Source organism: Streptomyces sp. NPDC017448, assembly GCF_044330565.1.
Lineage (GTDB): Bacteria > Actinomycetota > Actinomycetes > Streptomycetales > Streptomycetaceae > Streptomyces.
On sequence record NZ_JBIRLM010000002.1, the window covers coordinates 1 to 47,420 of the forward strand.

58 protein-coding genes are annotated in these 47,420 nt (G+C 65.7%); 10 read left to right on the top strand and 48 right to left on the bottom strand.

Annotated elements, in window-relative coordinates; translation table 11 throughout:
* Positions 1-129: 129 nt before the first annotated feature.
* The 8 genes from ACH4K1_RS04525 to ACH4K1_RS04560 form a co-directional block, all read right to left on the bottom strand.
* Entirely contained in the window at positions 130-1,596 is a 1,467-nt protein-coding gene (locus ACH4K1_RS04525) for a nucleobase:cation symporter-2 family protein (RefSeq protein ID WP_398086614.1), read from the bottom strand.
* 318 nt (positions 1,597-1,914) lie between these two features.
* On the bottom strand, positions 1,915-3,303 hold the full coding sequence (locus ACH4K1_RS04530; protein WP_398086616.1) for an 8-oxoguanine deaminase: 1,389 nt from the start codon (positions 3,301-3,303) through the stop codon (positions 1,915-1,917).
* A gap of 45 nt (positions 3,304-3,348) precedes the next feature.
* Positions 3,349-4,752 (bottom strand): nucleobase:cation symporter-2 family protein, encoded by a 1,404-nt coding sequence (locus ACH4K1_RS04535; protein ID WP_398086618.1) that lies wholly within the window; start codon positions 4,750-4,752, stop codon positions 3,349-3,351.
* Positions 4,753-4,819: 67 nt separating this feature from the next.
* Positions 4,820-5,743, bottom strand: coding sequence for a factor-independent urate hydroxylase (gene pucL, locus ACH4K1_RS04540; protein ID WP_398086620.1), 924 nt, complete (start codon positions 5,741-5,743; stop codon positions 4,820-4,822).
* A 7-nt stretch (positions 5,744-5,750) separates the two neighbouring features.
* Positions 5,751-6,140: a hydroxyisourate hydrolase gene (gene uraH / locus ACH4K1_RS04545; protein ID WP_398086621.1), complete on the bottom strand. Its 390-nt coding sequence runs from the start codon at positions 6,138-6,140 to the stop codon at positions 5,751-5,753.
* Between the two features lie 20 nt (positions 6,141-6,160).
* On the bottom strand, positions 6,161-6,697 hold the full coding sequence (gene uraD, locus ACH4K1_RS04550) for a 2-oxo-4-hydroxy-4-carboxy-5-ureidoimidazoline decarboxylase (RefSeq protein WP_398086623.1): 537 nt from the start codon (positions 6,695-6,697) through the stop codon (positions 6,161-6,163).
* Between the two features lie 155 nt (positions 6,698-6,852).
* Entirely contained in the window at positions 6,853-7,173 is a 321-nt protein-coding gene (locus ACH4K1_RS04555) for a helix-turn-helix domain-containing protein (RefSeq protein ID WP_073768701.1), read from the bottom strand.
* Positions 7,174-7,286: 113 nt separating this feature from the next.
* Positions 7,287-7,538 carry a hypothetical protein gene (locus ACH4K1_RS04560; protein ID WP_398086625.1) on the bottom strand — a complete coding sequence of 84 codons (252 nt, stop codon included), beginning with the start codon at positions 7,536-7,538 and terminating at the stop codon, positions 7,287-7,289.
* Between the two features lie 250 nt (positions 7,539-7,788).
* On the opposite strand from ACH4K1_RS04560, the gene ACH4K1_RS04565 reads away from it, so the two are divergent.
* The 3 genes from ACH4K1_RS04565 (at position 7,789) to ACH4K1_RS04575 (ending at position 11,276) form a co-directional block, all read left to right on the top strand.
* Positions 7,789-8,628, top strand: a complete 840-nt coding sequence (locus ACH4K1_RS04565; protein WP_398086626.1) for a TIM barrel protein — start codon at positions 7,789-7,791, stop codon at positions 8,626-8,628.
* Between the two features lie 92 nt (positions 8,629-8,720).
* The gene (locus tag ACH4K1_RS04570; RefSeq protein WP_398086628.1) at positions 8,721-9,614 is read left to right on the top strand and encodes a 2-hydroxy-3-oxopropionate reductase; all 894 of its coding nucleotides are present in this window, start codon (positions 8,721-8,723) and stop codon (positions 9,612-9,614) included.
* 204 nt (positions 9,615-9,818) lie between these two features.
* On the top strand, positions 9,819-11,276 hold the full coding sequence (locus ACH4K1_RS04575; protein ID WP_398086629.1) for a catalase: 1,458 nt from the start codon (positions 9,819-9,821) through the stop codon (positions 11,274-11,276).
* A 546-nt stretch (positions 11,277-11,822) separates the two neighbouring features.
* Here ACH4K1_RS04575 and gcl read toward each other — a convergent pair.
* Positions 11,823-13,607 carry a glyoxylate carboligase gene (gcl, locus tag ACH4K1_RS04580; protein WP_398086630.1) on the bottom strand — a complete coding sequence of 595 codons (1,785 nt, stop codon included), beginning with the start codon at positions 13,605-13,607 and terminating at the stop codon, positions 11,823-11,825.
* Between the two features lie 281 nt (positions 13,608-13,888).
* On the opposite strand from gcl, the gene ACH4K1_RS04585 reads away from it, so the two are divergent.
* The 3 genes from ACH4K1_RS04585 (at position 13,889) to ACH4K1_RS04595 (ending at position 15,542) form a co-directional block, all read left to right on the top strand.
* The gene (locus ACH4K1_RS04585; RefSeq protein WP_398086631.1) at positions 13,889-14,599 is read left to right on the top strand and encodes a hypothetical protein; all 711 of its coding nucleotides are present in this window, start codon (positions 13,889-13,891) and stop codon (positions 14,597-14,599) included.
* Between the two features lie 106 nt (positions 14,600-14,705).
* Positions 14,706-15,335 carry a GNAT family N-acetyltransferase gene (locus tag ACH4K1_RS04590; protein ID WP_398086633.1) on the top strand — a complete coding sequence of 210 codons (630 nt, stop codon included), beginning with the start codon at positions 14,706-14,708 and terminating at the stop codon, positions 15,333-15,335.
* A gap of 9 nt (positions 15,336-15,344) precedes the next feature.
* Positions 15,345-15,542, top strand: coding sequence for a hypothetical protein (locus ACH4K1_RS04595; protein WP_398086635.1), 198 nt, complete (start codon positions 15,345-15,347; stop codon positions 15,540-15,542).
* Between the two features lie 87 nt (positions 15,543-15,629).
* Here the strand turns inward: ACH4K1_RS04595 and ACH4K1_RS04600 are convergent, their stop codons facing one another.
* On the bottom strand, positions 15,630-17,252 hold the full coding sequence (locus tag ACH4K1_RS04600) for an AMP-binding protein (protein WP_398086637.1): 1,623 nt from the start codon (positions 17,250-17,252) through the stop codon (positions 15,630-15,632).
* Positions 17,249-19,582 (bottom strand): recombinase family protein, encoded by a 2,334-nt coding sequence (locus tag ACH4K1_RS04605; protein WP_398086638.1) that lies wholly within the window; start codon positions 19,580-19,582, stop codon positions 17,249-17,251. Before ACH4K1_RS04605 ends, ACH4K1_RS04600 begins: the two co-directional genes overlap by 4 nt.
* Positions 19,583-19,948: 366 nt before the next feature.
* On the opposite strand from ACH4K1_RS04605, the gene ACH4K1_RS04610 reads away from it, so the two are divergent.
* From ACH4K1_RS04610 to ACH4K1_RS04625, 4 genes are read left to right on the top strand one after another with little or no spacing between them, the layout of a single operon-like run.
* A complete protein-coding gene (locus ACH4K1_RS04610; RefSeq protein ID WP_398086640.1) occupies positions 19,949-20,251 on the top strand; it encodes a hypothetical protein in 303 nt (100 codons plus the stop codon).
* 26 nt (positions 20,252-20,277) lie between these two features.
* Positions 20,278-20,727, top strand: a complete 450-nt coding sequence (locus ACH4K1_RS04615; protein ID WP_398086641.1) for a hypothetical protein — start codon at positions 20,278-20,280, stop codon at positions 20,725-20,727.
* 25 nt (positions 20,728-20,752) lie between these two features.
* Positions 20,753-21,397 carry a hypothetical protein gene (locus ACH4K1_RS04620; protein ID WP_398086643.1) on the top strand — a complete coding sequence of 215 codons (645 nt, stop codon included), beginning with the start codon at positions 20,753-20,755 and terminating at the stop codon, positions 21,395-21,397.
* Between the two features lie 41 nt (positions 21,398-21,438).
* Complete coding sequence (locus ACH4K1_RS04625) at positions 21,439-21,591, top strand: hypothetical protein (RefSeq protein ID WP_398086645.1); 153 nt, start codon at positions 21,439-21,441, stop codon at positions 21,589-21,591.
* Between the two features lie 53 nt (positions 21,592-21,644).
* Here the strand turns inward: ACH4K1_RS04625 and ACH4K1_RS04630 are convergent, their stop codons facing one another.
* The 37 genes from ACH4K1_RS04630 to ACH4K1_RS04810 all read right to left on the bottom strand — a co-directional run.
* Positions 21,645-22,178 (bottom strand): hypothetical protein, encoded by a 534-nt coding sequence (locus ACH4K1_RS04630; RefSeq protein WP_398086647.1) that lies wholly within the window; start codon positions 22,176-22,178, stop codon positions 21,645-21,647.
* The gene (locus tag ACH4K1_RS04635) at positions 22,178-22,528 is read right to left on the bottom strand and encodes a hypothetical protein (protein WP_398086648.1); all 351 of its coding nucleotides are present in this window, start codon (positions 22,526-22,528) and stop codon (positions 22,178-22,180) included. The genes ACH4K1_RS04630 and ACH4K1_RS04635 overlap by 1 nt, the downstream gene beginning before the upstream one ends.
* Positions 22,529-22,588: 60 nt before the next feature.
* Positions 22,589-22,951: a hypothetical protein gene (locus ACH4K1_RS04640; protein WP_398086650.1), complete on the bottom strand. Its 363-nt coding sequence runs from the start codon at positions 22,949-22,951 to the stop codon at positions 22,589-22,591.
* A 586-nt stretch (positions 22,952-23,537) separates the two neighbouring features.
* Positions 23,538-25,061, bottom strand: a complete 1,524-nt coding sequence (locus tag ACH4K1_RS04645) for a hypothetical protein (protein ID WP_398086651.1) — start codon at positions 25,059-25,061, stop codon at positions 23,538-23,540.
* Positions 25,061-25,306 (bottom strand): hypothetical protein, encoded by a 246-nt coding sequence (locus ACH4K1_RS04650; RefSeq protein WP_398086653.1) that lies wholly within the window; start codon positions 25,304-25,306, stop codon positions 25,061-25,063. The genes ACH4K1_RS04645 and ACH4K1_RS04650 overlap by 1 nt, the downstream gene beginning before the upstream one ends.
* A 245-nt stretch (positions 25,307-25,551) precedes the next feature.
* Positions 25,552-26,544, bottom strand: coding sequence for a hypothetical protein (locus tag ACH4K1_RS04655; protein ID WP_398086655.1), 993 nt, complete (start codon positions 26,542-26,544; stop codon positions 25,552-25,554).
* Positions 26,545-26,769: 225 nt separating this feature from the next.
* Positions 26,770-27,081: a hypothetical protein gene (locus tag ACH4K1_RS04660; RefSeq protein WP_398086656.1), complete on the bottom strand. Its 312-nt coding sequence runs from the start codon at positions 27,079-27,081 to the stop codon at positions 26,770-26,772.
* A 9-nt stretch (positions 27,082-27,090) separates the two neighbouring features.
* On the bottom strand, positions 27,091-27,585 hold the full coding sequence (locus tag ACH4K1_RS04665; RefSeq protein WP_398086658.1) for a hypothetical protein: 495 nt from the start codon (positions 27,583-27,585) through the stop codon (positions 27,091-27,093).
* 40 nt (positions 27,586-27,625) lie between these two features.
* On the bottom strand, positions 27,626-28,327 hold the full coding sequence (locus ACH4K1_RS04670) for a LysM peptidoglycan-binding domain-containing protein (protein ID WP_398086660.1): 702 nt from the start codon (positions 28,325-28,327) through the stop codon (positions 27,626-27,628).
* A gap of 82 nt (positions 28,328-28,409) precedes the next feature.
* Positions 28,410-28,610: a hypothetical protein gene (locus ACH4K1_RS04675; RefSeq protein ID WP_398086662.1), complete on the bottom strand. Its 201-nt coding sequence runs from the start codon at positions 28,608-28,610 to the stop codon at positions 28,410-28,412.
* A 151-nt stretch (positions 28,611-28,761) separates the two neighbouring features.
* Positions 28,762-29,700: an N-acetylmuramoyl-L-alanine amidase gene (locus ACH4K1_RS04680; RefSeq protein WP_398086663.1), complete on the bottom strand. Its 939-nt coding sequence runs from the start codon at positions 29,698-29,700 to the stop codon at positions 28,762-28,764.
* A 436-nt stretch (positions 29,701-30,136) separates the two neighbouring features.
* On the bottom strand, positions 30,137-30,616 hold the full coding sequence (locus ACH4K1_RS04685) for a hypothetical protein (protein ID WP_398086665.1): 480 nt from the start codon (positions 30,614-30,616) through the stop codon (positions 30,137-30,139).
* 3 nt (positions 30,617-30,619) lie between these two features.
* Positions 30,620-30,802: a hypothetical protein gene (locus ACH4K1_RS04690; RefSeq protein ID WP_398086667.1), complete on the bottom strand. Its 183-nt coding sequence runs from the start codon at positions 30,800-30,802 to the stop codon at positions 30,620-30,622.
* Positions 30,803-30,806: 4 nt separating this feature from the next.
* Positions 30,807-31,121, bottom strand: a complete 315-nt coding sequence (locus ACH4K1_RS04695) for a hypothetical protein (RefSeq protein WP_398086669.1) — start codon at positions 31,119-31,121, stop codon at positions 30,807-30,809.
* Positions 31,122-31,207: 86 nt separating this feature from the next.
* Positions 31,208-31,492 (bottom strand): stage V sporulation protein S, encoded by a 285-nt coding sequence (locus ACH4K1_RS04700; RefSeq protein WP_398086670.1) that lies wholly within the window; start codon positions 31,490-31,492, stop codon positions 31,208-31,210.
* A gap of 125 nt (positions 31,493-31,617) precedes the next feature.
* Positions 31,618-32,193, bottom strand: coding sequence for a hypothetical protein (locus tag ACH4K1_RS04705; RefSeq protein WP_398086672.1), 576 nt, complete (start codon positions 32,191-32,193; stop codon positions 31,618-31,620).
* Between the two features lie 201 nt (positions 32,194-32,394).
* Positions 32,395-32,598, bottom strand: a complete 204-nt coding sequence (locus ACH4K1_RS04710) for a hypothetical protein (RefSeq protein ID WP_398086674.1) — start codon at positions 32,596-32,598, stop codon at positions 32,395-32,397.
* Positions 32,591-32,842, bottom strand: a complete 252-nt coding sequence (locus ACH4K1_RS04715; protein WP_398086676.1) for a hypothetical protein — start codon at positions 32,840-32,842, stop codon at positions 32,591-32,593. The genes ACH4K1_RS04710 and ACH4K1_RS04715 overlap by 8 nt, the downstream gene beginning before the upstream one ends.
* Positions 32,839-33,561 carry an exonuclease domain-containing protein gene (locus tag ACH4K1_RS04720; RefSeq protein ID WP_398086677.1) on the bottom strand — a complete coding sequence of 241 codons (723 nt, stop codon included), beginning with the start codon at positions 33,559-33,561 and terminating at the stop codon, positions 32,839-32,841. The genes ACH4K1_RS04715 and ACH4K1_RS04720 overlap by 4 nt, the downstream gene beginning before the upstream one ends.
* Positions 33,561-34,466, bottom strand: a complete 906-nt coding sequence (locus tag ACH4K1_RS04725; RefSeq protein ID WP_398086679.1) for an AAA family ATPase — start codon at positions 34,464-34,466, stop codon at positions 33,561-33,563. The genes ACH4K1_RS04720 and ACH4K1_RS04725 overlap by 1 nt, the downstream gene beginning before the upstream one ends.
* The gene (locus ACH4K1_RS04730) at positions 34,463-35,560 is read right to left on the bottom strand and encodes an RNA ligase (RefSeq protein ID WP_398086680.1); all 1,098 of its coding nucleotides are present in this window, start codon (positions 35,558-35,560) and stop codon (positions 34,463-34,465) included. The genes ACH4K1_RS04725 and ACH4K1_RS04730 overlap by 4 nt, the downstream gene beginning before the upstream one ends.
* Positions 35,557-36,165: a hypothetical protein gene (locus ACH4K1_RS04735; protein WP_398086681.1), complete on the bottom strand. Its 609-nt coding sequence runs from the start codon at positions 36,163-36,165 to the stop codon at positions 35,557-35,559. Before ACH4K1_RS04735 ends, ACH4K1_RS04730 begins: the two co-directional genes overlap by 4 nt.
* A complete protein-coding gene (locus tag ACH4K1_RS04740) occupies positions 36,162-36,569 on the bottom strand; it encodes a hypothetical protein (RefSeq protein WP_398086683.1) in 408 nt (135 codons plus the stop codon). The genes ACH4K1_RS04735 and ACH4K1_RS04740 overlap by 4 nt, the downstream gene beginning before the upstream one ends.
* 2 nt (positions 36,570-36,571) lie before the next feature.
* A complete protein-coding gene (locus ACH4K1_RS04745; protein WP_398086685.1) occupies positions 36,572-37,012 on the bottom strand; it encodes a hypothetical protein in 441 nt (146 codons plus the stop codon).
* A complete protein-coding gene (locus ACH4K1_RS04750) occupies positions 37,009-37,164 on the bottom strand; it encodes a hypothetical protein (RefSeq protein ID WP_398086687.1) in 156 nt (51 codons plus the stop codon). The genes ACH4K1_RS04745 and ACH4K1_RS04750 overlap by 4 nt, the downstream gene beginning before the upstream one ends.
* Positions 37,161-37,322 carry a hypothetical protein gene (locus ACH4K1_RS04755; protein WP_398086689.1) on the bottom strand — a complete coding sequence of 54 codons (162 nt, stop codon included), beginning with the start codon at positions 37,320-37,322 and terminating at the stop codon, positions 37,161-37,163. Before ACH4K1_RS04755 ends, ACH4K1_RS04750 begins: the two co-directional genes overlap by 4 nt.
* Positions 37,322-38,056 carry an FAD-dependent thymidylate synthase gene (thyX, locus tag ACH4K1_RS04760; protein ID WP_398086691.1) on the bottom strand — a complete coding sequence of 245 codons (735 nt, stop codon included), beginning with the start codon at positions 38,054-38,056 and terminating at the stop codon, positions 37,322-37,324. The genes ACH4K1_RS04755 and thyX overlap by 1 nt, the downstream gene beginning before the upstream one ends.
* Positions 38,057-38,174: 118 nt before the next feature.
* A complete protein-coding gene (locus tag ACH4K1_RS04765; protein ID WP_398086692.1) occupies positions 38,175-38,513 on the bottom strand; it encodes a hypothetical protein in 339 nt (112 codons plus the stop codon).
* Between the two features lie 28 nt (positions 38,514-38,541).
* Positions 38,542-39,621, bottom strand: a complete 1,080-nt coding sequence (locus ACH4K1_RS04770) for a hypothetical protein (RefSeq protein ID WP_398086693.1) — start codon at positions 39,619-39,621, stop codon at positions 38,542-38,544.
* A complete protein-coding gene (locus ACH4K1_RS04775; RefSeq protein ID WP_398086695.1) occupies positions 39,549-39,926 on the bottom strand; it encodes a WhiB family transcriptional regulator in 378 nt (125 codons plus the stop codon). Before ACH4K1_RS04775 ends, ACH4K1_RS04770 begins: the two co-directional genes overlap by 73 nt.
* A gap of 1 nt (position 39,927) precedes the next feature.
* Positions 39,928-40,233, bottom strand: coding sequence for a hypothetical protein (locus ACH4K1_RS04780; protein ID WP_398086697.1), 306 nt, complete (start codon positions 40,231-40,233; stop codon positions 39,928-39,930).
* A 130-nt stretch (positions 40,234-40,363) separates the two neighbouring features.
* Positions 40,364-41,461, bottom strand: a complete 1,098-nt coding sequence (locus ACH4K1_RS04785; protein WP_398086699.1) for a hypothetical protein — start codon at positions 41,459-41,461, stop codon at positions 40,364-40,366.
* A 163-nt stretch (positions 41,462-41,624) separates the two neighbouring features.
* Positions 41,625-43,577, bottom strand: coding sequence for a hypothetical protein (locus ACH4K1_RS04790; protein WP_398086701.1), 1,953 nt, complete (start codon positions 43,575-43,577; stop codon positions 41,625-41,627).
* 29 nt (positions 43,578-43,606) lie between these two features.
* Complete coding sequence (locus tag ACH4K1_RS04795) at positions 43,607-43,858, bottom strand: hypothetical protein (RefSeq protein ID WP_398086702.1); 252 nt, start codon at positions 43,856-43,858, stop codon at positions 43,607-43,609.
* 166 nt (positions 43,859-44,024) lie between these two features.
* Positions 44,025-44,423, bottom strand: coding sequence for a hypothetical protein (locus ACH4K1_RS04800; protein WP_398086704.1), 399 nt, complete (start codon positions 44,421-44,423; stop codon positions 44,025-44,027).
* A 162-nt stretch (positions 44,424-44,585) separates the two neighbouring features.
* The gene (locus ACH4K1_RS04805) at positions 44,586-46,664 is read right to left on the bottom strand and encodes a DNA polymerase (protein ID WP_398086706.1); all 2,079 of its coding nucleotides are present in this window, start codon (positions 46,662-46,664) and stop codon (positions 44,586-44,588) included.
* 78 nt (positions 46,665-46,742) lie between these two features.
* Positions 46,743-47,420 (bottom strand): hypothetical protein (locus ACH4K1_RS04810; protein ID WP_398086707.1); only part of this gene is annotated, 678 nt, incomplete at its 5' end.

Genomic DNA, 47,420 nt, shown 5'->3' on the forward strand with positions numbered 1-47,420 from the left:
CCCCGCCGAACCCGCGGCGGGGCCCCGCCCGCCGCCGGGGCCCCGGGGGGGGGGGTCGGCCGCCGCCGGCCCGGGGGCCCCCCCGCGGGGGGCCCCCCCGGGCCGGACGGGCCCGCGGCCGGACGCGGGTCAGTGCACGCCCACGCCGGCGGCGGCCGGGACCACGTGCTCGCCGTGCACCGGGGGTTCGTCCGCCGGGTCGGGCTTGCGGCCGAAGTGGTTGAAGGCGAGGTTCAGCACGATCGCCACCACGCAGCCGGTGGAGATGCCCGAGTCGAGGACGACCAGCAGGTCCTCGGGGAAGGCGTGGTAGAACTGCGGCGCGGCGATCGGGATCAGGCCGATACCCACGGCCGCCGCCACGATCAGGGCGTTCTCGCCCTTCTCCAGGGCGGCGGTGGCCAGGGTCTGGATGCCGCTGGCCGCGACCGTGCCGAAGAGGACGATGCCCGCGCCGCCGAGGACCGGCAGCGGTACGAGGGCGATGACCGAGGCGGCGACCGGGACGAGGCCGAGGAGGATCAGGATCACGCCGCCCGCCGCGACGACGAAGCGGCTGCGGATCTTGGTCATGGCGACGAGGCCGACGTTCTGGGCGAAGGCGCTGCACATGAAGCCGTTGAAGATCGGGCTGATGGCGCTGCCGAGGGTGTCGGCGCGCAGGCCGCCCTCGATGATCTTCTCGTCGGCCGGGCGGTCCACGATCTTTCCGAGGGCCAGCATGTCCGCGGTGGACTCGGTCATGCAGACCAGCATCACGATGCACATGGAGATGACGGCGGCGACCTCGAACTGCGGGGCGCCGAAGGCGAAGGGCGTCGGGAAGCCGACCACGTCGGCCTCCTTGATGGCGCCGAAGTCGGTGATGCCGGCGGGGATGGCGAGGAGCGTGCCGATGATCAGGCCGAGCAGGATCGCGATCTGCTGGAGGAAGCCGCGCAGGAGTTTGCGCAGGGCCAGCACGATCACCAGGGTCACGGCGGCCATGGTGATGTTGGTCATCGAGCCGTAGTCGTCGGCCCTCGCGTTGCCGCCCTGCGACCAGTTGAAGGCGACCGGGAGGAGCGAGACGCCGATCAGGGTGATCACGGTGCCGGTCACCACGGGCGGGAAGAAGCGCACCAGTTTGCAGAAGTACGGGGCGAGGACGAAGCCGAGGAGGCTCGCGACGATGATCGCGCCGAAGATGACGGCTATCCCGTCGTGTCCCCGGTCCTTGCCTATCGCGATCATCGGGGCGACACCGGCGAAGGAGACGCCGTTGACGAAGGGCAGCCGGGCGCCGACCTTCCAGAAGCCGATGGTCTGGAGGAGGGTGGCGATCCCCGCGGTGAACAGGCTCGCCCCCATGAGGAAGGCGGTCTCCTTGGCGGTGAGGCCGACGGCCGGCCCCACGATGAGCGGCGGGGCCACCACGCCCGCGTACATGGCGGCCACGTGCTGGAGGCCGCTGGTGAACATCTTCAGCGGGGGGAGGGTTTCGTCGACCGGATGTTTCCGGCCGTCACCTGCTGCTTCTGCTTCTGTGACGGCGTCGTCCGTCACGTCGGGGGCGGCTGCGTCTGCGTCTTTGCGAAACCTGGGCTTAGCGGCCACGGCGGTTCCTCCGGTCGGTTACACGTCATCGGCGACGTGGGGTTCAGGGAGGTGGTGCGTAAGTGGTGCGGTGGGGCTTGCGGCTCTCTCAGGTGGTGCAGGTCGTGCAGAGGGGGGTACGGGGGCGCGCACGTGGGGGTGGGTGCGGGCAGCGTTCATCACCGGTCCGGCGGAAGCGCGCGCTGGGGCGCGCTTCCGCCGGACCGGCTGCCGCGGACCCCGCTCGGGTCCACGGCGGCCGGTCTCGGGCCGTCCCCCTCGACCGGCCGGTCGGATGTCCGCGCGGAGCCGGGCTCCGGCGGGGGGGTCCGCGCGGGGTCAGGCTCCGGCGGCGATCTGTGCCAGTCGCCTGGCCTCGTCGCGGGTCGCGCGGGCGATGGCGTCCTCGTCCACGGTGGTGAGGCGGTTGTCCTCGACGACCGGCTTGCCGTCGACGAGGGAGAGGGTCACCGGAGCGGCCGCGCCGAAGACGAGCGCGGTCACCGGGTCGGCGATCGAGGAGTGGGCCAGGGTGTCCAGCTTCCACAGCACGAGGTCGGCGAGCTTGCCGGCCTCCAGGGAGCCGATCTGGTCGGCGCGGCCCAGCACCCGGGCTCCGCCGAAGGTCCCGAGGCGCAGTGCCTGGCGCGCGTCGAGGGCCTTCTCCCGGTGGGCGCCGAGGCGGTTGATGAGCAGGGCGTTGCGCAGCTCGGTGTGGAGTTCGCCGGACTCGTTGGAGGCGGTGCCGTCCACGCCGAGGCCGACCGGCACCCCGGCGGCGAGCATGTCGGGGACGCGGGCGATCCCGGCGGCGAGGCGGGCGTTGGAGGACGGGCAGTGGGCGACGCCGGTGCCCGTGCGGGCGAACGCGGCGATGTCGGAGTCGTTCATGTGGACGCAGTGCGCCATCCACACGTCGTCGCCGAGCCAGCCGGTCGACTCGAAGTAGTCGGTCGGGCCCATCCCGAACAGCTCCTTGCAGAACTGCTCCTCCTCGACGGTCTCCGAACCGTGGGTGTGCAGCCGTACGCCCTTGCGTCGGGCCAACTCGGCGCCCTGGCGCATCAGTTCGGTGGAGACGGAGAAGGGCGAGCAGGGCGCGACGGCGACCTGGGTCATGGCGTCGAAGGAGGCGTCGTGGTGGGTGTCGACGGTGGCCTCGGTGGCGGCGAGCGCGTCCTCCAGGGTCTCCACGGCGAAGTCCGGGGGCAGGCCGCCGTCCCTCTCGCCGCGGTCCATGGAGCCCCGGGCGAGGGTGAACCGTACGCCCATCTCGCGGGCGGCGCCGATGATCGCGCCGGAGAGGTCGCCGGAGCCCCGCGGGAAGACGTAGTGGTGGTCCATGGCGGTGGTGACGCCGCCGCGGGCCATCATCGCGAGCGAGCCCTGGGCGGCGGCGCGGGCCATCGGCTCGTCGATGCGCGCCCAGGTCGGGTAGAGGGCGACCAGCCAGTCGAAGAGGTTGTGGTCGGTGGCCAGGCCCCGGGTTATCCACTGGTAGAAGTGGTGGTGGGTGTTGACCAGGCCGGGGGTGGCGAGGTGACCGGTGGCGTCGACGCGCCGGACGACCCCGGTGAGGCCCTCGGGCGCCCTGCCGGCGCCGATGGACTCGATGCGGTTGCCGGCCACCACGATGTGCCCGGAGGCGTACTCGGTGTCGTGGGCGTCGACGGTGGCGATCGAACAGTTCTCGATGACGGTGCGCTGAGGGTCTGCCGAAGCTGCCATGGCGCTTCCTTCTTCTCTCTGTGGCGATGCGGGCACGGCAGGACCCTAGGAGGATTTGAGTGCCACAGCGGTACGGCTGTGGGTGCCGAGATGGTGGAAGAACAGGTTGAGCACGACCGCGACCAGGGCCCCCGCGCTGATCCCGGAGCCGAGGACGGTCTGCGCCCAGGCCGGGAATCCGGCGTAGAAGGCGGGTGCGGCGAGCGGGATGATGCCCGCGCCGAGCGCGACGGCGACCAGGATGATGTTGGAGCTGTCGTCGAGGCCGGCTTCGGCGAGCGTACGGATGCCGCTGACCGCGATGGAGCCGAAGAGGACGATGCCTGCGCCGCCGAGGACGGGCATCGGGACGAGCGAGACGACCGCGCCGAGCACCGGGAAGGCGCCGAGGACCAGGAGCGCTCCGCCCGCCGCCGCGACGACGTACCGGCTGCGGACCCGGGTCAGCGAGACGACGCCGACGTTCTGGGCGAAGGCGCTGGTGGGGAAGCCGCCGAAGACCGGACCGAGGAGGGTGGCGATGCCGTCCGTGCGCAGTCCGCGGGTGATGGTGCGCCCGTCGGTGCGGCGGTCGCAGATCTCGCCGAGGGCCAGCATCCCGGCCGACGACTCCGTCATCAGGACCAGCATGACGATGCAGAGCGAGAGGATCGCGGCGGGCTGGAACTCCGGTGCGCCGAAGGCGAAGGGGGTCGGCAGGGCGGCCAGCGGCGCGGACCTCAGCACGGAGAAGTCGGCCATGCCGAACGGGATCGCGGCCAGCGTTCCGACGAACATCCCCATGAGCAGGGCCACTTGCTTGAGGAAGCCGCGGCCGAAGCGCTGGATGAGCAGGATCACGACGAGGGTGAAGGCGGCCAGCGCCAGGTACTTCATGGCACCGAAGTCGTCGGCGGTGGCGTCCCCGCCCTGCGCCCAGGCGACCGGAACGGGCATGAGGGTGACGCCGATGAGGGTGATGACCACGCCGGTGACGAGGGGCGGGAAGAAGCGCAGCAGCCGGCCGAAGAACGGTCCGACCGCCAGGCAGAAGACGCCTGCGACGATCACCGCTCCGTAGATCGCGGGGAGTTGGCGCCCCGGCGCACTGGTCTCGGCGATGGCGAGCATCGGCGCGATCCCGGCGGAGGAGGCCGCGTTGACGAAGGGGAGCCGGTTGCCCGCGAAGCGGCCGAGGCCGACGGTCTGCAGGACGGTGGCGAGTCCGGCGATCAGGAGGCTCGCCGCGATGAGCCGGGTCATGCCGGCGGTGTCCAGACCCACGGCCTGGCCGATGATCAGCGGAGGGGTGACGACGCCCGCGTACATGGCGGCGATGTGCTGGAGTGCGGCGGGGACGAGCCGCGCCGGCGGGAGTTTCTCGTCGACCGGGTGGACTGCCGTGCCGGTGAGGGTTTTCGAGGGGTCTGTGCCTGGGCCTTCGGCCGGCCCCGTTGCAGGCTGTGCCATGGGTGTTCCCTCCGGGTGACCGGCCGCCGCCCGTCTGCGGGCGGGCGGCGGCCGGTTCAGCACCGCGTCAGAGGTTGGTCATGTCGACCGGGATCTTCGGCTCGACGCCGTCCCGGAGCACGGTGGCCTCGATCAGACCGTAGGGACGGTCCGCCGCGAAGTAGACCTCATTGTCGTTCTTGAGGCCGAACGGTTCGAGGTCCACCAGGAAATGGTGGTTGTTCGGCAGCGAGAAGCGGATCTCGTCGATCTCGCTGCGGCTGTTGATGATCCGCGAACCCATCTGGTACAGGGTCTGCTGGAGCGAGAGGGAGTAGGTCTCGGCGAAGGCCTGGAGCATGTGCTTGCGCGCCTGCTCGTAGGACTTCTCCCAGTTCGGCATGGACTGCTCGTCGCTGGTCCAGTTGTAGCGCCAGCGGGCGGAGACGTCGGTCGCCAGGATGCGGTCGTACGCCTCCTTCAGCGTCGTGTACTTGTCCTTGACGTAGCCCCAGAACTCGGAGTTGGTCGAGTTCATCACGGTGAGGTCCTTGAGGCCGGAGACGACCTCCCAGCTCTCGCCGTCGTAGGTGACCTGGGTGACGCGGGTCTCCTGGCCCTTGCGGACGAAGGAGTGCTTGACCTCGTCGGCGCCGATGAACTTCGAGTTGCCGTCGGAGGTCGCGATGCGCTCCCAGGCGTACTCCTCGATCCGGATGCGGGCGCGGTGGATCGGCTCCTGCGAGGTGACGAAGTGCCGGGCGAGGTGGATGCCGAACTGCTCGGCGGACTCGATCCCGTACTCCTTGGCGAACGCGAACACCGTGTTCTTGGTGGTGTCGGTCGGCAGGACGTTGGCGTTGGAGCCGGAGTAGTGGACGTCGTCCATGGAGCCGGAGAGGGCGACCGAGACGTTCAGGTCCTTGATGTGGTGGGTGTCGCCGTCCCGCACGATCTTGACGACGCGGTTCTCTGCTTTGCCGTACTGGTTCTGGCCGAGAATCGTGGGCATGTCGGTGCTAGCTCCCTCGGTAAACGGAGTAGCCGAACGGGTTGAGCAGCAGCGGTACGTGGTAGTGCTCGCCCGGGACGACCGCGAACGCGATGGTCACCTCCGGGAAGAACGCGCCGCTGTCCCTTACGCGGGGGGCGTCCTGCTGCGCCTCGGCTTGCTTCTTGGAAAAGTACGTCTCGGTGTCGAAGTCGAGGCGTACGTGGGTGGTTCCCTCCGGCAGGGCCGGGAGGTCCTTGCAACGTCCGTCCGCATCGGTGGCGGAGGCTCCGAGCGGGACGTACGGTGCGTCGCTTCCGCCGCGGGCGGCGAGCGAGACGGCGACGGACGCGGCGGGGCGGCCGATGCTGGTGTCCAGGATGTGGGTGGACACCGATGCGGTCGTGTCGGTACTCAAGACCGTCACTCTCCTCGATCTCAAGAGTCCTGTGCGGGAGCGTCCTCTGCGAGGGCCTCCGTCACGAGACGGGTCAGCCGGATGCGGTTGATCTTGCCCAGTTCGGTGCGCACGATCTCCCGCTCCCGCTCGGGCGTGTTCCCGATCCGGGACTTCACCGCGTCGCGCATCTGCTCGCCGGTGGCTCCGGTGGCGCAGATCAGGAAGACGTGTCCGAACCGTTCCTGGTAGGCCAGGTTCAGTTCGAGCATCTCGGTCTTGAGCTCCTCGGAGGCGCCGGCCATGCCTCGCTGCTCGCGGGAGGAGGTCGGGTCGCCGGGCTTCGGGCGGCCGATCGGCGGGTGGCCCGCCATCGCGTCGGCCAGCTCCGCCGCGGTGAGCCGCGCGGTGGCGGCGTCGCTCGCGGTGAGCAGGGCTTCTTCGGTGGCGTACGGGCGCCCGGCGAGGATGGTGCTTCCCCAGGTCGCACTGGCACACACCTCGTGCAGTACGGGGGTGGCCTCGCCGTCCGCCAGGGCGTTGAACCGGGTGAGGCCCGGTGTGGAGCTCGACGTCACGGGAGCCTCCGTGGCTGTTTTTCGCTGTGCGTTGTTCGGGCTGCGGATAGCTAACGCCCTCCACAACACGACGTCAACAGTTTGTTGAAATCTCGCGAACGAAGAAAGCCGCCGTCCCGGCATGCGGACGGCGGCTTTCCCGGTCGTTCGGCCAACTACTCACCCTTGGCCGCATGTTCCCGGTTCAGGTAGTTGTACACGGTGAATCTGGAGACGCCCAGAGCGCCCGCCACGGTCTCCACTCCGTGCCGCACCGAGAAGGCGCCACGCGCCTCCAGCATCCGGACGACGGACTGCTTGGCCTTCCGGTCCAGGTCGGCGAGGGGCATTCCGTGCCGCCGCTCCATCGCGGCGAGGATGTGGTCCAGCGAGTCGGAGAGCTGGGGAAGCCGCACGGCCACGACGTCCCGCCCCTCCCACGCCAGGACGACGTCGTCCTGCTCGGCCCGGTCCGGTCCCAGCAGCTCCGCGCCCATGGCGTCGACGAGCGGCTTCACGGCCGCCACGAGGGGGTGGTCGAGTCCGGCCGGCAGGCGGTCCGCCGCCGGAGAGGGGGCGCCGGCGACAGGGGGGTGGTCGACGGACTCGGTCACGGCGCGTCCCCCTCGACCACGTTCACCTGGAGCGAGACCCGGGTGGCGCCCGAGGCCAGGGCCCGGCGCAGCAGGGTGTCCACGGCGGTGAGCACCTGGTCCGCGCCCCCTTCCGCGGTGTTGCCGAAGGGGCCGACGTCGACGGCGTCCAGCTCGGCGGCCTGGATCACCTCACGGGCCACCACCGCGTGGGTGGGCGCCTCGTCGAGATCGAACGGCTCGGTGGTGAACTCCACCCTCAAGCGCACTGTGCCTCCATCGTGTCCGCGCCCCGGGTGCGGGCCCCCGCGGCTCGGCCACGACTGTAGCCGCTGGGCGGATTCCCGCCCCGGTCCGCGCGGCGCCCGCCCGCGGCGGCGGCGGGAGGGGCGGGCCCCGGGAGCGGGCGGCGGGCGGGGCGATTTCGCCGACACCTCTTGACAGCCTCGCCGCCCGCCGGGCAATCTTCCGTTAAGCAGAAAGAAACTTCCGCAATACGGAAGGAGCGCCGACATCCTCATGGGATACCCGGACCAGCGCTTCGATGTGAACCTTTCGATCCTCTTCACGGAACTCCCGCTCCTGGAGCGCCCCGCGGCAGCCGCCGCGGCCGGCTTCACGGCGGTCGAGCTGTGGTGGCCCTGGATCGAGACCCCCACCCCGCCGCAGGCCGAACTCGACGCCCTCAAGAAGGCGCTCGACGACGCCGGCACCCAGCTGGTGGGGCTGAACTTCTACGCCGGACTCCTCCCCGGCCCCGACCGCGGCGCGCTCTCCGTGCCCGGCGAGGAGTCGGACCGCTTCCGCGCCAACATCGGGGTGGCGGCCGACTTCGCCGCCTCGGTGGGGTGCACGGCGCTCAACGCGCTGTACGGCAACCGCGTCGAGGGCGTCGACCCGCAGGTGCAGGACGCGCTCGCGCTGGAGAACCTGGTCCTGGCCGCCCGCGCCGCGGACCGGATCGGGGCGGTCCTGCTCGTCGAGGCCCTCAACAAGCCGGAGTCGCCGCTCTATCCGCTGGTCGGCGCACCGGCCGCGATCGAGGTCGTCGACAAGGTCAACGCCGCGACGGGCCTCGGGAACGCCAAGTTCCTGCTGGACCTCTACCACCTGTCGATGAACGGCGAGGAGCTGAGCCAGGTGATCAAGGCGTACGCCGCGAAGACCGGCCACGTCCAGATCGCCGACAACCCGGGGCGCGGCGCGCCGGGCACCGGTTCGCTCCCGCTGGAGCGGCTGCTCGACGAGCTGAAGGACGCCGGGTACACGGGCCGGGTCGGCCTGGAGTACAAGCCGGGCGACCGGCCGAGCGCGGAGGCCTTCGACTGGCTCCCGGAATCGGCCCGGGCGGACCGCTGACCGGCTGACGGCCGCGGGCCGCGCACGGGCAGGGGCGGCCCCGGGGCCCGCCCGGCCCCTCACGTACACACGTTTTCCAGGAAGGCACCCTCATGAGCAACAACCTCCCGAAGGTCGCGTGGATCGGTCTCGGCATCATGGGCTCCCCCATGTCCGAGAACCTGATCAAGGCCGGTTACTCCGTCACCGGATACACCCTGGAGCAGGAGAAGATCGACCGGCTGGTCGCGGCCGGCGGCGCCGGCGCCTCCTCGATCGCGGACGCGGTGAAGGACGCGGACGTCGTCATCACGATGGTGCCCGCCTCCCCGCAGGTCGAGGCCATCGCCTACGGGCCGGACGGCATCCTGGAGAACGCGAAGCGCGGCGCCCTGCTGGTGGACATGTCCTCCATCACCCCGCAGACCTCGGTCGACCTGGCCGAGAACGCGGCGGCCAAGGGCATCCGGGTCCTGGACGCGCCGGTCTCCGGCGGCGAGGCGGGCGCCGTCGAGGCGGTCCTGTCCATCATGGTCGGCGGCGAGCAGGCGGACTTCGACGCCGCGAAGCCGCTGCTGGAGGCGCTCGGCAAGACGATCGTGCTCTGCGGGCCGCACGGCTCCGGCCAGACGGTGAAGGCCGCCAACCAGCTCATCGTCGCGGTCAACATCCAGGCGTGCGCCGAGGCCGTGGTCTTCCTGGAGAAGTCCGGGGTGGACCTCGCCGCCGCGCTCGACGTCCTCAACGGCGGTCTGGCCGGCTCGACCGTGCTGACCCGGAAGAAGGACAATTTCCTGAAGCGGGACTTCGCCCCCGGCTTCCGGATCGACCTGCACCACAAGGACATGGGCATCGTCACGGACGCCGCCCGCAACGTCGGCGCGGCCCTGCCCGTCGGCGGTGTGGTCGCCCAGCTGGTCGCCTCGCTGCGCGCCCAGGGCGACGGCGGGCTGGACCACTCGGCGCTGCTGCGCTCGGTCGAGCGGCTGTCCGGCTCCCAGGTCTGACCCCCCGCCCCGCACAGGGGCCGCCTCCTCGAAGAGGCCCGTGAACTCCGGGTCGCGGCGGCGCTGACACCTGTCCTGTCGCGCCCAGGCGCTGCCGCGACCCGGAACCCCATACTTCGTTTTCAACAAACTGTTGACGTTGCTCAGTGGCGAATCTACGCTCCACAAGCCGTCAGCAGCTCGTACGAAAGGTCATCCCGCCACATGGCTAAGCGTGTGCTCACGACCGAGTCAGGCGCCCCGGTCGCCGACAACCAGAACTCCGCCTCCGCCGGCGCCGGCGGGCCGCTCCTCCTCCAGGACCAGCACCTCCTGGAGAAGCTCGCCCGCTTCAACCGTGAGCGCATCCCGGAGCGCGTGGTGCACGCCCGTGGCTCCGGCGCGTACGGCTACTTCGAGGTCACCGACGACGTCACCGGCTTCACCCGCGCCGACTTCCTCTCCGCCGTGGGCAAGCGCACCGAGACGTTCATCCGCTTCTCCACGGTCGCGGACTCGCTCGGCGGCGCGGACGCGGTCCGCGACCCGCGCGGCTTCGCCCTCAAGTTCTACACGGACGAGGGCAATTACGACCTGGTCGGCAACAACACCCCGGTGTTCTTCATCAAGGACCCGATCAAGTTCCCCGACTTCATCCACTCGCAGAAGCGCGACCCCTTCACGGGCCGTCAGGAGCCGGACAACGTCTGGGACTTCTGGGCGCACTCCCCCGAGGCGACGCACCAGGTCACGTGGCTGATGGGCGACCGCGGCATCCCCGCCTCGTACCGCCACATGAACGGGTACGGCTCGCACACCTACCAGTGGACGAACGCCGAGGGCGAGGCCTTCTTCGTCAAGTACCACTTCAAGACGAACCAGGGCGTGCGCTCCCTCTCCGCCGAGCAGGCCGCCGAACTCGTCGGCAAGGACGCCAACTCGCACCAGACGGACCTGCTCCAGGCCATCGAGCGCGGCGTCAACCCGTCCTGGACGCTGTACGTCCAGGTGATGCCGGCCGCCGAGGCCGCGGACTACCGGTTCAACCCGTTCGACCTCACCAAGGTGTGGCCCCACGCCGACTACCCGCTCCAGCGGGTCGGCCGCCTGGTCCTGAACCGCAACCCGGACAACGTCTTCGCCGAGGTCGAGCAGGCCGCGTTCTCCCCGAACAACTTCGTGCCCGGCATCGGGCCGTCCCCGGACAAGATGCTCCAGGGCCGGCTGTTCGCCTACGCGGACGCCCACCGCTACCGCCTGGGCGTCAACCACACCCAGCTGCCGGTGAACGCGCCGCGCACCCCCGTGGTCGACAACTACGGCCGCGACGGACTCCACGCGACCCGCTACGGTTCGCGCCACGACAAGAACTACGAGCCCAACTCGTACGCCGGTCCGGTGCAGACCGACGCGGCGCTCTCCTCCCCGCTCGCGGTCCACGGCTGGACGGGGACGCACGAGGCGCCCGCGCACAGCAAGGACGACGACTTCTTCCAGGCCGGCGAGTTGTACCGGCTCATGTCCGAGGACGAGAAGGGCCGTCTGGTCGCGAACATCGCCGGGGGCCTGTCACAGGTCACCCGCGACGACGTGATCGAGAAGAACCTCGCCCACTTCCACGCCGCCGACGCCGACTACGGCAAGCGCGTGGAGGAGGCGGTCCGCGCCCTGCGCGAGGACTGAGACCCCCAGACCCCTGCCCCTGCCGCGCACCCGGATGAGGGGTGCCGCGCGGCACGGGCAGGACGACGAGGCCGCGGCGGTCGAGCGATGCCAGTGCGGTGGTGAAGGACCGGGGACCGTCTCCTGACCTGAAGGAGACGCCCTCCCCCGGGCCGATCGCCGCCGCCGCGGTCCCTGTCACCCGGTGAACGAGGGCGCGGAGTACGGATACGGTCCCGTACTCCGCGCCCTTCCGCGTGCCCGCGCCCGTACGGTCCGGCCCGCCCGGCCCCGTGCGGCGGGGGGGGGCCGTGCCGTTCCGCCCCGTCCGGCGCTCCGGGACGGAACCCTCGTGGAAGGCGGGGCCGCACCCCGCGTCGAGGGGCCCCCGGCTTCCCGTCCCGTACGTCCGGGCCCGCCCGCCCCGGGGTTCCGCCCTCGAACGCCCGGCAGGCCGGCGTCCGCGCGCCCCGGGCACCGCGCGGGCCGGGAGGGCACGGCAAGGCGCAAGGGCCCCCGGCCCGGAGGGTCGCTCCGGGCCGGGGGCCCTCAGGGGTGGCGCGTCCGTCAGGAGACGGTCAGCGGGCGGATTGCGGTCGGGGCGTGGGACGGGTCCGTGGCCAGGTCCTCGAACTCGTTCACCGACGCGATGTCGCTCCCGCTCATCGCGATGTTCGTGACCCGCTCCAGGATGGCCTCGACCACTACCGGCACCCGGAACTCCGCCGCCAGCTTCTTGGCCTCCTCGAAGGCCGGCAGCAGCCGGTCCGGCTCGGTGACCCGGATCGCCTTGCAGCCGAGTCCCTCGACGACCTTGACGTGGTCCACGCCGTAGACGCCCAGCTCCGGGGAGTTGAGGTTCTCGAACTCCAGGTTGACCTGGAAGTCGATGTCGAAGTTGCGCTGCGCCTGGCGGATGAGCCCGAGGTAGGAGTTGTTCACCAGCACGTGGACGTACGGGATGCGGTGCTGGGCTCCGACGGCAAGCTCCTCCAGCATGAACTGGAAGTCGTAGTCGCCGGAGAGGGCCACGACCGTGCCCTCCGGGTCCGCCGTGGCGACGCCCAGCGCGGCCGGGATGGTCCAGCCCAGCGGGCCCGCCTGGCCGCAGTTGATCCAGTGGCGCGGCCTGTAGACGTGCAGCATCTGCGCGCCGGCGATCTGGGAGAGCCCGATCGTGGTGACGTAACGGGTCTCCGGGCCGAACGCCCGGTTCATCTCCTCGTACACGCGCTGCGGCTTGAGCGGCACGTCGTCGAAGTGGGTGCGCCGCTGGAGCGTCGCCCTCCGTTCCTGTGTGGAGGCGGCCCAGGCCGTACGGTCCTTCAGCTCGCCCGCGGCCTTCAGCTCGCGCGCGACCTCGACGAAGAGTTCCAGCGCGGCCCTGGCATCGGAGGCGATCCCGAGGTCCGGGGCGAAGATCTTGCCGAGCTGGGTGGGTTCGATGTCCACGTGGACGAAGGTGCGGCCCTTCGTGTAGACGTCCAGCTTGCCGGTGTGGCGGTTGGCCCAGCGGTTGCCGATGCCGAGGACGAAGTCGGATTCCAGGAAGTTCGCGTTGCCGTAGCGGTGCGAGGTCTGCAGGCCCACCATGCCGGCGTTCAGCTCGTGGTCGTCGGGGAGGATGCCCCAGCCCATCAGGGTCGGGACGACGGGGACGCCGGTCAGCTCGGCGAACTCCACGAGGAGTTCGGAGGCGTCGGCGTTGATGATGCCGCCGCCCGCGACGAGGACCGGCCGCTCGGAGGCGTTCAGCATCGCCACGGCCCGCTCGATCTGCTTGCGGGAGGCGGCGGGCTTGTGCACCGGCAGGGGCTCGTACAGCTCCGGGTCGAACTCGATCTCGGTGAGCTGGACGTCGATCGGCAGGTCGATGAGGACCGGGCCGGGGCGGCCGGTGCGCATCAGGTGGAACGCCTGCTGGAAGACGCCGGGGACCTGCGCGGCCTCCAGGACGGTGGTCGCCGCCTTGGTGACCGGCTTCGCGATCGAGGCGATGTCGACGGCCTGGAAGTCCTCCTTGTGCAGGACGGCGGTCGGCGCCTGGCCGGTGATGCACAGGATCGGGACGGAGTCGGCGATGGCGGAGTACAGCCCGGTGATCATGTCGGTGCCCGCCGGGCCCGACGTGCCGATGCAGACGCCGATGTTGCCCGCCGCGGCCCGGGTGTAGCCCTCCGCCATGTGGGAGGCGCCCTCGACGTGCCGGGCCAGCGTGTGGGTGACCCCGCCGGCGGCCTTGAGGGCCGCGTAGAAGGGGTTGATCGCCGCGCCCGGAACGCCGAACGCGTTGCTGACGCCTTCGCGCTTCAGGATCTCAACTGCCGCTCGGGCAGCGGTCATACGAGGCATGGAAGCTCCTGGTCGGGATTGGTGGAGTCGGGCTCTGTCGCGCCACCTGAGAGCACCAATTCCGCATTACGGAAACTTACTTCTGTTATACGGAAGCAATCTAAAACCTGGGGGGTTCCCCGTCAAGGGCGCGCCGGGCCCGCGGGCGGCCGGAAAGGACCGTGCGCCCGGAGCGGAGTACGCCGTTCCCCTCCCCGGTGCTCCGCTCCTGGTGGACGATGGCGTGACGAGGGAGGCGCGGAGTACGGTCGGTCGCCGGTCCGTGCCGGAGGGAGGCGAACGTGGAGTCCGTGCCGGTCCGGTGCCCTGCCTGCGGCCGGGACCACGCCTACAGCGCCCCGGCCTACCCCTGCCCGTGCGGCGAGCCCACCGCCCCGCCGCTGCTGCGCGGCGCCCCGGCGGTCCGGGTCGTCCACCGCAGCTGGAACGACGCCTGGGTCACCGTGCGTTGTGCGTCCTGCGCCCGGGAGGACCAGTGGCCGCAGCCCGAGCTGTGCTGCCCGTGCGGGACCGTCCTGCGCCTGCCGGTGCGCCCCGCGGCCACCGCACCGGTGCGGGCCGATCCGGTCTCCCCCGCCCACATCCCGCTGCCGCGCACCGCCGCCCGCCCGCGCCCGGCGTTCCGCCCGACGGCGATCCGCACCGGCCACGACGCGGTGGACGCGGCCGGGCGGTACCTGACCTGGCTGGGCTACTGCGGCGTCGGCCGGCCCGCCGCGGACCCGGCCCCGGGGATCGACCTGCGGGGCGACGGGGTCGTCGCGTGCGTGGACTCCACCACCCGCCCGGCCGCCCTGCGCGCGGTCGAGACCCTCTGGCTCAACGCGCTGGGCGCGTCGGCGGCCGGGGTGTTCTTCTCCCTCTCGGGGTACGCGGCCGACGCGCGGGCCCGCGCGGACGGCGTCGGGCTCCCCCTCTTCGTCCTGGACCCCGCCGGCGCCCCCCGGCCGGTGAACGGTCCGGCCGACGAACTGGCCGGCGCCGGCGCCTGACCGGCGTCCGGGGTACGGTTCCGGCCCCGCGTCCGGTCCCGCCGCCGGGAGCCGGAATCCGGCGCCTCGCGTACCGGTCCGGGCTCCGGCGCGGCACACTGAGTCCATGCGTATCCGCTCCGCCAGACGCTCGGATCTCCCGGTACTCCAGGACATCGAGCGCGCCGCAGGGGAACCGTTCCGCGCCCTCGGCATGGCCTTCGTGGCCGACGACGATCCGCCCCCGCTCGACCTGCTGGAGAGCTACCGGCAGGCAGGCCGTTGCTGGGTGGCCACCGACCCCCTCTCCGCCACCGGCGACCGGCCGCTCGGCTATGTGCTCGCCGACCCCGTCGACGACGCCCTCCACATCGAGCAGGTCTCGGTCGACCCCGCCGCCGCCCGCCGGGGCATCGGACGGGGGCTGATCGCCCATCTCGCCGCCGTGGCCGCGCGGCGCGGGATGACGGCGCTGACCCTGACCACCTTCACCGACGTGCCGTGGAACGCCCCGTACTACGCCCGGATCGGCTTCCGGGTGCTGCGTGAGGAAGAACTCACCGACGGGCTCCGGACGATCCGCGGCGAGGAGGCCCAGCACGGCCTCGACCGCTGGCCACGGGTCTGCATGCGCCGGGAACTGGCCGCCGTCCCCCCGCCGAAGACCGCACGAACGGTCGCACAGCCACAGCTTCTTCCGGACACGTCGGGGGCGTCCGGCGCTTCGGAGACGGTAGCTGTCGGTGGCGGCGCGTAAGCTGTGCGCATGGCTTTACTCCCCGACAGCTCCTCCCCAGCACCCCGTCCCGCGCCCGCCGCCGAGCTGGCCAACGAGGCGATCCGCGCGCTCGTCGACGCCACCGGCCCCGACTGGTCCGAGGCGTCGGCGGCGACCTACGAGGTGCTGCTGATCGAGTGGGCGGCGGCGACCCGGGGCGACCCCGACATCATCGAAGCCGCCTGACCCCGCCCGGCGTACCCACCGCGTCCACCTGCGGTGACCCCGTCCTGTACGGGGTCACCGCCTTTCCCCGCGCCGTGCCGGCTCCGCTCACTCCGCGTAGCTCTCCCGCAGCTCGACCTTGCGGACCTTTCCGCTGACCGTCATCGGGAAGGCCGCGAGGACCCGCAGCCTGCGCGGGATCTTGTAGTGCGCCAGCCGCTCCCGGCAGAACGCCGTCACCTCCTCCAGCGTCGGCGGGTCGGCCGGGTCGCGGGGGATGACACAGGCCAGGATCTCCTCGCCGTACCGCTCGTCCGGCACCCCGACCACCTGGACGTCGGCGATCTTCGGATGGCCGTACAGGAACTCCTCGATCTCCCTCGGGTACACGTTCTCGCCGCCCCGGATGATCATGTCCTTGATCCGGCCGACGACCTGGACGTACCCGTCCTCGCGCATCACCGCGAGGTCCCCCGTGTGCATCCACCGCCCCGCGTCGACGACTTCGGCGGTGCGCTCGGGCTGGTCCCAGTAGCCGAGCATCACGCTGTAGCCCCGGGTGCGCAGTTCACCGGCGGCGCCGCGCGGCAGCGTGACGCCGGTGGCCGGGTCGACGACCTTGACCTCGATGTGCGGCAGCACGCGGCCCACCGTGCCGGTGCGGCGCTCCTGGTCGTCGTCGCGGCGGGTCTGGGTGGAGACCGGGGACGTCTCCGTCATCCCGTAGCAGATCGACACCTCGGCCATGTGCATCTCGGCGACGACCCGCTTCATCACCTCGGCCGGACAGGGGGAGCCGGCCATGATCCCGGTGCGCAGCGAGGAGAGGTCGTACGTCGCGAACTCCGGCAGGTTCAGCTCCGCGATGAACATGGTGGGCACCCCGTACAGCGAGGTGCAGCGCTCCCGCTGGACGGCGGCCAGCACGGCGGCGGGCTCGAAGGACGGGCCGGGGATCACCATGCACGCGCCGTGCGAGGTGGCCGCGAGGTTGCCCATCACCATGCCGAAGCAGTGGTAGAAGGGGACGGGGATGCAGATCCGGTCCTCCTCCGTGTAGGCGATGGTCTCCCCCACGAAGTAGCCGTTGTTCAGGATGTTGTGGTGGGTGAGGGTCGCTCCCTTGGGGAAGCCCGTGGTGCCCGACGTGTACTGGATGTTGATCGGGTCGTCGCAGGACAGCTCCGCCTCCCGGGCGGCCAGTTGTCCGGCCGTGACGGCGGGCGCGGCGGCGGTCAGTTCGTCCCAGGAGGGGTCGCCGATGTAGTGGACGGCGCGCAGGGCGGGGCAGTCGGCGCGGACCTGGTCGACGAGGGCGCGGTAGTCGCTGGTGCGGTGGGAGAGGGAGGCCACCAGCAGGGAGACGCCCGCCTGGTTGAGGACGAACTCCACCTCGTGGGCGCGGTAGGCGGGGTTGACGGTGACCAGGAGGGCCCCGATGCGGGCGGTGGCGTACTGGACGAGCACCCATTCGGGGCAGTTGACCGCCCAGATGCCGACCCGGTCGCCCTTCGCCACCCCGGACGCCATCAGGGCGCGGGCCAGCACGGCCACGTCGGCGCCGAACTCCGCGTATGTCCAGCGGCGGCCCGAGACCACGTCGACCAGGGCCTCGCGGTCGCCGTGCGCGGCGACCGCGCGGTCGAGGTTGCGGCCGATGGTGTCGCCGAGCAGCGGGGTGGAGCCGACGCCGTGCGCGTAGGACGGCTCCGCGGGGGACGGCAGGCTCACTTCAGGTCCCCCTCGGCGAACTCGACGCCGTCGCCGAGCGCGGTGCGCTCGCGGAGTTCGATGCGGCGGATCTTGCCCGAGACGGTCTTGGGCAGCTCCGCGAACTCCAGCTTGCGGATGCGTTTGTACGGGGCGAGGACCGCCCGGGAGTGCTGGAAGAGGAGCTGAGCGGTCTCCGGGCCCGGCTCCCAGCCCTCCGCCAGCACGACGTACGCCTTCGGGACGGCGAGGCGGAGCGGGTCGGGGGCGGGGACGACGGCGGCCTCGGCGACCGCCTCGTGCTCCAACAGGGCGCTCTCCAGCTCGAACGGCGAGATCTTGTAGTCGGACGCCTTGAACAGGGTGTCCGGCTCACTCGACTTATCGTCCCCAATGAACAGCCGGGGATCGACCCGCCCCTCGATGCGGATGGTCGGCAGCGGGGGAACGTCGGACACCGGAGGGGTGCCGGGGAAGCCCCCCAGGGCCTCCATGAGCTCCTCCCAGAGCCCACTCTTGAGCCAGCGTGCCCAGATGCTCGAAGCGCCCGGCACAGGGGCGCTGGACCACGCGCAACCGGTACGCGCCTTGTGGAGCATCGAGTCGAGCAACGCCCGAGGGTTTGCCGCCTTGCGTCCTCGACGGGCGGACATCACCGGCTCCACGACTACCCATGCCGCATCCGTAAGGGTAGGCACGAGGAGGTTCCGGTCCCGGAACCATGCACTTACCTGGTCATCGCTGCGGGTCTTCCTGGGCACGTCGCCTGTGATGGTGACCTTCAGCTCAACCCAGTCGATGACGTCTTCCTTCTGGGCGGGCGTCATACGGTAGAGCGAGGTTCGTGCCACCGTGGCCAGCTTGTTCAAGTCTTCCGCGCGCACTCGGGCCTGGTCGATTTCGTTACGCCAGGACATTGCCTGATCGCGCATCTCGACCAGCTTTTCGCGTTCCTCGTTGTGCCCCTTGATACGGCTCTCAATGTACTCCCGGGCCTCAACACGATTGAGCTTGCGCTGTACGGCCTGCCGGGTAGCAGCGTCAGTCGTCAGGTCAATGAAGCTATCGATGTCTTCGATCTGGCTATCCAGATCAGCGATGCGCTTCTCATAGTCGACCTCGTTGGCTCCCGCGAGTTCTGCCCACTCCGCTGACAACGCCATCAGCCGGTCCGGCTCTTCGAGCAGTTTGCAGATTTCGTGCCAGACCACGGCTTCAAGGGCTTCGGCGTCAATCTGCGAGCAGGAGCAACGCTGGCTTTCGGGGTTCTTGGGGTCCTTGTACGTGCCAGCGCAGCGGTACACGCGCCTCTCAGCTCGGCCTGTGCCGCTAGCTCCGGTGAAGTGGTTTCCGCAGACGCCGAAAATGTGCTTACTGAGCGGGTGAACCTCGTACTCGTCAGCGGAACGCCCGGCGCGGCTGGTTCGTTCGAGTGCCAGGTTGAGCTTCTGAAGCTGGACGTCGTCGAAAACGGGTTCGTACGGCACGATGACGGCCTGCCCGAAAAGAGGCGACCCGTTTTCATCGAGCCTGATTTTCGGCTTGCTGGGGTCGCGGTAGAAGCGGTGCGCCTTCTGCACGGCTTCACTCGTAAGAACGTGCCGAAGAGATCCCCGGGGCCAGTAGTTGCGGGAGGGCCCGTCAAGGTGTTCGGCGTTGAAGAGGTCTTCCACCTCGCTGGGGTTCATCCCCTCTTGCACGATGTGCCTCCACGCACGGTGGCAGAGCTCGTACGGGGCGGTCTCCTTCCCCCGATCGAGGATGATGCGGCTCTCCCCCTTGACCCCCTTGTGCTCAATCTTGTAGGGGTACGGAGCTAGCCCTCCGGCGTGTCCGCCGATCTCCGCCTTCTCCTGCACCCCTCCTTGGGTGCGGTCACGAATGGTGTTCCGCTCGTCTTCAGCCTTGTCTTGCTCCTTGCGCATGCGGGAGCGCCCGGCTTCGGTCGTGTTGTCGTAGTCGCCTCGGACGACGGAGACGAAAATTCCGAGGTCTTCGAGGGCCCAGACCCAGGGCCAGAAGGCGCGGTCACGACGGCCGATGGCTCGTTCCTCAGCCACCACGACCACGTCGAAGGGGCGCGGCTCCTCCTGTGCAGCTGCCATGAGCCGCTTGAGGTCGGGCCGCTGCGTGTGGTCCAGGCTGCCGCTGAAGCCTTCGTCGGCGTAGGTGCCGACGTGATCCCAGTCCTTCTTCGCGATGTGGGCCCTGGTCTTCTTGCCCGTGTAGCTGATGCCGTAGCCCTTGGCCTGCTCAGCAGTGGATACGCGCAGGTAGTCGACGGCGCGGAGACGTGCGGGTGCGGTGACCCGGTGAACAGCCTCGATGGAGCGTGTGAGAGTCTTCGTCATGTCAGTCTGAACTCCAGATTCAGAGTGGCGCGACCCTGGTGGCGTTGCCTCGCTGCCGGGGTCGACTCATGTCGAGGTGATCCTATCCCTCAACAGGCCGCCCTGGGCACATACTTACGCGGCCTCAGGTTCGCTCTGGCCCTCCTGGGCCATGAAGAGGTGCTCCAGTACGCGGCGCCGGAGGCCCTCGTCCGCGCTCTCCGAGCGGTGCCAGACAACTTCCACGGCCGGAACCGAGACTTCACGTTCTCCGAACAGAGGCACAACCTCTGCCATATCCTGGGGTGCCACTCGTTCTCCTCAGCCCGAGTTGGTGTATGGGCTGAGCCTAGTTATGTCTCGCGGAAAAGTGTTAGGAGCAGTCTCTTGGCCACGTTCGATGCCCGACCACTTCTGGGTTCCAAATGGAAGCCCACCATGGCGCACGACGGCAGTGAGATTTTGAGGGAGCTCACATCGCGAGCCAAGCGGTCGTCCGGTGCGAAGGCGGAACTGTCCGCAGCGGAGCTTGTACTTCTCGCGAAGGTCCTGTTGACCTTGACGGGCGAATATGTTGTGACGGCGAATGATCCAAGCGACGAGGCCGTGAACAACCTGCTTGCGGATCTGATGCGTGCATTCGACGTCACTCTCCTTCCTCTGGCTCCCTACACCTACCCGTCCAACTGACGGCCAATAGAAATGAGGAGTTGAGCATGGTTCGACGCGACCCCACTGACCGCAGTGGCTGGGTGAACTGGCCGACGGACAATAGCGGTGATTTCCGCGACGGCGGCGAAGGTGGTATGTCGGCATACGCCAGCTGGGCCCCGCCAGACGGGAATAACCTTGCAGCCGTATGCAGCGTGGGGCTCTCCGTGAAAATGCTGATCAACGAGACCTTCGTCAGCGCGACTGGTCCTGATGCGGAGTCCTACACCCACACGGGGTGGTGGGATGGCAAGAAGGATTGGGAGGACACCGGATACTTTACCGATGCGGTACTTCTGCTGGGTTCAACAGGTGGCTCCTGGTGGAATGAAGAAGCAGGTAGATACTTCCAAGTATCCGAGGATCACCTCACGGACCTAGGGCGCGCTGTTCTGGCAGCTCTTACTGACCTATACGGCTTCCCTCCAAACATTTTCACGTTCCTCGACACCTGAGGAACCCGCTCAAAGGAGAAATGACATGGCGCCCACGCTGAAAGAAGTAGAGAACTATGTCCGTAATCTCGGAGCAGAGTATCCGGGGAGGGTATGGGCCTTCGATTTGCTGGCACGGGACACGTTCAAAGGAATGAAGACCACATTCTCGTACGCGGAGAAGAAGCTGCATGAATTGCATGTAGCCGGAAAACTCCGGCGGGTAATCGTAGGGCCGACCGGCTTGGTAACGTTTCCGGATTCCGCAGAGCGTATCGGAACTTTCTCGCGTTTCCCGAGCTTCCACGGGGTTTACGGCATCGGCGTAGGTACCGTCTCTTTTGAGCGCAGGAACACGTCGGGTAGTTTGTGGCCGGGAGACAGCCGCCTGACTTACTTCCTCGGGGCGGAGGCGTACGACGCACTAGTGGCTAAGCTGCTGGCCGAGCAAAAAGAGATCGTGGCGGAAGAGGAGGCCGCAAAGAAGGCGGACGTGTCTGAGGTGCAGCAGGCGCTCAGTGCCCTCATGCCGGACGCACCGGAACTCCTGGCGCAGCTGTCGGTAACCCTGGGAGAACGTTCGGCACTGCGTCCCCGGGTCTCGGACGGCGAAGTCGGCATTCTGCTCAACCTGGATGACTCAGCAACGGTTGTGAAGTTCCTGGAGGTCATTCGGCGCGGATTGAAGTAGCGTCTCCGGTAAACACCATCTCTGCCCGAGGGAAGTAGCGCGTGAGTAGCCACTGGAAGGTCGAAGTGCACATCAAGCTGCCCGGCGAAGAGGACGGCGAAGAAGTGGCGCTGGAGGGTCTTCGCCGGTCCATCCTTGCGGCAGCCGAGTACCACAAGCTAGATATCGAAGTCGCAGGCCCGCAGCAGACCTGAACGCACAGAAGCCCCCGGCCGTTTCGGTCGGGGGCTTCTGTGCGTTCAGGTAGTCAAGCGGCGGCTTCGTTGTCGATACGCTCCAGAGGCGCGGTGGCAAGGTGTCGGTTCCGGCCCCGTTCGCTGGTGAACGCCAGGCCCGTTTTCAGGCATTCCTTATGTCCTTCGCAGGGTGCGATGAGGATGCCGTCGGGGTCGCCCCATTTGATGTCCCAGATGGGTACGCCGTCGTGCTGGGCGTTGGCATGTGAGGATCGGGAGGCGTAGACGATGGGGATGTTCTTGCCACCCTTGACGTGGTCGCGGGGGCAGAGCACATACTCCTTGCCCGGAGATTCCGTCTTGCTGGGCTCGATGGCCTTCTTTCCGCTCTCCACCTGCTTCGGCCGCCGCTGATCCATGTCCACGCCTTCTGCCTGGTAGAGGGCGATGAGGGGCTGGAGTTGGTGGTTGTGTGGCGGGCAGAAGTCGAATCGCTTCGGTGGGCCGTCGATGGCGAGGATGTGTTCTGCGGTGGCCTGTGCGACCGGGAGTCCCTCGTGCCTGCACTGGTCGCATGAAGCTACGTGGATGATGTCGCGAGCCATTAGTGGGTCCTCTGCTTGTTGTGGAGCATCTTCATCTCGGCCATCAGCGCGGCCCCACGGAAGACGCACCGGCCTTCCCCGTCGATGCGTCCGGTCCCGGCTTCAGCGGTGTAGCCGGGCGGGTAGGCGTAACTGGTCCTGAGGATGACGAAGTCGTTGGTGAGTTCCTGCGTCTTCAGGGTGCCGCAGCTGCGGCACTTCCTGACGCGCTCGTACCCGCCGCCTTCAAGTTCGTAGGCGTCGTGGGGGGCAAAGTTGTGGCCGCCATCGCGGCAGACCACGTACTTCGTCGGCAGTGTTGCTGCGAACGCGCGGACGTCGGCCAGATCTGCGATGTGCATGTCGTTCATGAAGGCACATTAGATGCGAGATCCAGCCATTGTCACCACCGGGTCGGGTGGTACCTGGTCTCAGTCTGCGCAGGCGTGCAGGACACTGTCTGTTCGAGAGGCCACGGTCCCGCCGTTTTCGACCTCTTCCCGCAGTGACAGGGACCAGGCGGTAAGTCTGTCCTCGATGCCTTCGGGTAGGCGTCCTTCAGCCATAGATGCCTTGTAGGCGGTCATGAGCTGCCCGCCGTAGGTGGCGGACTTGGTGATCTCGGCTTCGGAGTGCGGGTTGTCCCGGTAGAGGTAGTAGTAGGTGCTGGACGCCGAGCGCAGCCAGGAGCTGTCGTTGCACCAGTCGTTGCCGCCGCTGCCGCTGGCGCTGTAGACGAAGGCTCCTCCGGTGAGAGCGAGGAGAACGGCTGTGGCCCCCAGGGCTTTTCGCACGGTGGCTCCTCAGACGGTTTCTCTGACGCGGGGGCATCCGGCTGCGATGTAGCGTTCGCAGTTGCGGATCTCGGCTTTGGCGCCCTGGAGTTGCTCTCGGAGCCTGTGTCGCTCGTCCGACGAGAGATAGCGAGTCGTGTCCTCCAGGCGGGCCTGCACGGCAGCGTGGTGTTCGCGTGCTGCGTGGAGCTGGTTCCGTGCTGCTGCTTCGCGTGTGGCAGGGATGTAGCTGGCACGAGGGCTGGGGACGGGCGGCATGGAGACCTCCTGGCAACCGATAGAGCAGTAGGCCAGCGTGGTCTCAACTGCCCCGGGGCGGGAGAGGTCGCGCTGGCCTACTTCGGAAGACCCGTCCGCGAAGGCCACGGGCGGGGCTCCCTCTGGGGATGATGTCAGAAGTCTATGCCAGCGAGCAATGTTTCTCGCTGGGTATGCGCAGGGAGGAGCAGGGTGCCGTCTCCCCAGCAAGTGGAGCAGGCAGCTCCGCTCTGGCGGGGGTCGTCTCCTCTGCCTCGGCAGGCGCGGCAGACGACTTCCTGTGCGACACCGTCGTTTACGACGGTGTGGGCCTTGAAGTTGTTACTCATTAGGCTGCATCCTCTTCGATGATTTCGGCATCCATCACGGGAAGGCCCATCTGTTCTTGGGCAGTGCGCTGGGGGGTTGCTGGGGGTAGTTCGGGGGTGTTGCTGGGGGCGACTGGTTCGCGGCCGAAGATGCGGCTGAGTACTCCGGCGCCTGCTTGGCTGGCGGAGGCGGACTGGTTGGCCTTGATAGTGAGGCTGAATCCTTCGGTTTCCATGTCGTGCTGGGATTTGAGGAGTTTTTGGTAGAGGCCGATCTCTCGGCTGACGTTGCTGTCGGGGTATCCGCCTGCGACTTCCTCTGTGACCAGGCCGAATGCGGTTCGGCGGAACTGGCGGTTGATGAGGTAGTTCATCTGCGCTTTGCGTTCTTCGGGGGTGTTGGCGTCGGCCGGAATTTCGAAGGCGCAGTCTGAGCCGGGGTCGAATTCGGGGCAGGTGCCTGCCATGTGGCAACCGGTGCAGGTGAGGAGCGACTCGCTGGTGGAGCTAACGATCTGGAGTTTCCTGGTTCGGCGGTTGCCGCCAGGGTCGGTGAAGGACTCCTCTTTTTCGGTGACGGACATGCCGGGCAGGGGGCGCTTCGCACGCGGTTTTTGGGTGTTAGTTGACAGGTCGAAGTTCCGCACTCGGTTGCGCTTGTTAGCAACACTGCCCTGCATGTTTTCCGCACTGGGCTCATCGGTGGGTTCTGATGAATTAGCTACTATTTTGACGTCGGCAGTGGTCCCGTTGAGTTTGGCCATCTGCTGTAGCCATGACCAGGCGCTGAGTTTGAGGAGTTCGGTGTTGTCGTCGTCTTCGATGAGGTCGGTGTCGAGGCCGATGTCGCGGATGAGGGTGCGGTGTCGGCGCTTGCCGGATTCTCGGTTCTTCTTCGGGTAGCGCTTGAGTTCGGTGCCGGTCCAGACGATGAGGTCGTGGAACTTCGCCGGGCTGAGCCAGCTGGTGCTCGTGACTCCGGTCCAGGGGATGGCTGCCATCTGTTCGGGCTTGGACATGCCGAGGCCGTAGAGCTCCACGGAGTGCTCGCGTACGAGCCGGGTGAGGGTAGGGGTGAGGTCCCTGTCTCCCAGGGCTGCTCCTGTGACGGCGATGCGTGGGAAGTGCGTGGCGTGGTCGAGGAGGACGTCAAGTGGCTCCTCGTCGTGCCAGACGACAATTTCTTTCTCGTGCGCTGTGCGCCGTCCGTGAATCCATTCGCTTCCGAGCTGCTGTGCGTCGAACTCGGTGTATCGGTGGATGCGGTCGAGGTTTCGTTGCACGAACTCGTCGTACTCGGTTGCGATTTCCTGGAGCTCGGGGTTTCCGTACTGCTTGTCGGGGGCCGCGTTGATGGTATGGCAGCCGGAGTCGAGCAGGATTTTGGTGTCGGGGTGGAATCGGTCTGCGAGGGTAATCTTGGCGAGGTGCTTGATACGTCGGCGCAGTCCCATGTAGGAGATGGAGACGGTGCGTACACCGAGGTCTTCAAGGAGCTTGCTGAAGGCGTTGATTTCGCAGCCGCCGTAGAAGAGATCAGGCATTAGTCGTGGTGCTCCTTGAGCCGGGTGTCTGTGGCCTTGGCCTTCTTCTGGCGGTCGAGTTCGTCCACGATGTCGTCCCAGGGTCGAGGTTCTCGTGGTGCGTCGGGATGCCAGATGTCCATGAGGTACTGCGGGGAGGCGTAGAGCATGACGGTGTAGCCTGCGCGGATTTCTTCCGCCGCGCAGGTGGGGTCTGCTTCGATGACGAGGTCGGCACCATCCGTGTTCCGGATAGCTGCCAGCATTCTGAGGCGTCCTTCTGCTACTGTCCTGGGCGCGAAATCGACTGGGGGGGTATAGGCCCTTGCGTAGCCGGTTATTGAGTGCACACCGAGCCAGTGTTCGGTGTCTGCTGCGCCTGTCTCGTCGAGGATGATGACGCGGAACTGCTTGACAAGAGCTTCGTAGAGCTGTCTGCCGACCGGGTCGATTCCATCCGTGTGCGTTGGGGGGCGCAGGGTGCCGTTGAGGCAGATGACGACGCTCCGCATCAGCGGTCCCTGTATTGCATGACGGCACGGAAGGTGAGTTCGTCGGCGCTGGCAAGAACGCCTTGATGTGCGGTTTCCTGTGCGGCGTCCAGCGCTTCTTTGTTGGCTCTCTCGATGGCTCCGAGTACTCCTACGACGCCGTTGCGCTTGTTGGCCTGCCAGCGCCAGTTGTTGAAGTCCCAGTAGCCCTTTCCGAGGGGCTTTTCGAAGGCGCGGCGGCGGTTGCCGTGGATTTCGGTCATGAGGGCGACGGCGTAGGAGACTTCTGTGGCGAGCTGCTTGAGCGCCGTCTGCCGGTGAGGGCCGTCGAGGTAGGGCAGGTCGTCGAGGATCTTGGTGACGCGGGCACGCACGATGACTGCGGCTTCGAGGTCTCGGGTGATGGTGGCGTACCACTGAGGGTCGCCGGGGTCGTAGTCGTAGGCGGTGTCGGGGTCTGGTGGCACGGTCCAGGCGTCTGCGGAGAGGCTGTACGCCGCGTAGGGGTTGATATCGCGGATGTCGCTGGAGTTCTTGTTGATGAAGTAGGTGACCTCGTATGTGCGGGCGCCGAAGGTGGTGTGCGCGGTGTGGGGCCACAGGTGATGGCGGAGCTCGTCGTCCAGACGATCGATGATCATGTCGCCGGGGATTCCGCTGAAGCGGGGGTTGGCGAGGTAGAAGAGGTCCCAGTCGATTCCGATGAGGATGTCTAGGTCGCCGTCGCCGTGTCCTCGGTCTCCTGCCCATTGATAGGAGGCACCTGATCCTGCGAGCCATACGGTGGCCCAGGTTCCCGCCTCGCGTAGTCCTCGGCTCTCCCAGAACCAAAAGAGCTGGAAGAGAAGGTGTTTCCGGATCAGGGGATGCATGGTGCAGGTTGCGTCGAAGAGTTCCGGGTCAAGGTTCTTACGGGGTTTCGAGAAGTAGCCTGAGGCACCGTCGCGGAAGGTCGGTATATGCGTTGCTGCGAGGGCCGTTGGGAGGTGGTCGAGATAGTGGGTGTTCCTCATGGCCAGAGTTTATCCGGGTATGCCAGAAACCCCCTCATGTGCATGAAGGGGTTTCTGGCAGTTAGTGCTCTGTCGGTTTTCCACAGAGGCAGGGCGTTCCCTGCTTATGGCAGGCGCAGAGGCAGCAGACGTTCTCGCAGAATTCTTCGCATGATTCGCACCACCGCCACACGTAGCCTGGGCATCCAACCTCGCACAGACGGGCGTGCTTTTGCGGCTGCACGGTCAGAGGTTGAGCGTCTGTGCGATTCGCTGGCCTTCTGCCTGATCACGCATGGCGGCCATAGCCTGCTGCATGTTCATGTGTACGACCTGTGCCGTCTTGGTGGCCATAATGTCGGAGGCGATCTTGAGGCACGCCATCTCCATCTCGTCCACGGTGGCGGTTCGGGAGGGAATGACAGGCGCGTTGATGTCGGTGCTGGCCTGCACGACGCCATTTCCACGGAAGATGACGAGGAAGGCCGCGTCTACCTCGATAGGCTCCCGGTTCTCGGGGTCGGGCGTTTCCTTGAGGGCGCTGAGGTCGATGGGCACTTGTTTTCCTTACTTGTAGAGGCCGAGCTTGGTGAAATGGGCTTCCTGCGCGGCTGCCTTGGCGGGGCAGAAGTCGCAAAGGAAGACGTCACGTTCGGAGCGGTATTTGGGTAGGCCCGCTTCCTTGCGCTCCTTTGCGGTGTTGGGGGTCAGGCGCCGGGGGGCAGTCTTGTAGTCGGAGCACTCGGAGACTCGCAGGTGCTGCTTCCAGCACTCCATCGCGTCGTGTCGGAATGCGGCGTCGGCCAGGTATGCCTCGGGGTCAAGTCCGGTGGTTTCCTTGCCGAGCTGGCGCAGGATTTCCTTGCGGGTCGAGGGTGATTCCCAGTGCTTCTTTTCGACCTTCATCAGCTGCCCGATGTGCGTGGAGCCGCTTTCCTCGGTGTGCTTGCGCGTGATGAGGGCTTGTAGGACGTGGTCCTGATTCGGATCTCCGGTGTAGTCGGGCAGCTCTTCGAGGGTCCGACATTGATCACAGCGGAGTACGCGGATTTCTTCAGCCATGTGAGTAGCCTATTCACGGCGCTTCGTTACCTGTTAGCGCTCAGTACCAGTTGTTCTTGAGGAAATGGCTCCAGGCTCCGCAGGCGCTGCCGTAGCGGTTGTTCACGTACGAGATGCCCCATCGGACCTGGGTGACGCCGTTGGTTCGCCAGTCCGCGCCGTGGGAGGCCATCTTGGAGCCGGGCAGGGCCTGCGGGATGCCGTATGCGCCGGAAGACGGGTTTGTGGCACGGGGGTTCCAGCCGCTCTCTCGGGTGAAGAGGCTGTGGAGGCAGGTGTACTGCGTGGAGTTCAGCACGGAGCGGGCGTATGCCTGGGGCGAGCCGGTCGGGGCGGCAGGCGCGGGGCGGGCGACGCGGGGCGGTGTAGCACGATGGGGGCGCGCGGGGGTACGTGCAGCCTGATGCGGGGCTGTCTGGGTGGGGCCGGTGAGCCTGATCTTCTGTCCGGGGTAGATCAGGTCAGGGGTCGACCAGAACCGGGGGTTGCGGCCCAGCAGGGTGCGGAGCGTCTGCTTGTGTGTGGTGGCGATGGCGCTGAGGCTGTCGCCGCTTCGCACGGTGTAGGTGCGCGGGTATGCCTTGGGGCGCTTCTTCGCGGTGGCTTCCGAGGCCGGGAGTGTCACCGGGGCCTGGGCTGTCGCGGGTGCTGCCGGGGAGCTGGCTGCTGGCTGTGCCAGGGCGGTCATGGTGAGCGCTGCGGCGGAAAGCGTGGTGAGGAGCGTGGTGGTGAAGCGAGACATGTGAGTTCCAATAGCCGGGGACAGGGGCCGCCGACCTATCCGGTTCAGTGACCGGCTTTTCGGAACTCCCTCACCTTACGGGCTACCGGCGCGGAATGGTACCCAGCTCCAGTTCAATCCTGTTGATGGCGTCTCGGAGTGATTCGCCGCTGTTGCGCTTGAGTTCGTGGTCGATAGAGGACAGTCGTGCCATTACCCCAGGTCGTTCCAGTACTCCGGGCCGGGCCGGGGTGCCGTTCCAGTCCTCCATGAAGTCTTCGACAGTGGCGAAGATTTTTCGCACACTGCGGAGGATTCTCCAGATGAGAGCTGCGGCTCCACTGAGGGTGACTAGGGCGACTGCCCATATGACCAGGGGGTCGATCACAGTCCCTGTTTGTGCCATCTCATATCCCATGCGATCAGGGCTGAACCTGGTTGGTCTGCCGTGGTGGTTAGGCGCGGACGGTGAAGCCGTACTTCGCGCCGAGCTTGGTGAGCGAGGTCTTTCCGGGGATGCCATCGGCTCCCTGCCCCGGCTTACGGCCCGTAAAGCCACAGCGCTCCTGCCAGGCGCTCATGGCGGACTTGGTGTTCTGCCCGTAGTGGCCATCCGCGTACGCCTTTTTGAGAAGCCCTTCCTTCACCAGGGCGTCCTCCACGATGCGGGTGGCAGCGTAGCTGACGGGAGTTCCCGACTTCGGCGGATCAGTCTGCGCCGCCTTGATCAGCCGGGCAAGGGAAACCACCGGCTTCGGCTTAGGCTTGGGGGCAGGCGCGGGCTTAGCAGGCTTGGAGGGCTTGGCAGCATCCAGGATCTCCTGCACCCGCGCACGGAACTTGTCCATGTCGAAGGTCGGGTCGATCTTCCCCGGCTGCCATTCCTTGTGCGCGATGACCGATCGGGCGCTCCAGCCATGTGCTCGGCAGAGTGCAGCAGCCCACCGAGCGGCGGATTCTAGCTGCGCCTCGGGCCACGGGTCCTTGCCGTCGCCTCGGTTGATGAGCTCAATGCCGTAGAAGTATCGGTTGCCGTCGGTGTCGGCTTCGTTGTCCGGCGGCAGCTGATGCTCTGCGATCACGGCCTTGAGTACGTCGCCGTCGCCCATTCCAGCATGATTTGCGCGGCCGTTGCCCACCATGTAGAGGGCACCGTCCTTGGCGCCGACGGTGTGGCAGAGAGGACCAGGGAGGGTGGAGTGGCCGTTGTAGCAGAGTTCAACGGATGATTCGGTTCCCGAGGTCACGGTGTGGTGAATCATGACGCCGTGAACTGGGCCCCAAGGTCCCTTGTGGTTTCTGTTGTTGTTACGCCAGCCGGGTCGTTCGACTATGTTGCAGCCCTCCGCTTTGAAGGCGATGAGCTGCTGATTGGCGTTCAGCGGGGTAGCCATATGCCGCTCCTTAGTGGTGGTTCAGGGTGTGGGACTCATCGGGGCGGTTTGGCCACGGGGATTCCTTGATCTCATACACACCGGGGCTGAGGTTTTCCCGGGCGATGTTCGTGGTTTCCTCTACGAATCCGCCCCGGTTGGGAGCGCGCCGCTTGTGCCCTCCCTCCGTCATGCCTACACCGAGGTCTTCGTTCATGCTTCGCTGCGGGGGGAGCGCCATTAAGTCGTCTTCTTTCCCTTGCCGTTGGGCACGTGGCGTGCGCCTCGGTTGGTGTATTGGTGCTGCGCCATGCTGGGAGACACCAGTGTCGAAAGCCGCTTTCCTGCCCCGAGACCGCCCACTCCGGGGCGGGCGGTGAAGGCGACGTTGTCTCCTACGCCGGATCGACGGCGGTCATCGATGCGCTTTGCGGAATTTACTGCTCGCTTAGTCATGTCACCTCCAGGTCGGAGCAAATTTGGCGAGGTCGGCGGTGGACTGTGGCCCGCTGTTCTGCGGGCTGGCGTTTGATCCCGGAATGGTGGGCACGTCGGCAGCGCGGCCTCGGGGAACGAAGCGTTCCTGCGTACGCCCTTGGCGTTCGATTCCGGACATGGGGGTCAGCCAGCTCGGCCACTCGTAGTCGCCTCGGTCGACCTTGTCGCCCTTGTGGACACCTCGGTCGTACGGCCGGTCGTAGCGGACGTTCGAGCCGTAGGACTGGAGGAGCTTGTCCTGGTGGCGTCCGGTGCCGGTACCGAGGTAGCCGTCGGGGTAGTCCGCGTCGGGAGTAAAGCGGCCCTGCATCATCCGGCGCATGTCGATGGCGCTGCGGGCCCCTACGACGGGAAAGCCGCCGCCGCCTCCGGAACGTACTTCGGAGCCGGGGTGGCCCTGCTGGAGCGGGGGGTTGTAGGAGGCGGTGGGGTATGCCATGGCTTAGGCCCTCGTGCTGATGCTGGGGGTTGACCCCTTGATGGAGATGACGGTCTGTGTGCCGCCGGACGACCCGTCGGAGGCGGCCTTCGGCCGGTTGGTGCTTTGCCCGTTGGCGGAGCTGCCGCTGGCGTTGGTGGAGTTGGTGTTGGTGAACTGCTGGCTGTTGAGGCTGCTCAGCGACATCGGGTCACACCTCGTGGTTGTAGGTGCGTCGGGTGTCGAAGGCGGCTCGGCCGTTGTGGCTGGCGGTGAGCGGCTTGACGTTGCGTCCGGTGGCGCTGGCTTCGGGGGCGTTGGAGAAGTCCCGGAAGACCTGCACCGCGCCCACGTGGCCGTAGCGCTCCTGCACCTGCGGGCGGATGGCGGCGGTGTCGGGCTCGGGCACGATCTTGCCGGTGTTGCGCGGCACGAGCTTCCCGGGGTCGGCCTGTCGGTAGTTCACGGCAATGGCAGATTCGCCCATGGTCGGGAACTGCCCGGAACTGAGGTTCTTAGTGGCCACGGTATTCCTCCTCGACTGCGGCCTTGTCTTTTGACGCGAGTACGGGTGAGGATGCCGATTTATGGACCGTTTTCCAGTTTAAGACGTCAGTCTCGCACTACTCGCATGAGAAGCCCGCTGACTTCCTTCTGATCCGGCATGACCGTGGTGAAGAAGCCGAAATTGGTCTTCATCCGGATGGCCTGCTTGGCTGCGTGGCCTTCTGCTACCGCGACGCCCTTGCCTGCCTGGCCGATAGCCCCGTGGCCCACTGCACGAATGAGTACGGTCCTGCCCCCGTAGATTGCGTGGGCGATGGCTGATCCAAGCTCCCTCGTGGGGGTGCTGCTGCCCACGCGGAAGGTGGTCTCGTTTCCGTTCTCGGTGCCCATTTGGTGCTCCCTTTTTTCTTACGAATCTCCTCTGAGGATATGGGCGTGGGTTCAGTTCGTGGTAACGGCAAGACGAAAGGCCCCACCGGAGCGGGGCCTTTCTCAGAGCGCGTGCGCCTGTGCTGTCACGCTGCTTGTACCACGGGGAATTGTTCTGTATGCCGCTTCAGCTTGCTCAGCACGAGGTCTTCGAAGGGGCTATGGGTGACGCTGGTATGGAGCGCTTCGGCTATGTGTGCCAGTCCGAGCGAGTCTGCGTTGTTGTCGTTCTTCGTTTCCACGCCCCACTTTTCCTTGACGCCCGCAATCATGTCCTCCTTGGAGGCACGGTGGCTTCCGGTGACGAACACCTTCAGCTGCGTGGGCGCGACGACGGTGGGGTAGGACACAGGCTTCGGTGTGGCTACTGAAAGTGTCAGCTTCACCATGGAAGCCAGCTCGCCCGCCTCCTCCCGGCGGAACTTGCTGTTGCGAGCGTATCCCTCCATGCAGATGTGTTTGATCTCCAGGTCTTTCTCATAGATGCCCTGGAACACATCAAGGATGTTCTCGGAAACTGCCCGCAATCGGTCGACGCCTTGTCCGTACTTTTTGGCGGGGAAGGCTTTGAGATGGAACTCAAGCTGTTTCTGTGCGGGCACCCACACAGCGATGGAGAAGCCTCCATACGACTGGTCGATTCCGATGAACGTATCCGTCATAACGCCGCCTAGGCTCAGTATCGTTCTCGCCCTGCGTCGGGATACGCGTAGGGAGACCTCTGCGACCGATGCTTGGCGACCTGGCCGCATGCCGGGAGATCTCCCTACGCTTGTCGCCGGACCCCGTCCACTGCAAGGAGAACGATCCGATGACGTTTACCGACCCTACCCTATGCAGGAGATGGGATCTTCATGATTCCACTAATTGTCCGAGGGGTCGGTATCGGGCAAGGGGGTCTCCTGTACAGACAGTGCCTTGACCTGCCACCCGATCAAGTTGTCACGGTCGCAGAATGCTGAATCGATCCATCCTTCCAGAACGGACGGGCACTCGTCTTTGTCGTAGTAGTCGCCTTCAAAGGTGGCGACGATTCCTACGACTACAACCTTGCGGGTGTCAGCCATGATCGCCTGCTTTCGGGTCGATCAAATTCGCACCGTCTCTGATTCCCTGAACGTAACCGTCTCGGATTCCCTGAACGTAGGCGGCGGCAGCCGTGCTACCCAGATGAGCGTCTTCCTGGTCCGCGAAGTCCCGCTGCCGTTGGGCAAGCTCGTATACGAAGTCCCGCATGACCGTACGCACCTCCTCCGGGCTGACGGGCATGTCCTGACACGCCAGGGCGAAGAGCTTCTCCTCTGCGCTCATACCAACGCCTCCTGGAAGGGCACGAGAGGCCACTCCTTGTCGAGGGTGATGCTGGCGTCGCCGTTCTTCTGCCGGAAGTAGCGCTCCAGGGAGACGGCCTGCTGGCGGGCCCAGAGCTCCTGAGCCCGCTGAAGCTGGTCCAGAGGAAGCCGGAGGCCCTCGTACTGGCGAAGGATGGCCCGGGTGATCTGGGCAGCAGCTACAGCATCTGCTACCGCGTTGTGGGCGTTCAGGAGCTCGACACCGTAGAGCTCGCTCATCACTCCCAAGGTTCGCTTGCCCTTGCGGTACTTGTCGACGGCCTTGTCCAGGACGAAGGGGTCCAGGATGGGAGTGACGAGCCCGTAGGTCAGTTCGGAGAGGGTTGTGACACCGTGGCGACGGCAGTCCCGGTCGAGCACGGTGAGGTCGAAGCGTGCGTTGAATGCGACGACCGGCAAGTTGGTGCTGAGAGCTGTGGCGAGGGTATGGACAATTCCCGTGAGGGCGAACTCGGGGCTGAGCCCTGCTTCGCGGGCCATTTCCGTGGTGACGCCGTGAACAGCGCTCGCCTCTTGTGGAATGTCGACACCGGGGTTGATGAGCAGCTCTATGACGTCGCCAACCGTGTTGTCGGCGTGGACAAGAGCGGTGCTCGCCGTGACGATGCGTGCCTCTTCCAGGTCGGTGCCCGTCGTCTCCAGATCGAATGCGAGGAAGTTCCCTTCCCACCAGTTCATCAGAAGTCTCCGTAATCCATTTGCGCGGTCATGATTCCCATGGCGCGCCAGAGCTTGACCACGCGGTCCCGGTCGTCGAATGCCATAAGGACGTCATACGTGTCGCGAAGGTGCCGGTCGAAAAGCTCGGCCTTCACAATGTCGTCGCGACGGCGGTCCCCGGCGGCCCGCATGAACAACCGGTGGTAAGGAACGTTGTTCTTGCGCAACCATTCCACGGTCTGCGGTCGGTACTGGCTGTCCCGGCCGGTCAGCATGATGGGATGGATGTCCTGGACTATCTGCATACTCCATAGCAGGTTGGACAGGGCTCGGTTGAGCCGGTCCTCGCCGCAGCGCGCGGTGTCGTAGGGGCTCCGGCCGTGCGGGAGGGCAAGGGTGCCATCGAGGTCGCAGATGACGGCCCTGGGCGTCCCTGCGGCAGGGGTGTATGGCCTGGGGCCGTGCCACTCCCTCATGTAGTCAGCGGTGAGTCGCCAGGATCTGCGCTGGGAAGCCATCTTCTCGATGACAGCGGCTCCTACGGCACGCTCTCCCCGGCGGGCGCGGAGCCGGTCGCGGCGGATGCACTCCTCCACTGAGACGTCCAGGAAGTCGTGGACCTGGTAACTGACGTGTTCACAGGCGAGGATGGTTCGGAGCCGGTTGGGGACCTTGGGGTGCAGGTGGGTGTTGTCCACGACCACGTCGAAGCCCTGCTGGACGGCGGCGAGAACGGTCTTGTCCTGTACCGCGAGGGCGAGTTGCTCGTTCTCCTTGGAGTAAACGCCGTTGGCCGTCATGGCGCGGATGTCGTCCAGGTTGACGCGCTTGGTCCTGCCTTCCGACTCCTCCACCAGCAGCTTGGCGAGGGTGGTCTTCCCGCTTGCGGGGTATCCCGTGGTCAGGTGCACGATAGGTGTCACTGCTGGACGTCCTTCCAGGCTCGGTTTCCGGCGGGCTTGACGGCGTCCCACGTGAGGTCTGCGAGGACGTTGTAGAGGCGTGCGATTTCCTTCTTCTGTTCGCTCTGCTGAATTCTTCGGGTGAAGTCGCTTCGGTTCGGGTTGGTGGCGAATCGGTTCAGGTCGTGCAGCGTTTCCCATGCCTGCGTGACGAAGCTGTGGCGAAGGTCGTCGGCTACGTCCAGGACCCAGTCGTGGTATTCGTCCGGGAGGGAGGCGAAAAGGCTGTCCAGGCTTCGGCCTTCTCGTAGCAGTTCCCACACCTTCTTGTCGGACAGGCCGGTGATGATTCCGTGCAGCCGGACGTAGTCGGTGAACTTGACCTTCACGCGCAGGCCGGTGGAGAAGCGGACTACGTAGCCTTCGCCTTCCGTTCCGCTGATGTCGGCGCCGGTCAGTGTCTTGTTCCTCTGTGCGAAGAACATGAGCCGCGAAATTTTCGCCTGCGGGAACTCCTGGACTACCGTTCCTCCGATGCGTTCCCAGGCGGGCCCGTATTGCTGGAGGCTGCGCTCTACTCCGTCGGGTCCGATTACGGCCAGCAGGGTCAGTGTGCGGAGATTGCCGTTGTCGACGACGATACGGTTCTCCGGGTAGATGATTTCCGTGACGTAGGTGTGCTCCTGGGGCAGATTCGTAAGGTCTGCATTGTCCAGCCAGCGTTGGGCCCACCTTGCCTGGTCGGACTGGAATCCCCCCTTGGTGGTGACACGCCACTTTCCGTCGTACCAGAAGACGTTACCCAGGCTGCCGTCGACTTTCCTGAACACCTGGAGAGGCTGCCCCATGGGAAGGGGTTCGGCATAGGCCCGCCCGGCAACGTGTTCCTGCGCGTTGAAGAACTTCGGGAGACAACGCGCTACGACCCAGTTGGTGTCGTCGATGACGAGCCCCCGGCACTGTGTGGTGACAGCGTTCCACCGTTGCTCGAACACGGCCTTTTCCGTGTAGCAGAGGACTCGGAGATTGAGGTCCGGATGCGCGCTGGCGCGGACGTATCCGCTGCGTACCTCATCTTCGAGGCTCTTCTCCGGCATCAGGTCGAAGAGGTTCACACTGCCACCTCTTCCGCCGCGTTGTGAATGCTCAGGATCATCGCCAGCGACCGGTAGAGGTCGCTGACGGTTCCGTCGTTCTCTACGACGGCGTCGAAGACCTCGTCGGGCAGTCCGGCTTCGGATGGGTGGCCATCCGGTGAGTGTCCGGGGCGGATGATCTTGACGGTGAGGATCTCGGGGAAACGGTGACGGAGTACGGTGAGCTCGTTCTCGTACCGGAGGTCGGTGATGACGGTGTGCGGTTCCTCCCCGGGAAAGTGCTCCTCGATCAGGAAGTCGTAGGCCCAGACGAACCGGTTGACCCAGAAGTCGTCCCCGAATACGTCCCGTGCTCCCTGTCCGTGCTTCTTCAGCGTTTCCCGAACATGAGGGTTCGCGCGCTTGGCGGTGTCCCAGTTCCCTCCGCATTCCGCGAGGAGAACCTGCAAAGGCACAACGCGTGCGTCTCGTTCCCGCACAACGAGGGGGTTGATCTCTTCGAGGTAGGCTCGCAGCACATCTGCGATGGCCACCTTGAGATAGCCGTGCTGCTCGGTCAGGAAATTCGCGCTCGTGTCCTTGCCGGTGCCTGCGAGGCCATGGATAGCGATGTGGCGAATCATGTGAGCTCCTTTCCGGAACCGAGGGACATCGAGATCACAGGGGTGGGCTGGGTGAGCAGGCGGTAGCCCCGTGCGTCGGCGGTGAAGCGACGTGTGCGGATCTGCGTGGTGGTCCCGACCTTGTTGAGGTCCGGGGAGTGTCCGTTGCCGATCATGTCGTCCACGTGCTTGTAGTTCGTCAGCACCGTGCAGTAGGCGACGCCGTCCTCGACATGGTCTACGCGCAGGGTGCGTCCTTCGAGGCGGTAGTCGTTGTCCGCCCAGATCTGTCCCGGTTCAACGAAGAAGGGGGCGGCATCGATGGCGGCATCAATACCCTGGCGCCAGTACCTACCTGAGGTGGTGTTCCAGTACCGGTGCATACGCCGTGGAATGGGGATTCCTCTGTAATGCTCGGTTGCCATGATTACCTCGGCTTGAGTTGATCCGCCACGACAAGGCGGAGCGTGCGACTGGTTTGACTGGGGGTGGAGTCTGCTTGTTGTTCGAAGTACTCGCTTGCGGCCCGCAAGGCGATTTCCGCAATTTCTGCGGCGCCCTTGGTGTGCGCGCCATCGTGAATGCGGAGTGCTTGTGCGACGAAATCGACAAGCTGGAGGGGGCTTTCAACGCAGCAGTGTTCCGCGCAACAGCCGTGGACAAAACCGCCTACGTCGTGGTTGTGCGATTCCAGCCACCGAACGGAATCAGGGTCGGGGTGGCCCACTCCGTGGGGGCAGGTGCGTTCGACCATGCCGCCTCGATCGAGCCGGATGACGATGGGAAAGGAAGCCATGTGGTGGGAGGGGTTATGGATGGCGCAGGTTTCCCCTTTGCACCGTTCTGGCGAGTGCACGTTGACTTTCATGCGGCACGCTCCAGGTCGCTGATTTCGCGCATGCTCGCGGCGCAGGCGATGGTGTCGTCGGGAAGGATTCCGATGATGTCCCCGGTTTCGTACGTGCGCGGGCACCAATCGCATTTCCCGGGCTGGGCAGCTTCGATGATTCGGAAGATCATGAGCAGTCGTCCTCCGGGCCCTCGGCGTCGTACTGCGCGAGGCTCGCGCATTCCGGGCAGGCGAGCTGGCCGTCGATGTAGGAAACCGGTGCTTCCTGAGGGATGCGGGTGGAACAGACCTGGCAGGCGGAATCGGTAAGCGTGGCGGCGGGGGCCATCAGTTCATGTCCTGGTAGATGGCGGGGGCGATGCGCTTGAGGTGGCGAAGGATTTCGGTGCTCAGCTCGCGGATTTCAGCGGCAGCTCCGGGTGCCATGCGCTTGGCCAGCAGCTCGCGCCAGCCGTGGTGGTTGGCGGTGACGACGAATTCTGTGCTCGTCATCCCGGGGAGGACTTCACGGGCCGCCTCGCGGGCTTCCTTGCGGGTGGCGCCCTGCGCGATGAGATGGTTGAAGATCTCGGTGTAGAGCTCGGAGGAGTGTTCCATGAGGGTCTGGAGCTCAAGGCTGAAGGTGGCGGCTGTTCCGGCTTCGAAGTGGGTCAGATCTCCGAGGTGGGCACGCATGCGCGGAGGGACGATGAAGTTGCTGTCGGCTTCGTCTACGTACCGGGTGGACCGGGCGGAGAAGCTCGTGTGGCGGTGGGTGCGCAATTCCATGAGGAGGCTGCGGCTGACGTCTTCCACGAGGAAGGTGGCCGACGCGTGTTCCATGACCGAGAAGTGGCGCTGCTTGATGATGTTGGCGAGATAGGTTTCGTTGGTCTGCGTGTGGGGGTTGGGAAGGTGGAAGGAGTCGTAGCAGAGTCGCCCGGCGATTTCTGCCACCATGTCGGCGCTGGTGGACTCCTCGATTCCCTGATTGGTGACCGTACGGATTCGGGTGAGCAGGCGGGTGTTCAGGAGGCGGTCGACGGGGAATACCTGGGTGGCGGCAAGCAGGCTGACCTTCATTTGTTTCTCCGTTCGGAAATGCTGAATACGAGGTCGAGAAGGAGGCATATGAGTGTCACCAGGAGTGTGAAGCTCAAGGTGATTCCGAAGGTGTCATCCATGAAGTGGATAACGGTGATCAGGTTCCCCATTTTCCGGTCCGGTTTTCCAGGGAGCTGGTGCCCGTACGTCGGGTGAGTTCTCGGGAGATGACGCGTGCTTTGGCTTCGAGGCCAGCGTGTACGGATTCCAGGATCTTGCGGCGGGCGTAGGCGTGGGTCAGGGCGGTGGTGGCTTCTCGGACGGCCGGGTCGTCGGCTGCGAGGGCTTTTTGCGCGGCGACTGTTTTCTCACTGCGGGCGGCGACAGCTGCGCGGGCCTGGGCGATGGCCAGCTGGCTTTCGCATTCCTTTTCGTTGACGGCTGCGATGGCCAGTTGTCCTCCTGCGTAGGAGGTCCAGGTCACGAAGTCGACCATGAGAGTCATGAGTCGGGCGGCGGTGAGCTCAGTCAGGTCGCCGGACAGGACGGGAAGCTCGTCGTGGGGCTTGTCCTCGACGGACAGGCCGTCGCTGGACAGGCTGGTCAGGGTCCTCGCTGCGACGGACTGCCGGTCCGCGTCGGCGGGCGGCCTGGTTCTCCTCGCCACTGGCGGTCTCCTTTGAGGCTTTCGGCTCGCAGTGCTTGCAGCCGCCCTTGGGGCAGAGGGGGATGGGCCCGGCGTCGTCCAGGGCGCTTTTGATCTCTGCGGCGGAATTCAGCAGTTCTGTGATGAGGGATTCGCGGCGCTTTACTACGAATTCCTTGGTGCCTTGGTTGAATTTCGACTCGTAGATGTAGACGACGCGGTCGACGTCCAGTCCGCGCAGCTCGGCAATTTTGAGATAGAACTGCCCCTGCTTGAGATGACTGGAGAAAGGGCGGTTGATTCCTCGCCAGAGCCCTTGGTAGTCCACCAGGGTCTTTCCGTCCACGGTTTTATGGGTGTGCTTCTTCAGAAGCTCGGGCTCTTCGAAGCGCAGCGTTCCTTCTCCGACCGTCTTGAACTCCAGGAAGGAGCTGCCCACTCCCCCGTCGGCGCTGCCTTCGATGAGCAGTTCGTGCTCAGCGCTGAGAGGTATCTCTTCGTAGCGGACGTGTGTGCTGGCGCAGTCGCTGCACCGTTCGGGCGAGGTGGCCTGCCAGACATGACCGCAGCTCCGGCATCCCCAGGTCCCCCAGATGAGTCCCATTTCCCAGAGCCAGGACTGCCATTTGTGGTGGACTTCGTGGCCGTGCTGGAAGATGTTCAGCGATTGGAACCCAAAGGATTCCTTAGTGTACGTTCCTCCGGCGCGTAGGTTTTTGATTCGCAGGTAGGTGGCACGGGGGCACCAGTCTCCGTGGGACATCTCCGAGGGGTGGATGATGTCTTGGCGCCGGGAGTTGTCCTGGTTGTTCTTGGCCAGTACGTGTTTCTGTACGGGCCCCAGGATTTCGGACCCGTTGTACTTCTGGGCCGCTGCGAGATCTTTCAGGCCGCCTGTGACTCGGAGGGCTCCCCGCCGCTGGGTTCCTTTGCGGACTTTGGGGTTGGAGGATGCCATTTCCAGTCACTCCTCGAAAGAGCCGGGTTGCGCTTCATGTTCATACGGTCGTGGTAGAGCATTCCGCCCCACACTCCCGCGCCCTCATGATTGAGTAGTGAAAAGACGAGGCATTCGTGTCGCATCGGGCAGGGAAACGGGAATGTTCTGTTGCCGCCGTTGCAGACCTTCAGCGCGTAGTCCTCGTCTTCGAAGAAGGGATCTTCGCCTGGTACAGGAGTGGGCAGGGACCGGCATCTGGCAGCCTTGGCGGGGATGTCCTGAGCGGACCAGTCGGGTGCCCGTGCCCGGGAGTAGAGCACCATGTCACCCGTCCTGCATCGCGTCGAAAGTGAGATCGGACATGACGATCCAGTTGCGTCCGCCGAGGTTGATGACGAAGCGCATTTCCTTACCGTCCGCGAGCGCGTTCTTCTCGGCGGTGAGCAAGTCCTTCAGTTTGAGAGAGAAGGACGCTGCGGCGGTGTACTTGAGCTCGTCAGAAAATTTTGGTGTGCGGACGTCGTTCTTGAGACGCCAGCCGTTGCCGCTGCCGGGATTGACTTTTCCGCCGACTTTGGCTGCCCATTCCTTTTCTTGTTGCCGCGCTTTGCGCTGGCCTGGAGTGGCCATCAGATGTTCCTGCGCTTCCCGAAATCCAGGAAGGCGTGGAAGGCGCGCTCGGATTCGGTCAGGGTGCAGCTGGGGGCGTTTACCCAACGTCCCCACCAGGGGGCATGCTGTCGGCCGCAGTAGCACGAGATCATGCGGCCTCCGGGAGTTCGTCGTCCTCGACGGCTGCGAGAGTGATTCCCGCACCTCCGAAGGCAGCGGTCCGGATGTCCCGATCGAGAACAGCCTGTAGCTCTGTGTCCTCCCGAATGGCTTCCAGGAGGGCGGGTTCGCCCTTGTAGCTGTTGCCGGGGGTGTCGTACCAGCCGCCTCCCCGTCGGCCGATCACGTCGTACAGAACTCCGAGGGTGACCAGTTCCTTGACACGGTCGTGCTGGCCTGCGCGGAAGCCGTGCTGCGGCGCGTTCTCGAAGTAGAAGTCGTAGGAGGCGACCTTGTGCGGTGCTGTCTGCTTGTTCTTGATCGCCTTGGCCTTGACCGTCTGGCCGACCCGGCGCTTCATGTTCTTGCCGGGGATGGACTCGTCGATGTATTCCGTGCGAGCAAGTTCGAGCCGTGCGTAGAAGGCGTAGTTCTTGGCCTCCCCACCGGGAGTGGTGTTGGGAGTTCCCTGAGGCGAGAATGCGCCGATTGCCTTGCGGAACTGGTTGATGAAGAGTCCGACGACCGGCTTCTCCTCAGAGACGAGGCTGCGTCCCATGGAATGGCCGACCTTGCGGAAGAACTGGCCGGTGCGCCGTGCCCCCAGCCCTACGACCATGTCGTCCATCGACTTCTCTTCCTCCTGCTCGGCCACGAGTGCCGGGTAGGAGTCGAGTACGAGAAGGTCGTAGGCGCGGGATTCGGCGGAATGCACGAGGATCTCGTACGCCTGCTCCATACGGTTGGTGGAGGCCAGGTGCACGCGGGAGTTGTCGACTCCGAGGCTTTCTGCCCAGCGGGAGTTGTACGCCTCTGCGGCAACCCAGAGGGCAGTGAAGTTCGGGTCACGTTGCTGGTTGGCAAAGAGCGTCATGTAGGCCAGTGACGTCTTGGAGGAGGACTCCCGGCCGACTACTTCCGACCACTGATTGGAGGGCCATCCTCCGCCAAGCGCGATGTCGACGCCGAGGGAGCCGGTGGTCAGCGGAAGCCGGTTGGGCACCTCGCTGGCCAATACAAGAGTTCCCGCGCCGAATTTTTTATTGATCAGCGCCTGCGAGGCGAGCGCTTCTTTACTGAGTGGCACAGGGCACCTGAATTCTCACGGACGGGACGTTCTGTCCTGCGATGCACACAGCCTACAGGGTAGCGACTTAGATGCCAACTAAGTCGCTACTTTCTAGCTAACTTCATGTCAAAGGCCCGCTGACCTGGCAACTTGCCGAGTCAGCGGGCCTTCTGTTGGTACGTCAGGCGGCGATCAGGTCAACCGATTCGCACCCTTCGGCAGCGGAGCACGCCAGCTCCTGCGACCCGGTAGTGCCATCCTGCGTCTCGTAGAAGACGAGGTCACTCCACTGAAGGACAGGCATCCGTGCCGCCATCTCCTCGTACTGCTCACGGGAGCACTCCTGGTACGGAGCCTGCTGGTAGGTGTGCTCGCTGTACGGCAGGAAGCTGACTCCGCTCACCTCGTCCAGGTGAGCCAGCACCCACTCCCCCACCTCGGACCACTCGTCCTCGCGCACCGACACCGTCACGGACGGCTTGTGCTCACACCAGGCCCGCTGGTAGCTCAGCCAGATCTCCAGGTGCTCAACCGCGCGCAGGTCCCGTCGTGTGAGGGCACCAGGAGGCGCCTTCACTGGGAAGCTGAAGACCCACGTCGTATCGCTCGTCAGATCTTCCTCGTGAGGCACACCCGCCTCGACCATCAGCTGCGACAGCGGGTCCTTCTTATCCCCCCGCACCGTGCGAATGTAGTACTCGCTGTGCCACGGGTGCAGCCCGGAGGAGACGCCCGCGAGCTGGGATACGGTGCCCGACGGCTTCACGCACGTCGTCGCGGCGCTGGGAGCGATCCCGACGTTTTTGGCCTCAATTTCGTTAGAGGCGATGACTAGGTTCTTCAGATTTCCCAGTACGGCTTCGAGAGCAAAGCGGTCCCGACCATCGGTAAGAGCGCTGCCGAAGACACCGGTCAGGCTCACCCCCAAAAGCCGTTCCTCCTCCGCGTTGCGCTTCCACTCCTCACGAAGGTAGGGAAAATCCGTAAGAGTGGACTGCCAGGTGCCGAGGATCGCCGCAAGCATGACCTTGACTTCCAGGTACTCCAGCGTGTCCTCAGGACGCACCACCACCTCGGAAAGGTTACAGAATTCGAAGGGCCTGAGAATGATCTCGCTGCACGGATTGGTGCCGAAGTCCGCCACCACATCCCGGCGGCCGTTCCGCGCCGCCTGCCACATTGCCGCGTCACGGTTGAAAATGCCGCGCTCCCCAGACCCCGAGGCGACCAGAGCCTTCCACTCAGTGGCGAACTCCTCTTCCGTTACCCCGTTCTCGTACACGGCCGAGATGTTGGCGAGCGCGCGATACGGATGATCCACCCACCACTCACCCGACTTCGCCTGCGCCATCTCCCGGTCAGTCAGATCGCTGAGAGAGATCATCGCGGATCGCCGGACGCCGCCGACCACCACCACGGAGGCGACCTTGCACGCAAGATCATGCGCCTCAATGGGACGCAGCTGCCTCCCCCGCGCGTTCAGGAAGAGCTCCACGGTGAACCGGAAGAGGTCGTCCAGCGGGTCCGGCCCCGACGCGCGGCCTCCGAACGTCTCCAGGCGGGCGCCTGCCGGTCGTACGGCATCCAGGGTCCACTCCGGCAGGACCCCACGCCACAGGCGGCTCAGCAGCGTCCCAAAGGCGTGCGCCCACCCCTCCTTCGAGTCGGCCACGTGAATCGTCTCGCGGGCAAGCCCAGGCTCGATCCGTGCCGGAACAGGGGGGAGCTGGTTCACGTACTGCCGCTCGACCGAGAAGCCGACACCCGTGCCGTTCATCAGGATGTACAGCAGCTCGTCGAACGCCTGGGCGTCTGCCAGGGGCAGATAGGCGCAGTTGTACCCGGCAATGTGCGAGCGCTCCAGGGCCTCCCCCGCCGTCATGAGAGCTCGCATCGACGGGACGATGTCGTGGTTCAGAATCGCGGACCGGACTGCCCAGAGCAGGTCGGTGGGCGGTACGTAGTCCTGCGTACGGGCCAGATGCCCGACCATGAAGTTCATGTACCGGTCGACGCTCTCCTTCCAGGTTTCGCGACGCTGCTCCTGGTCGATCCAGCGGGAGTAGCGGGACTTGGCGATGAAAGACCGGTAGGCATCCGCGATATCGCCCTCAGGGGTCAGCAGGTCGCTCAATGGATGTTCCTTTCTCTGGGGGCGTTTGCTCAGCCGATGTGCTGGAAGATGTTCTGCGGATTGAAGCTGTTCGTCTTGGACGCCTGCGTCTGCCGGGCCGCCTTGACCGGCCCGACATTCTCACCGCGCAAGGTGACTCCGGAGCCGGACTGCGAGAGAGGGAATCCGCAGTCGAAGCACCGAGGTCGCGCCTTCGGTTGGGAAGGGTGGGTTCCGTAGTTGGAACTCATACAGCCGGGGCAGACGTCCTGGCTGCCCTTGGCCCACTGCACGAGCTCCATCGCCCGCGCCCCTGCGACTTCCTGCTGCGGCTGCTGCGTGGGCGCTGTTGGCGCTGGCACGGACGGTGCAGCGGGTGCCGTCGTCTGCTGCCACCACGGCAGCGCTGTCGCAGGCGCGGTGGCAGAAGGCGTGGAGGAAGGCGGCGCGGAGAATTGCGACCAGAAATCAGACATGGTGATGCTCCTCCGGTGACGGTACGAGAAAGCCCGCAGCCACCAGCCCTCCGATAATCGAGTAGGCGGCGACAGCAAAAAGGCTGCCGAGGTGTTCGGACTTGATCTCGTCAACAGGAAACGAGGGGTGGAGGTCCAGGATACTGGTGTGCGCGATGATTCCTGCTAGCTGCGCCTCGGTAACGATCTGAAGGCTGAGGTGGTGAATTGCAGCAATGCGATGGTCCGCCGCGTAATGCTCCGCCTCCATCACGTCCTCGCTCGCCGGGCTGAGCCGGTACTTCTGCTGCACGCTCGGGTCTTCCAGAAGGGCGTGGTGGTTCACCATGTCCCATACGAGGCGCCGGTAAAGCGGCATGAGCGGCTCGGGTACCTCAGGCTGGCTTTGCATGTTCGGCCTTTCTGATCTCTTGGACGATGATCTTAAGTCGGCCCACGTTAACGGGACGGCGGTGGGCAAATCCTTTTCCGAGAACGTGCTGAAGGTCTTCGACTTCCGCGCACTGGACCACACCGCTCGCAGCTTTTCGTGCGCTCAAGTCGGCCCCTCCTCCTACTTAGCGTCTGCCCAGGTCTGCCCGATGTGGGCGTCGCAGGCGAGCGGAACCCGCAGCATGTCTTGGAGCTCGCCGCCGAGCATGGCTTCTTCCAGCATTTCCCTGGCCTCGTCGGCGCGGTGATCGGGGGCGAGTACCATCAGCTCATCGTGGACGGTCATGATGAGCTGGATTCGATCAGCTGCATTCTTGTGCCGCGCGAAGTCGCTTTCGCAGGCTTTGTCCGTTTGAATCATGGCTACCTTGATCAGGTACGCGGCGGAGCCCTGGATGAGGGTATTGACCGCCTGCCGCTCCGCCTTGGACTGGATGGCCCATACGCGCGCCTCGAACTGCTTCTGGTTGTACTTCTCTCCCTTAAAGGTTCGGCGGGCTGCTGTCATAGCGCCCTTCCGCGTGATCTCGGGGAGACGGCGGTACTGCCCGGACATGGTCCGGATGTGCGGGAAGTCCTCCCGGTCCCGGCACCGTTCCACCACGCGCCGGGTGAAGGCGTGGATCTCGGGGAACATCTCCGCGTGACGCGCAAGGAATTCCTTCGCCTGCTGGAGAGTAATTCCCCCCATGGAAGCAACCTTCGCGGCGCCTGCTCCGTACACGATGGCGAAGTTGAGTCCCTTGGCCACCTGACGCATTTCCTTGGTGACCTCGTCCACCGGCACGCCGTAGACCGCAGCTGCCGTAGCCGTGTGGGCGTCTACTCCAGCCAGGAAGCCTTCGTACAGGCGGCCTCTGCCGATGTAGTGGGCGAGAACGCGGAGCTCGACCTGCCCGTAGTCAGCCACCACGAGCTTCCACCCCGGGGGCGCCTGGAAGGCTGAGCGGAATTTCTTGCCGTTCTCACCGTGGGCGGGGATGTTCTGAAGGTTCGGCTCGGAGCTGCTGAACCGACCGCTGACGGTGCCGTACTGCTTGAATTGGGCATGGATACACCCAGAAAAGATGATGCTGGGCGTGCCCTTTTCCGGATCTCCCAGATATTTGTTCAGGTACCCCAGGAGCTTGCTGACTTCCGAGTGCTCGCTGAGTGCCTGCACGAGCGGGTTGTCCGCGTGTGCCTCCAGGGACTCGCTGTCCGTGGAGTAGTCCGTGATTGCCAGCTCTTGGTTGAGCGCCCGCTTCTTCTTTCCTGCGGGGGTCAGCTTTACTGGCTTCAGCCCCTGTCCGCCGGATTTCTTGGGACTGTACAGCACCTGCTGTTTCTGCGGAACAGATCCAATATCGAACTTGCGGCCTGCCGCACGGTAGACCGCCGCCTCGGCAATGATGAGCCGGTCCGAGAACTCCTCGCGCAATTCCGACAGGCGGCTCTCGCTGACCGGCGCTCCAGGCACTGCCATTCTGGAGACCACACCCGTGATCTGTTCCTCCATCTCCACTGTACGAAGGAGGTCTTCGTCCGCGAGCTGCGGGTGGAGCAGCTGAAAGAGCAGCCAGGTGTACTTGGAGTCGAGTAGCGAGTAGAGCGCGACAGTCTTGAACGTGTGCTGGGAGATGTCCTTCCCGACTTCTTCCAGGTCGTACTTCAGCTGGTAGTAGTGCTCGACCAGATCCTTCAGCTTCTTCGACGGTTTGCGGTACAGCTTTCCTGCGGCGCTCGTGACCAACGGCTCGAAATTCTCATCCAGCAGCCACTGGTCCACAATGGTGTCGCTGTACGGTCCCGGCGGAACGTCACCGAAGTACTTGCTGACAGATACGAGGTCGAAGGGAAGGTTGTGCCCCACCTTTCGCCGGTCCGAGAAGAAAAGCGGGCGGAGTATGTCGAAAACCACAGAAGGACGGAGCTGCTCAGGCGGGGCGGAGAATACTGCCGGAATGGCTTCGAACTTTTTCGTGACGCGGTTCTTTTTCCGGGTGCTCTTGCTGATCATCTTGTTTCCGTTCGGATGACCGAACGGGATGACGATCGTACGTCCGTACGTCGCCATAGAAAGCCAAACAACTTCGTTCTGTGCCGGAATCAGCCTGTGCTCTCCGATGCTCTCGATATCGAAAGCGAAGGCGTCGAACTCCATGAAGTAGGCGACGGCACTACGGAGGTGTTCCTCGGTGAGGATGATGTCAGGGAACATATCTGGCTCCGGGTATGCAGAAGCCCTCCCTGGAGTCCCGAAGCACTTCCGGGGAGGGCTTCTTTTGCGGCGGGTGGCTCAGACGAGATTGTCCGCGATCTTGGCCAGCTCACGTGTGGACGGCACCTGGTAGATCGAGTCGTCGTAGAGCTGGAACGAGTCACGCTGGCTGTCTGTGAGCGGCTTCAACCCCAGTTCCCCGAGGTCATCCTCGAAGAGAGGCTCAAGGAAGTACTTGGTATTGAGGTTGCTCCCCTTCGAGCTGGCCTCGATATACACCTCGGTCAAAGAGGTGCGCTTACCGATGCTCTTGTTGATCATTTGCAGCTGATCAGAAATTGCCGGGCCGATCTCCCAGACGGCGACCCTGGGCTTGCTTCCCTCTTCAAGGACGGCCACGTTGAGGTACGCCTTGGGTGAGTTCGGCTTGTCCCCGATGTCGCACAACGGGCATTCCAGCTCGTCTTCGTCCTCTTCCGTGGCAAGAGAGGCAGGGCAAATGAAGGCGCGCTTCCCCTCCTCCAGTTCCACCCAGTGGCGGGCGAAGGAAGCGAAGGGGCCGTCCTCCTCCAGAAGACAGACGACGGAGGGTGTGGAAGAGGGCTTGTACTTCTGCTCGAAGTCACTCGCCTTGGCCTTGGTCTTCTCGTACCCGGCCCACCCACGAGGCGCCCGGCGCGACAGGGTACGTCCCCCCCGCTGGCTACTCCGCCGAGGCGCTTCATCCTCCTCGTCCTCGTCGTCCTGGACGGGCCG

Coding starts and splice junctions, on each gene's coding strand:
- ACH4K1_RS04720 (WP_398086677.1), bottom strand. CDS start 33,561: ATGAACTGGTGGGAAGGGAACTTCCTCGCATTCGATCTGGAGACGACG.
- ACH4K1_RS04655 (WP_398086655.1), bottom strand. CDS start 26,544: ATGAGGAACACCCACTATCTCGACCACCTCCCAACGGCCCTCGCAGCA.
- ACH4K1_RS04750 (WP_398086687.1), bottom strand. CDS start 37,164: ATGATCTTCCGAATCATCGAAGCTGCCCAGCCCGGGAAATGCGATTGG.
- ACH4K1_RS04605 (WP_398086638.1), bottom strand. CDS start 19,582: ATGACGAAGACTCTCACACGCTCCATCGAGGCTGTTCACCGGGTCACC.
- ACH4K1_RS04690 (WP_398086667.1), bottom strand. CDS start 30,802: ATGTCGCTGAGCAGCCTCAACAGCCAGCAGTTCACCAACACCAACTCC.
- ACH4K1_RS04630 (WP_398086647.1), bottom strand. CDS start 22,178: ATGGCTCGCGACATCATCCACGTAGCTTCATGCGACCAGTGCAGGCAC.
- ACH4K1_RS04700 (WP_398086670.1), bottom strand. CDS start 31,492: ATGGGCACCGAGAACGGAAACGAGACCACCTTCCGCGTGGGCAGCAGC.
- ACH4K1_RS04570 (WP_398086628.1), top strand. CDS start 8,721: ATGAGCAACAACCTCCCGAAGGTCGCGTGGATCGGTCTCGGCATCATG.
- thyX (WP_398086691.1), bottom strand. CDS start 38,056: ATGAAGGTCAGCCTGCTTGCCGCCACCCAGGTATTCCCCGTCGACCGC.
- ACH4K1_RS04535 (WP_398086618.1), bottom strand. CDS start 4,752: ATGGCACAGCCTGCAACGGGGCCGGCCGAAGGCCCAGGCACAGACCCC.
- ACH4K1_RS04755 (WP_398086689.1), bottom strand. CDS start 37,322: ATGGCCCCCGCCGCCACGCTTACCGATTCCGCCTGCCAGGTCTGTTCC.
- ACH4K1_RS04670 (WP_398086660.1), bottom strand. CDS start 28,327: ATGTCTCGCTTCACCACCACGCTCCTCACCACGCTTTCCGCCGCAGCG.
- ACH4K1_RS04795 (WP_398086702.1), bottom strand. CDS start 43,858: ATGGAGCTCGTGCAGTGGGCCAAGGGCAGCCAGGACGTCTGCCCCGGC.
- ACH4K1_RS04710 (WP_398086674.1), bottom strand. CDS start 32,598: ATGGCTGACACCCGCAAGGTTGTAGTCGTAGGAATCGTCGCCACCTTT.
- ACH4K1_RS04800 (WP_398086704.1), bottom strand. CDS start 44,423: ATGCAAAGCCAGCCTGAGGTACCCGAGCCGCTCATGCCGCTTTACCGG.
- ACH4K1_RS04735 (WP_398086681.1), bottom strand. CDS start 36,165: ATGATTCGCCACATCGCTATCCATGGCCTCGCAGGCACCGGCAAGGAC.
- ACH4K1_RS04770 (WP_398086693.1), bottom strand. CDS start 39,621: ATGGCATCCTCCAACCCCAAAGTCCGCAAAGGAACCCAGCGGCGGGGA.
- ACH4K1_RS04530 (WP_398086616.1), bottom strand. CDS start 3,303: ATGGCAGCTTCGGCAGACCCTCAGCGCACCGTCATCGAGAACTGTTCG.
- ACH4K1_RS04620 (WP_398086643.1), top strand. CDS start 20,753: ATGGCGCCCACGCTGAAAGAAGTAGAGAACTATGTCCGTAATCTCGGA.
- ACH4K1_RS04615 (WP_398086641.1), top strand. CDS start 20,278: ATGGTTCGACGCGACCCCACTGACCGCAGTGGCTGGGTGAACTGGCCG.
- ACH4K1_RS04645 (WP_398086651.1), bottom strand. CDS start 25,061: ATGCCTGATCTCTTCTACGGCGGCTGCGAAATCAACGCCTTCAGCAAG.
- ACH4K1_RS04590 (WP_398086633.1), top strand. CDS start 14,706: ATGCGTATCCGCTCCGCCAGACGCTCGGATCTCCCGGTACTCCAGGAC.
- ACH4K1_RS04745 (WP_398086685.1), bottom strand. CDS start 37,012: ATGAAAGTCAACGTGCACTCGCCAGAACGGTGCAAAGGGGAAACCTGC.
- gcl (WP_398086630.1), bottom strand. CDS start 13,607: ATGCCTCGTATGACCGCTGCCCGAGCGGCAGTTGAGATCCTGAAGCGC.
- ACH4K1_RS04740 (WP_398086683.1), bottom strand. CDS start 36,569: ATGGCAACCGAGCATTACAGAGGAATCCCCATTCCACGGCGTATGCAC.
- ACH4K1_RS04595 (WP_398086635.1), top strand. CDS start 15,345: ATGGCTTTACTCCCCGACAGCTCCTCCCCAGCACCCCGTCCCGCGCCC.
- ACH4K1_RS04555 (WP_073768701.1), bottom strand. CDS start 7,173: ATGGGCGCGGAGCTGCTGGGACCGGACCGGGCCGAGCAGGACGACGTC.
- ACH4K1_RS04650 (WP_398086653.1), bottom strand. CDS start 25,306: ATGCTGGCAGCTATCCGGAACACGGATGGTGCCGACCTCGTCATCGAA.
- ACH4K1_RS04680 (WP_398086663.1), bottom strand. CDS start 29,700: ATGGCTACCCCGCTGAACGCCAATCAGCAGCTCATCGCCTTCAAAGCG.
- pucL (WP_398086620.1), bottom strand. CDS start 5,743: ATGCCCACGATTCTCGGCCAGAACCAGTACGGCAAAGCAGAGAACCGC.
- ACH4K1_RS04775 (WP_398086695.1), bottom strand. CDS start 39,926: ATGGTGCTCTACTCCCGGGCACGGGCACCCGACTGGTCCGCTCAGGAC.
- ACH4K1_RS04575 (WP_398086629.1), top strand. CDS start 9,819: ATGGCTAAGCGTGTGCTCACGACCGAGTCAGGCGCCCCGGTCGCCGAC.
- ACH4K1_RS04705 (WP_398086672.1), bottom strand. CDS start 32,193: ATGACGGATACGTTCATCGGAATCGACCAGTCGTATGGAGGCTTCTCC.
- ACH4K1_RS04765 (WP_398086692.1), bottom strand. CDS start 38,513: ATGGTCGACTTCGTGACCTGGACCTCCTACGCAGGAGGACAACTGGCC.
- ACH4K1_RS04685 (WP_398086665.1), bottom strand. CDS start 30,616: ATGGCATACCCCACCGCCTCCTACAACCCCCCGCTCCAGCAGGGCCAC.
- ACH4K1_RS04565 (WP_398086626.1), top strand. CDS start 7,789: ATGGGATACCCGGACCAGCGCTTCGATGTGAACCTTTCGATCCTCTTC.
- ACH4K1_RS04715 (WP_398086676.1), bottom strand. CDS start 32,842: ATGAGCGCAGAGGAGAAGCTCTTCGCCCTGGCGTGTCAGGACATGCCC.
- ACH4K1_RS04635 (WP_398086648.1), bottom strand. CDS start 22,528: ATGAACGACATGCACATCGCAGATCTGGCCGACGTCCGCGCGTTCGCA.
- ACH4K1_RS04805 (WP_398086706.1), bottom strand. CDS start 46,664: ATGTTCCCTGACATCATCCTCACCGAGGAACACCTCCGTAGTGCCGTC.
- ACH4K1_RS04780 (WP_398086697.1), bottom strand. CDS start 40,233: ATGGCCACTCCAGGCCAGCGCAAAGCGCGGCAACAAGAAAAGGAATGG.
- ACH4K1_RS04665 (WP_398086658.1), bottom strand. CDS start 27,585: ATGGCTGAAGAAATCCGCGTACTCCGCTGTGATCAATGTCGGACCCTC.